Below are 56753 nucleotides of genomic sequence, written 5' to 3'. Positions count from 1 at the left end.
CCTGGCGTCACCCTGCGTGACCTGGTCCACGCCATCCCTTACTACGCGATCCAGAAAGGCCTGCTGACCGTCGAGAAGAAAGGCAAGAAGAACGCCTTCTCCGGCCGCATCCTGGAAATCGAAGGTCTGGAAACCCTGACCGTCGAGCAAGCCTTCGAACTGTCCGACGCCTCGGCCGAACGTTCGGCTGCCGGTTGCACCATCAAGCTGTCCAAAGAGTCGATCGCCGAGTACCTGAAGTCCAACATCACCCTGCTGCGCTGGATGATCGGCGAAGGCTACGGCGATGCCCGTACCCTGGAGCGTCGCGCTCAAGCGATGGAAGCCTGGCTGGCCAACCCTGAGCTGCTGGAAGCCGACAAGGACGCCGAGTACGCCGAAGTCATCGAGATCGACCTGGCCGACGTCAAGGAGCCTGTGCTCTGCGCGCCGAACGACCCGGACGACGCTCGCCTGCTGTCCAGCGTCGCTGGCCAGAAGATCGACGAAGTGTTCATCGGTTCCTGCATGACCAACATCGGTCACTTCCGCGCCGCCGGTAAGCTGCTGGATCAGGTCAAGGGCCAGCTGCCAACCCGTCTGTGGCTGTCGCCGCCGACCAAGATGGACGCTCACCAACTGACCGAAGAAGGCTACTACGGCATCTACGGCAAGGCTGGCGCGCGCATGGAAATGCCGGGCTGCTCGCTGTGCATGGGTAACCAGGCCCGCGTTGAGCCGAACTCGACCGTGGTGTCGACTTCAACCCGTAACTTCCCGAACCGTCTGGGCGATGGCGCCAACGTCTACCTGGCTTCGGCCGAGCTGGCGTCGGTGGCTTCGATCCTGGGTCGCCTGCCGACCGTCGAGGAGTACATGGAATACGCCGGCAAGATCGACAGCATGGCAGCGGACGTGTACCGCTACCTGAGCTTCGACCAGATCGCCGAGTTCCGTGAAGCGGCGGCCAACGCCAAGATCCCGGTGGTGCAAGCCTAAGGCTCTAGCGTTGTAAAAAAGAACGCCGCGTATTCCACGATACGCGGCGTTTTTTTATGCCTGTAACTTTTGCTGACTGCCCTGCCCGCTCGTTCGCCCTGGGCTGCGCTGCAACAGGCCAGGCGCGATACACCCAAGCGCCAAGACTCAATGCCAGAGTCCCGCCTGAGCCTGACCGCTCCAGATCTGCAGGCTTTCCTGCAGCGTATCGTCGACGCTGGTGCCACTGAGCAACACCTGATGCTCGGCAGTCGACGGTAGGCCCGCCAGGGCTTCCTTGGCCCTGTGCTTGAGCCGGGCCAGGGCCAGGCGCTTGTGCTCCAGGCGGACCTGACGGAAGAAGTCGTCCAGGGCCTCGATGCTGGTGCCGTCCAGATTCGGCGACTCTTCCAGGCTGAGAATGACCGTGTGAATCGGCGTCTGTACGTGCCGGATCAGGTGCAAGGCACCGCCCAGGATGCGCTCGGCATTGGCGAAGAACAGCGCCTCCCCCGGACGCAGAATCAGCACCCCCGGCACCTGCCGCGCCTGAGGGTGGCGGCTGAGGTCGACAAAATCATGTCCGCTGCCCAATTGACCGAGGATCTGGATATCCGCCGCCGACAACTGGCGCAGCATCAACAGAATGCTCACCCCTACCGAAAGCAGCAAACCATCCAGCACCCCCAGCACCAGCACCGCGGTGACTGCACAGATCACCAGCAACCGATCTCGGCGCCAGATGAAATAGCGCCCCAGCGGTTGCAGGCTCAGGCCATGGCCCAGGGCGTAGATGACGATCGCCGCCAGCACCGGCTCCGGGGTCAGGGCGATATAGGGCAGCACCGTCAGAACGATGATCAGCATCACCGCAGCAGCGGTCAGCCCGGCCAGCCGCGAGCGGGCCCCGGCCGCTTCGTTGGCGGAAGTGGCCGAATAACCGGCGCCGACCGGCATGCCATGGAACAGACCGGAGAGCAGATTGCCAGCGCCCAGGGCCAGCAGGTCGCGGTTGGACGAGACCCGGTCGCCATGCTTGAGCGCCAGGGAGCTGATGGAGCCATAGGACTCGGCATACAGGATCATCACCAGGGCAAACGCCAGTTCCCCCAGGCGCAGCCAGTCGGCAAAGGGCAGGTCCGGCAGGCTCGGCACCTGTAACTTGAGTTCGATCACCCCGATCAGGGCCACCCCATGAGCCGGCAGATCGAGCCATTGCCCGGCGCCAATGCCGATCACCACCGCCACCAGCCCACCGGGCACGTAGGGAATCCGCGAACAGATCACCAGCACCAGCAGGGCCAATGCCGCCACCGCCGCGCCAGCCCAGTTCCACTGCGGCCACTGCTCCAGCAACTGGGGCAGAAAACGCACCAGATTGCCGGTGCTCAGGTGCACCCCCACGATGGTGGCGAACTGCTTGAGGATGATGGTCACGGCCAGGCCGAAGGCGAAGCCGCGCAGCACCGGCTTGGCAATGAACGCGGTCACGCCGCCGAGGCGAAACAGTCCCGCCAGAAGGAAGAAGCCTCCAGTCAGCAGCACCAGGGCGAACGCCAGGTTCAGGCGCAGCTGCACGTCGCCCTCTGCCAGGGACAAGGTGGCAGCAGCCAGCACCGCCGCCGATGAGGACGTGGCCGAGACAATGGCGAAGCGGCTGCTGCCCAGCAGGCCGTAGCACAGCAGCCCGGCGAACAGGGCGATGACCCCGGCCTGGGGCGGCAAGGCGGCAATACCGGAATAGGCCACAGCCTCCGGCAGCAACAGGCCGGCGATGGACAAGCCGGCCAGCAGGTCACGGCTGCGCTTGGGGGCAACAGTTGGCTGGGTGAGGGGTTCAGTGGCCAATCGGGTTCGTCCGTGACAAGGCAAGATTCGAATTCAGAGGGTGTCGCCCAACGGCATCAACGCGTTTGGGCCAGATTGCAGCCCGTGTGACGGGAGTGGCCATTGGCGGGTTTCGGGCAGCAATAAGAGCACCAGCTTAGCCCTTTATTCAAGGCCGCAAACGATCCTGATCAATGCCTTGAACGACAACGCCGCCGGTGCTGTGAGCACCGGCGGCGTTGGTTGTGTTGCCAGCAATCGCGTCAGGCTTGAGGGCCTGTCCGCCGGCAAGCCGGCTCCAGGCGGTGAGCATCGCGCAGGTGTGGAATGCCAGCGAAGGCACCCGCCAGCGCGTCGCGCAACTCACGAAGCCAGGGAGTACACCAGGGCGGTAATGGCCACCAGGCCCACCAGGGTCACGAAGACGTTGGAGGCCTGGCCGCGATAGCGGGCCATGGCCGGCACTTTGCGAATGGCGTACATCGGCATCAGGAACAGGATCGCCGCGATCACCGGGCCGCCCATGGTCTCGATCATCGTCAGGATGCTCGGGTTGAGGGTCGCCACGGCCCAGCAGATCACCAGCATGAAGGCAGCGGTGACCCGGTCCAGGGTTTTCGCCCCAGGACGCCGGCCACTCTTGCCGATCAGGCCCTTGAGGCCTTCGCTGGCACCGATGTAGTGACCCAGGAAGGACTTGGCGATGGCCACGAAGGCAATCAACGGCGCGGCGAAGGCGATGGTCGGGTTCTGGAAGTGGTTGGCCAGGTAGGACAGGATCGACAGGTTCTGCGCCTTGGCTTCGGCCAGTTGCGCCGGGTTCAGGGTCAGCACGCAGCTGAAGACGAAGAACAGCACCATGCCCACCATCAGCAGGTGGGCACGCGAGAGGATCTGCGAGCTGCGCTCTTGGGCATGCACGCCATAGCGGCGTTTCTGGTCCACGGCAAAGGCCGAGATGATCGGCGAGTGGTTGAACGAGAAGACCATCACCGGAATCGCCAGCCACAGGGTATGCAGGAAGGCCGAAGGCGCCGGGACATCGCTGACGGTGGCAAGGATGCCGCCATTCCAGTGCGGGATCAGGAACACCGCGAGGAACAGCAGGGCCACGATGAACGGATAGACCATCAGGCTCATGGCCTTGACGATCACCTGCTCGCCGCATCGCACCACCACCAGCAGGCCGAAGATCAGCACCAGGGCCAGGATCGCCCGCGGTGGCGGCGCGATGTGCAGCTGGTTGGTCATGAAGCTGTCGACGGTGTTGGTCAGGGCCACGCTGTAGATCAGCAGGATCGGAAAGATCGCCAAAAAGTACAGCAAGGTGATCAGGGCACCGGCGGTGAGGCCGAAATGTTCTTCCACCACGTCAGTGATGTCCGCACCGTCACGCCCGGAGAGCACGAAGCGGGTCAGGCCGCGGTGTGCATAGAAGGTCATGGGGAAGGCCAGCAGCGCCAGGATCAACAGCGGCCAGAAACCGCCGATACCGGCATTGATGGGCAGAAACAGGGTACCGGCACCGATGGCGGTGCCAAACAGGCCCAGCATCCAGGTGGTGTCTTGGCGGTTCCAGCTACTCAGGGTCGCTGGGGTCGCCGTTTCAAAGCGTTGATCAACGCTGTTGGCCTGATCATTCATCCGGTGGGATCTCCACATTCCGGTCGTTTGCCATTCGATCAGGGCGCGTCGGAGTACCCGACAGACAGAACCCCGACCGAAACAGAGGGGGCGCGATTGTCCGGGATTCCGCGAGCGCTGCATAGACTTAGCTGAGGAACGGTTTGTACGGTGCAGATGTATTTTTTTTGCCGTGGCGAAGCGTCTGGCCCGGCCCTCTCACGCCTCCCCCAGGCAGCGGCTTGCCGGCGCAAGCGTCCGCGAAGGCGATGCACATCCCAGGTACCTGTTCCTCGGCAAGCCGACGCGCGCTGGGCTGCGTTGACAAGATTCACGGCCAGGCGGCATGATCGGGCCCCATGAATATCTACGCGCTCAACCCTACCTCTAGCACCACGACTGCCTACGGCGGGTCGTGTGGTAGCTGTGCGGGATGATGCAAGCACAGTAAAACCAAGGCCCCGCCAGCAATGGACGGGGCCTTTTGTTTCTCCGTCCAGCTGGCACTACAAGGAGAGACACAATGCCTTTATCCAACGCCAAGCGTGCCCTGCTGGTCATCGACATGCAGGTTGGCCTGTTCAACGGACCGGACAAGCCCTACAAGCGCGAACAGACCCTGGAAAACATCAACCAGCTGATCCGCCGCGCCCGCCAGGCCGGGGCGCCGATCTTCGCCGTGCGCCATACCGGCCCCGCCGAATCGCCGATTGCCGCCGGCAGCCCTCTCTGGCAACTGCTGCCGACCCTGGAAGTGGATGAAGAACTGGACTGCGTACTGGACAAGGCCCGCCCCAGTTGCTTTGTCGGCACCGGGCTGGCCGAGCGCCTGCAGGAAGCCCAGGTCAATGAGCTGGTGATCGTCGGCATGAAGACCCAGTACTGCGTCGATGCCACCTGCCGCGCCGCCGGCGACCTGGGCTTTGCCGCCGTGCTGGTGGAGGACGCCCATACCTGCATGGACACGCCCGTGCTGGGGGCGAAGAAAATCATCGCCCACCATAACGCCACCCTCAACGGCCCCTTCGTGCGCCTGGCCACGACCGCCGATGTGACCTTCTGACCCCATCGTCCCCACACCGCCCCGGGCACGCCGAACATGGCGTGATTCCCCCGGGAACGGTGCCGGCGAGCATTGCCAAATTCCCTCGCAACCCGCACCCTTGAGCCCTCGCGCCGGTCTGCTGCGCGCCACTGGCGCAGGCTGACGGCGCGTCGCCCGAAGCCGTGCACCGCCTCCCCTGCGCCATTTCAGCTATTCACAAGGAATCCCTTGATGCGTGCCACCGTCCTGGTCCTGGTTGAAAACGTCAACGCCTACCTGCCGCTGCTCGAACAGCAGGGCTTTCACCTGATCCTGGCGCCCACCCCCGCCGAACGGGCCCGGGCCATCCAGGACCATGCCGGGCGGATCGACGCCGTGCTGACCCGCGGCCCACTGGGACTGACTGCGGCGGAAATCGACGCCCTGCCCCGGCTGCAGATCATCTGCGTGATCGGCGCCGGCTACGAACACGTCGATTTGCAAGCGGCCAGCAACCGCGGGATTGCCGTGACCAATGGCGCCGGAGTCAATGCCTCGTCGGTGGCCGATCATGCCCTCGCCCTGCTGCTGTCTCTGGTGCGGGGCATTCCCCAGTCCGATGCCGCCGTGCGCCAGGGGCAATGGCCAAAGGTCCTGCGCCCTTCCGTGGCCGGCATGCGCCTGGGCATCCTTGGGCTGGGCGCCGTGGGCCAGGCCATCGCCCGGCGTTGCGCCCTGGGTTTCGACATGACCGTGAGTTATCACAGCCGTCAGCCCCGGACGGACCAGCCCTACCGCTTTTGCCCGACCCTGCTGGAGCTGGCCCGGGACTCGGATGCCCTGGTGATTGCCACCCCCGGCGGCGCCGACACCCGGCATCTGGTGGACCAGCCAGTGCTGCAAGCCCTTGGCGCCGAAGGTTTCCTGGTGAACATCGCCCGGGCCAGCGTGGTGGACACCAACGCCCTGCTGCAGGCCCTGAGTCAGCGGCGGATCGCCGGCGCGGCCCTGGACGTGTTCGATGACGAACCGCAAGTGCCGGACGGTTTCAAGGGCCTGGACAATGTGGTACTGACGCCCCACGTCGCCGGCCTTTCGCCCCAGGCCAGCCGCGACACCGTGGACATGGTCGGCCAGAACCTGCTGGCCCACTTCGAGGGCCGGCCCCTGCTGACCCCTCTTCCCCTGCCGACACCCAACTGACCCATCCCCTGGGCAACGCCTATGCTCGTGGGGCGGCTTGCCTCTGGGCCTGCATGGCTTGGGAAAGTGCGGGCTAGCCAGGGAAGCCGTCTCAAACGCGGCTGCGTCATGACGCTCCCTTTGCTGGCAAGCCGGCTCCTGTGGGGGCTTGGTGCTACCAGATCGTGGAAGTACGGGGGTAAATTCAAACGCTTGTATCAAAAGCAATGATTGTCCGGCAACACGCGCACCTATAAAGGCCCGCCGCGATTGTGAGGGGCCGGTAGGCGCATTAGATTAGTCAATAATCTCTGGCCTCCAGAATAAGCAGAAGGGATAAGCATGGCGCTTACAGACCAATCCACCCGTACTCGCCCCGGCGAGGAGCTCGATGCCAACCTGATCGATCCGTACCTCAAGGCGCATATTCCCGGCCTCAGCGGCACACCGCAAATCAGCCAGTTCCCGGGCGGTGCCTCGAATCTCACCTACTTGCTGGAGTACCCGGACCAGGAGTTCGTCCTGCGCCGCCCGCCGTTTGGCCACAAGGCCAAGTCCGCCCATGACATGGGCCGCGAGTTCCGCATTCTCAACCAGCTCAGGGACGGTTTCCCCTACTGCCCCAAGGCCTATGTGCACTGCACCGACGAGTCGGTGATCGGCGCCGAGTTCTATGTCATGGAACGGGTCAAGGGCATCATCCTGCGCTCCGACCTGCCGGCGGAACTGGGCCTGGATGCCAGCAAGACCCAAGCCCTGTGCAAGAGTTTCATCGACCGTTTCGTCGAACTGCATCGGGTCGACTACAACGCCTGCGGCCTGGGCGACCTGGGCAAGCCTGAAGGCTATGTGCAGCGTCAGATCAAGGGCTGGAGCGAGCGCTACGAGAAAGCCCTGACCCCCGATGCGCCGCACTGGGAAACCGTGAAGGCCTGGCTCAACGACAAGATGCCCGCCGACCACCCAACCTCGAGCATCGTGCATAACGACTACCGCTTCGACAACGTCATCCTCGACCCCCACAACCCGATGCAGATCATCGGCGTGCTGGACTGGGAACTGACCACCCTGGGCGATCCGCTGATGGACCTGGGCAACACCCTGGCCTACTGGATCGAGGCCGCCGACCCGGCGCCGGTGCAACTGATGCGGCGCCAGCCGAGCAACGCGCCGGGCATGCTGACCCGCCAGGAATTCGTCGATTACTACGCCGAACGCTCGGGAATCGAAATCGGCAATTTCGACTTCTACTACACCTATGGCCTGTTCCGCCTGGCCGGCATCGTGCAGCAGATCTACTACCGCTTCTACCACGGCCAGACCCAGGACAAACGCTTCGCGCAGTTCATTCACATGAACAAACTGCTGGAGCAGATGAGCCTGCAGGTCATCGAAAAATCCAGCCTCTGACCGCGCCCTCGGCGCCCGACAACCCAGCAAGGAAAAACCATGTCCAAGACTCAGTTGTTCGACCTCGACGGCAAAATCGCATTCGTCTCCGGCGCCAGCCGCGGTATCGGTGAAGCCATTGCCAAGCTCCTGGCCCAGCAAGGGGCCCACGTGATCGTGTCGAGCCGCAAGCTCGAAGGCTGCCAGCACGTGGCCGACGCCATCATCGCCGCCGGCGGCAAGGCCACGGCGATTGCCTGCCACATCGGTGAAATGGAGCAGATCAGCCAGGTCTTCGCCGGGATTCGCGAGCAGTTCGGCCGCCTCGACATCCTGGTCAACAACGCCGCCACCAACCCGCAGTTCTGCAACGTCCTGGACACTGACCTGGGGGCCTTCCAGAAGACCGTCGACGTCAATATCCGCGGCTATTTCTTCATGTCGGTGGAAGCCGGCAAGCTGATGCGCGACAACGGCGGCGGCAGCATCATCAACGTCGCCTCGATCAACGGCATCTCGCCGGGGATCTTCCAGGGCATCTACTCGGTGACCAAGGCGGCGGTGATCAACATGACCAAGGTCTTCGCCAAGGAATGCGCACAGTTCGGCATCCGCTGTAACGCCCTGCTGCCGGGCCTGACCGACACCAAGTTTGCCTCGGCCCTGGTGAAGAACGACGCCATCCTCAAGACCGCCCTGGCGCAGATCCCCCTCAAGCGCGTGGCCGACCCGAGCGAAATGGCCGGCGCGGTGCTCTACCTGGCCAGCGATGCCTCCAGCTACACCACCGGTGTTGCGCTGAACGTGGACGGCGGCTTCCTCTCCTGAGGCCCGCTTGCACCACCGAAAAGGCAGCCTCCGGGCTGCCTTTTTCATTTGCCTTGGGAGCGGGCTTGCCAGCGAACAGGACCTTGAACCCAGCGCAAGCCACAGGGGCCCTGTCGCCGGCAAGCCGGCTCCTACAGCGCCCGTCAAAATTTTAATTCCAGCAATTGCAATTAGAGAATTTTTATTCCATAACTAGACCTTCCTAAAACAATAATTCTGCAGGTGCGGCTATGGATGAACTTGGCATTGGCTTGATCGGGACCGGCTTCATGGGCCGGGCCCACGCCCTGGCGTTTCGCAGCGTCGGCGCAGTGTTCGAACTGCCGGTGCGCCTGCACCTGGCCGCCCTGGCCGATGCCGATGCGCAGCGCGCCGAGCACTGCGCCGGGGCCTGGGGCTTCGCCCGGGCCCATAGCGACTGGCAAGGCTTGATCGCCGATCCCCGGGTCAATCTGGTGGCCATCACCACCCCCAACCATCTGCATTTCCCCATGGCCATGGCGGCCGTGGCGGCAGGCAAGGCGGTGTACTGCGAAAAGCCCTTGGCCATCAGCGTCGATGAGGCCCGGCAGATGCACCACGCCGCCCAGGCCGCTGGGGTGGTGACCCGGGTCGGTTACAACTATCAGCACAACCCGATGATCGCCCTGGCCCGGCAGTTGATCGGCCAGGGCGAGCTGGGGCAATTGGTGAGCTTCCAGGGCGAGTTCAGCGAAGACTTCATGGCCGACCCGGGTTCGCCCTGGTCCTGGCGCTGCGACCCGCAGCACGCCGGCGGCGCCCTGGCCGACCTGGGCAGCCACCTGCTGGCCATGGCGCGCTTTCTCATGGGGCCGGTGCAGGCGGTGTGCGCCGATGTGCAGACAGTGCACCAGCAACGACCGACCCACGCCGGCAGCCAGGAACGGCGCCATATTGCCGTGGACGATCAGGCCCACGCCTTGTTGCGTTTCGCCAATGGTGCGCGGGGCACGTTGAGCAGCAGCTGGATCAAGCATGGCTACAAAAACCACCTGAGCTTCGAGATCAGCGGCACCCTGGGCACCCTGGCCTTCGACCAGGAACGGCTCAACGAACTGCGCCTGTACCGGATCGGACAGAAAGGCTTCCAGCGCCTGCTGGCCGGGCCCGACCTGCCCGGCTACGCCGCCTTCAGCCCGGCCCCCGGGCATCAACTGGGCTACAACGAACTCAAGACCCTGGAAGTGCATGAACTGATCATGGCCCTGTGCGGCCAGGGTCGGGACGGCACGGATTTCGCCGAGGCCTGGGAAATAGAGCGCCTGGCCGCGGCAATCCGCACCGCCGCCCAAGAACAGCGCTGGGTCCCCCTCCTGTAGCCGCTGCTGAGCCCGCGAAGCTGCGCAAAGGTCCGCAGGACCTTGCTTGACGATCGCCCGCCGAACCCGCAGCAACCTCAAGAACGCCGCGGCCCTAGCGGGCCGTTCGCAGCCTGCGGCAGCGGCTACACAAATCTCGAATCGGCACTAGCCCTGTAGCCGCTGCTGAGCCACGGCGAAGCTGCGCAAAGGCCCAAAGGGCCTTGCTTGACGATCGCCCGCCGAACCCGCAACAACCTCAAGAACGCCGCGGCCCTGCGGGCCGTTCGCAGCCTGCGGCAGCGGCTACACAACCCCAATCGGCACTGGCCCTGTAGCCGCTGCTGAGCCACGGCGAAGCTGCGCAAAGGTCCGCAGGACCTTGCTTGACGATCGCCCGCCGAACCCGCAGCAACCTCAAGAACGCCGCGGCCCTAGCGGGCCGTTCGCAGCCTGCGGCAGCGGCTACACGCCCCCGATCGGCATTGGCCCTGTAGCCGCTGCTGAGCCACGGCGAAGCTGCGCAAAGGTCCGCAGGACCTTGCTTGACGATCACCCGCCGATCTTGGGCGGCCTCAAGATCCCCGCGTCTCCTGCGTCGGTAGGACCCGCAGCGGCCTTTAGTGCGCCGCGGCCCTGCGGGCCGTTCGCAGCCTGCGGCAGCGGCTACAAGGGCAATGCGGCCAGGCGCGCGGCCAGGGCCTTGGCTTGCAGGGCGACGTCGGTGACGGCGGTGCTTTCCCACCACAGGCCGCGCAACGGTGGGCCCAGGGCGAACAGGCGCGCGGATGCCTGGCCCCGGGCATCGTGCACGGCGCCGTCCGCCGTGGCGCTGATGCCCAGGGCCAGCGGACCGGGGGTGACCAGGCCGCGAGCCAGCAGTTGCTGCGGCAAGGGCCGCGCCACCCGGCGCCAGTCGTATTCGATGCCGCTGGAGTTGATCAGGGCATCGCCCGGTACGCGCACGCTGTCCGGGCTGCCGCGATAGCGCAGACGGATCGCCAGGCGGCCGTCGGCGCCCGCCTCCAGCCCCTGGTAGCACGCGGCATGCACCCGCAACCGGCCTTGCTCCTGCAGGCGCGCCACCAGCGCCGCGCTCAAGGGCGGCGAGCGATGGTGGTGGCTCTCCCACCAGGGCCGCACATGCCGCACGAACTGGCGTTTCTGCGCCTCGCTGGCCTGGCTCCACAAGCGCCCGATATGGGCCCGCACCGTGTCCAGCGGCGCTTGCCAGTCGATGCCCCGGGCCTGCGCCGCCTGGCACTGGCGCCGCAGCGCCCGGAACAACTGCCGGGGGCTGCGCAGGCTCGGGTCGGCGGCGAGAAAATCCTCCCAGGCCGGCGGCTGGCGACGCACGTGCGGCAACAGCCCATGGCGAGAGAACACTTCGATCGGCCCGCGATGCCCGGCCTGCTCCAGGGACACCACGGCGTCGACCATGGTCAGCCCGGAGCCAATGATCAGCACTGTCGCCTGCGGGTCGAGGCGGGCCATGGCGGCCACGTCCCAGGGGTCCAGCGCGGCGGCGTTGAGGCCGCTGGACCGGGTCTGTGGCGTGCGCGCCGCGGGGAACATGCCGGTGGCCAGCACCGCCCGCGCACCCCGCAGTTGCCGGCCATCGGCCAGGGTCAGGAGCACGCCGTCAGGTTCGATTTCCAGGTCCACCGCTTCGCCCTGCACATGGCTCACCGAGGAGCCCTGCCCCCGGCCCTGTGCTTGCGCCTCGGCCAGCCGCTGCTGGACATAGACGCCAAACAGCCCGCGGGGCGGAAACAGTTCGCTGACCGGCACATGCTGGCGATCCGACTCGGGCCAGCCGCCCTCGGCAATGTGCCGGGTCAGCCACTGGGTCAGGTCATCGGCGTTGTCCGGGTCGACGCTCATCCGTGCCGCGTTGCCGTTCAGGGTGTGCCCCAGCTCCACGGCGCTGTAGGCCTCGCCGCGACCCAGCTCGCGGCGCGGCTCGATCACCAGGATCCGCCGCCGGCCCGGCCGGCGCAGCAATTGCGCGGCCAGCAAGGCGCCACTCAGGCCACCGCCGACAATCAGAATGTCCGCATCAGGGTCGGCCGGGATGGTCGGTGGGGTGTGGTTATGGCTCATGGCATGCTCGCGGTCAGTGTTTGCCCAGGTAGAAATCCTGCAGATCGTCCCGGGCCAGCAACTGCTCGGCGGTGCCGGACAGGGCCACCCGCCCGTTGTCCAGCAGGCAGGCGTGGGACGCGTACTTGAGCGCCAGATTAATGCTTTGCTCGGCGATCAGAAAACTCACCCCCGCCTCGCGATTGAGCTGGGCGACGATCTGAAAAATCTCCTGGACGATGATAGGCGCCAAGCCCATGGAAGGTTCGTCCAGCAGTACCAAAGTAGGATGGGTCATCAACGCCCGGCCGATGGCCAGCATCTGCTGCTCGCCGCCCGAGGTCAGGCCGGCACGCACCCGGCGCTTGGTCAGCAGCCGCGGAAACCAGTGGTAGATGCGCTCCAGATCCTCGGCCAGCTGCCGACGGCCAAGGCCGCGGACAAAGCCGCCGCTGCGCAGGTTGTCCTCCACGGTCAGCTGACCGAACACGTGTCGCCCCTCCAGCACATGGACCATGCCCTGGCGCACTCGACGACTGGGGTCGACCCCGGCCAGGTCCTGCCCGGCGAAGCGGATGCTGCCCCGCCCCAGCTGGGCCCGCTCGGCCCGGCCCAGGCCGGAGATGGCCTTGAGGGTGGTGCTCTTGCCGGCGCCATTGGCCCCCAGCAAGGCGACGATCGCCCCCCGGGGCACGTCCAGGGACACCCCGGCCACCCCGAGGATGGCGCCGTCGTAGATCACCTCGATGTCCTGCACCTGCAACAGGTGCTCGGCCGCGGTGGCCGTGGCGCTGTGGCTCATGCTTCAGTCATCCCCGTTGCAGGTGCGTGGCGTCAGTTGCTTTTCCTTGGCGAAGGCCGCGGCCTTCTCGTCGATCAGCGGCCGCAGCAGCGCGCGGTCGGCGGCGATCCAGTCGCTGATCAGGGTCCAGTTGGCCCCGTCCCATTGCTGCACCCGGGCCGCGCCGCCGCCTTCGTGATCGCGGCACGACAGCTTGAGGTTCTGCATCAGCCCCAGGTAACCCATGTCCTTGAGCCGGGCGTCGTCGATGTTCAGGTGCTCCAGGCCCCAGCGCCCTTCTTCGCCGTTGAGCGGGCGCTTGCCGAACTTGCCCTGGGCGGTGCGGATCGCCTCCACCGCCACTGCGGCGTTCACCAGCCCGGAGTTGTAGTACACGCTGCCGAAGTTCTTCAGGTCCTTGAGGTCGCTCTTGCCGGTATCGAGGATGTACTGCTTCAGGCGCTTGTGGATCTCGAAGTCGCTGCCCGCCGGGTAGGGTGTCAGCGCCAGGTAGCCCTTGGCGGCGACCCCGGCCGGCAGCACGTCCTCGCTGGAACTGGCCCAGATGTCGCCGATGATGTGATCCACCGGGAAGCCGAAGCGCGCCGCAGTCTTGACCGCCACCGGGGTCGACACGCCCCAGGTGCGCAGGAATACCCAGTCCGGGTTCTGCTGGCGGATCTGCCGCCATTGCGCCGATTGCTCGTTGCCCGGGTCGGCCACCGGAATCTGGATGTTCTCGAAGCCGTATTTTTCCGCCAGCAGCTTGAGCGGCCCGAGGGTTTCCCGGCCATAGGCGGAGTCGTGATAGACCGTGGCGATCTTCTTGCCCTTGAGCTTGTCGAACCCACCCTCGCGCTGGGCGATGTAGTTCACCAGGGTCGAGGCCTCGCTGTAGAAGGTCAGCATCACCGGGAAGTTGTAGGGGAACACCGTGCCATCGGTGGCTTCGGTACGCCCGTAGCCCAGGGTAATGAGCGGGATCTTGTCGACCTCGGCTCGCTCGCTCAGGGCATAGGCTGCCGGCGCTCCGTTGGGCTGATAGACCGCCACCGGCGCGCCGTCCAGGCCCTTCTTGAAGCGCTCGTAGCACTCGATGCCCTTCTCCGCGGTCCATTCGGTCTCGCACTCCTGCCACACCAGCTTGACCCCGTTGATCCCGCCCTCCACCTGATTGATGTAGTTCAGGTAGTCGATCATCCCGGCCCAGACCTGAACCCCGCTGGAGGCATAGGCCCCGACCCGGTAGGTGGCCAGGGGGAAGAACTGCTGGTCCGGCGCGGCCTGGGCCTGCGGGGTCAGCGCCGCGGACAGCAGCAAGGCCGCACTGGCCAGGGAAGCTTTCAAGGATGCACGCATGTTGTCTCTCTAGGTCTTGAGTGGAAGTTCAGAAACGCAGCGGCCAGTGCCGCAGGCGCTCGCGCAGGTTGCTCAGCAGGCGGATCAGGCCCTCGGGCTCCTTGATCAGGAACAGGATGATCAGCACGCCAAAGATGATTTTCTGCAGGTTCTGCAATTGCCCGGCGTCCACCGCCCCGCCCAGCAGCCACTGCCCGGCGTGGCTGAGGAAGATCGGCAGCAGGCTGATGAAGGCCGCGCCGACGAAGTTGCCGGCCACGCTGCCCATGCCGCCGATAATGATGATGAAGAGGATCTGGAACGAACGATTGATATCGAAGCTGCTGGCGCTGGCGGTGCCCAGGTAGGCGAAGGCCCACAGCGCCCCGGCGATGCCCAGGTAGAACGAGCTGACGGCAAAGGCCTGGCGCTTGTAGCGGGCCACCGGGATGCCGATCACCGCGGCCGCGGTGTCCATGTCGCGGATCGCCATCCAGTTGCGCCCGACCTGGCTTTGCACCAGGTTCTGCGCCACCCGGGTCAGCAGCAGGACCACCACCAGGGTCAACAGGTAGCGCCCGGTCGGGGTATTGAGGTCATGCCCCCACAGGCTCAACTGCGGCGCCGAAATGGTGCCCGAGGAGCCGTAGTTGTAGAACCAGGGAAACTTGACGAACAGCCACTCCAGGAAAAACTGCGCCGCCAGGGTGGTGACCATCAGGTAAAAGCCCTTGATCCGTGAGCTGGGCAGGCCGAACAGCCAGCCCACCAGGGCACTGATCAGGCCACCGCCGAGCAGCGCCACAGGCAACCCCAGCTCTGGCAGGCGCAGCACGAAGCCGTAGGTGGCAAAGGCTCCGACCGCCATGAAGCCGGCGGCGCCCACCGAGGTCTGGCCGGTGTAGCCGGTCAGCAGGTTGAGCCCGAGCCCGGCCAGGGACAGCACCAGGAAGGGAATCAGGATCGCGTTGAGCCAATAGTCGTTGGCAACCAGGGGCACCACGCCGCAGGTCAACAGCAACAGGCCGCTCAGGCCCAGGGGCAGACGGCGCTGGACCAGCAGCAGCGGCGCGGTTTGCCGAGTCAGGGGGATGGACATCAATTCACACTCGCTCGATGGCCCGCTCGCCGAACAGGCCGGCGGGACGGATGTAGAGGAAGGCCAGGGCCAGGACATAGGCGAACCAGGGGGTGATGCCGCCGCCGATCAGCGGGCCGATATAGACCTCCGCCAGGTTCTCGGCGGCACCGACGATCAGGCCCCCGGCAATCGCCCCGCCGATGGAGGTGAAGCCGCCGATGATCAGCACCGGCAGCGCCTTGAGCACCACCAGCGACAGCGAGAACTGCACCCCCTGGCGCGCGCCCCAGAGCAGCCCGGCCACCAGCCCCACGACCCCGGCCACGGCCCAGACGATCTGCCAGATGCGGTTGAGGTTGATGCCGATGGACAGCGCCGCCGTGGTGTCGTCGGCCACCGCCCGCAGGGAGATGCCGATGCGGGTCTTGTTGAACAGCAGTGCCAGCACCGTCACCAGCACCAGGGCGGCCGCGGCGGCGATCAGGTCGAACTGGCTGACCATCAGCGGCCCGAGGAACAGCGGCACGTCGTCGATGCCCAGGTCCAGGGCGCGCACCTGGGAGCCCATCAGTCCCTGGGCCAGCCCCTCGATGATGAACGACAGGCCCAGGGTGGCCATGAACAGGGTGATCTGCGAGCGATTGACCAGGGGCCGCAGCACCAGGCGCTCGATCAGCCAGGCACCGATGATCATCACCAGCACCGTCAGCAGCAGCGCCAGGGCGAAGGGCACACCCTGGTCGTGCAGGCTGACGAAGGTCAGGGCGGCGAACAGCAGCATCGCGCCCTGGGCGAAATTGAACACGCCGCTGGCCTTGTAGATCAGCACGAAGCCGATGGCCACCAGGGAGTACAGGGTGCCGGCCAGCAGGCCGCCGAGCAGGGTTTCGAGGAAGAAGTTCATCAGTGCACCACCCCCAGGTAGGCGGCGATCACGTCGGGATTGGCCTGGACTTCGGCCGGCGTGCCATCGCCCACCTTGCGCCCGTAGTCCAGGACCACCACGTGGTGGCACAGCTCCATGACCACCCCCATGTCGTGCTCGATCAACACCACGGTGGTGCCCAGGTCACGATTGATGTCGGCGATGAAGCCGGCCATTTCCTGCTTTTCCTCGGCGTTCATGCCCGCCAGGGGTTCGTCCAGCAACAGCAGGCTGGGCCCGGCGATCAGCGCCCGCCCCAGCTCCACGCGCTTTTGCAGGCCGTAGGACAGGTTGCCCACCGGGACATCCCGCAGTGCCTGCAAATCGAGAAACTGCAGGATGCCCTGGGCCAGTTGGCGGAAGGTCGCGGCCTCGCGCCGGGCCCGGGGCAAGCCCAGGGCCTGCTCGATCAGGTAGGTGCGCGAATGCCGCGACAGGCCGGTGAGCAGGTTGTCGATCACGCTCATCTTCTTGAACAGCGCATTGTTCTGGAACGTCCGGCCAATGCCACGGCGAGCGGCGCTCAGCGGGTCGATGCGCGAATAGCTCTGGCGGTCGAAGACAATCGCCCCGCTGTCGAAGCGATAGACCCCGTTGAGCAGGTTGAGCAACGAGCTCTTGCCGGCGCCGTTGGGTCCGATCAGGCCGCAGATTTCGCCACGGCGCACGTCGAACGACAGCTGGTTGATGGCCTTGACCCCCTTGAACGACAGGGACACGGCGCGCACTTGCAGGATGGGTTCGCTGGGGCTCATGCAATGTTCCGTTTGAATTCGGCGATCCAGGCCGGGGTTGAGGGGTGAGCATGCGACGGCGCCGGCTGCCAGATGAACTGCAGGCGGGCAAAGCCCAGCAACCGGCGCACCCGTTGCTTGAGCAGCCGGGGCAGTGGCCGGCGAGGATGGGCGATGACCCACTCGCACAGGCGCCGGCGCCAGCTGCCGGGAGGCGCCAGGCGGCTTTCGATTTCGTCCGCCAGCTGCTGCAGGCGCGGCGGCGACAGCAGCAGGCCGCTGGGCGCCACGTCGCGGCGGTCGCGACTGGCGGATGCCGCGGTTTCGGGGAAGGCCAGGCTGTGGCCGCTGTTCAGCCAGTGCTCCAGCAACACCTGCAGACCCGCCGCCCATTGCGTGCCCTCTTCGCTCCACAGTTGCTCGGCAGTGGCCGGATGGCGCCAATAGTGCTGGCGCTGGGGCGCTTCGCTGGGGCCGAGCAAGTCGGCAAAGCACAGCAGCGGCTGGCGCCCCCCGGCGGGCAGGCGCGGCAAGGCTTGTCCGGCGATCAAAAGCCCCGGGGCCGGGCCCTGTTCCCCGGCGGCCACCCAGGCCAGGACCTGGCGCCGCGAGTGGACGAAGGCGTGGCTCGGCTGCAGGCGCCAAAGCGCTTGGCGCAGGGCCTCGGGCGCCAGCTCCGGGTCGAGGCTGAGCACCTCGGCGCCCAGGCTCCGGGCAGCCAGGGCCAGGAGCAACAGGTCCGGCTCGAACGGCCCGCTCAGGGCCAGCCGGGACTGCGAATCGAGGCCTTGTTGGCGCAGGCCGTCGGCCAGACGCTCGACATCGCGCAGGGCATCGATCCAGCGCCAGGCGTACCAATGGCCGTGGCGCTTGTGGCGCAGGGCATTGTCCAACGGCCGGGCCTGGGCCCAGTGCCGCAACTGCTCCAGGGCGCCGCTCAACTGCAAGCGGTCCTCGGGGGCTGACGCATCCGTGGTGGGCGGACGCTTGAGTTCATGCACGCTCATGAATTGACCTCGACAACTTGGCAAACGCGTGCGGTGGTCCGCTGGCTGGAAATAAACGGGGCTGGCCCTGGGACGCAGGTCGTGCGGGCCTCTTCGCTGGCAAGCCAGCTCCTACCGGAATTGGGCGGCTCCCTGGTAGGAGCCGGCTTGCCGGCGAAGGCGTTGCTGAATCCGACGTCTGTCTTGCGGGCCCTTTCGCTGGCGAGCCAGCTCCTACAGGGGTTGGGTCAGGCGCGGGCGCGTTGCGCGAGTGTTTGGCGTTGCTCGCCCAGGTTGCGCCAGGCGTTGCCCGGGTGGCTTTCGGGCAGGCGCGGGCCGGCGCCGAAGAGTTTTTCCCGCAGGGTGCCGGGGGCGTATTCGGTCTTGTACACCCCGCGTTTCTGCAGCTCCGGAACCAGCAGCTCAACCGCGTCGATAAAGGTTTCGTGGGTCAGGGCGTAGGCCAGGTTGTAGCCGTCGACATCCGTCTCCTCGACCCACTCCTGGAGCAGGTCGGCCACGGTTTCCGGGCTGCCGACAAACAACGGGCCAAAGCCGCCGATGCCGACCCAATCGGCCAGTTCGTGGGGGGTCCAGACCTTGTTCGGGTCCGCCGTGGAGAAGGCTTCCACCGCCGACTGGATGGCGTTGGTGTGCACGTGTTTGAGGGGCTCGTCAGGCTTGAAGCGACTGAAGTCGATACCGGTCCAGCCGGAAATCAGCGCCATGGCGCCTTCGTAGCTGACCCAGGACTTGTATTCCTCGAACTTGGCCTTGGCCAGGGCGTCGGTCTCGCCGAGGATCACCGTCTGCAGGTTGAAGATCAGGATCTTCGACGGGTCGCGCCCGGCTTCGGCCGCGCGGCGGCGGATGTCGGCCACGGTCTTTTTCAGCAGCACCTTGGACGGCGCGGCGACGAACACGCATTCGGCGTGCTCGGCGGCGAACTGCTTGCCGCGGCTGGACGCCCCGGCCTGGTACAGCACCGGGGTGCGCTGCGGCGACGGCTCGCACAGGTGGATGCCCGGTACCTGGAAGTGTTTGCCGACGTGGTGGATCTCGTGGATCTTGCTCGGGTCGCTGAAGATCCGCCGCTCGCGGTCACGCAACACCGCGCCCTCCTCCCAGCTGCCTTCCCAGAGCTTGTAGCAGACCTCCAGGTATTCCTCGGCGTAGTCGTAGCGCGCATCGTGTTCGGTCTGGGCCTGCTGACCGATGTTCTTCGCCCCGCTCTCCAGGTAGGAGGTGACGATGTTCCAGCCGGCACGGCCTTTCGTCAGGTGATCGAGGGTCGACAGGCGCCGGGCGAAGGGATACGGATGCTCGAACGACAGCGAGGCGGTGAGGCCGAAGCCCAGGTGTTCGGTGACCAGGGCCATGGGCGGAATCAATTGCAGCGGATCGTTCACCGGCACCTGGGCCGCCTGGCGGATCGCCGCCTCGCCATTGCCGTTGTAGACGTCGTAGATGCCCAGCACGTCGGCGATGAACAGCCCGTCGAACTTGCCCTTCTCAAGGATGCGCGCCAGGTCGGTCCAGTACTCCAGGTCCTTGTACTGCCAGGAGCGGTCCCGGGGGTGGGCCCAGAGTCCCGGCGACTGGTGGCCGACACAGTTCATGTCGAAGGCATTGAGGCGAATTTCACGGGACATCACACAGCACTCCTGAAACCTTGGGGCAGCACGCCATTGAGGCGGTAGTTGCCGATCAGTTGATACTTCCAGCGCAGCGGGTCATCCAGGCTCTGCGGCTGCGGGCTGCGCTGGCCGGTGAGTTCGAATTCGGCGTTGCCGGCCGCCGCCAGGGCTTCGGCGGCGGCAATCGCCGCCTCGGCCAGGGCGATGGCGATCTCGGCCGGGTCCTTGCCCTCTTGCAGCCGGTACTGGGCCCGCTCCTGCAGGGCGGCGGCCACTTCGATGCGGATCTGCAGATCGCCAAAGCGGCTGATCACATACGGGTCGTCGCTGGCCTTGCTCAGGCCGCTGCCGGACCAGGGCCGGGCCTGCTGGCGAACGAATTCCAGGGTCCGCTGCAACAGGTCGCGGGCCCGTTGCAGCTGCTCGCCGCTGGCGGCCAGGGCAGCCTGGGGGCTGTCGGGTTGGGTCAATGCGTTCATGGCGGTGTCCTTTCAGTTCCAGGCGTGACGAGGTGGCTTGACGCCGTTGAGCAGGAAGTTGCCGATCAGGTGGTACTTCCAGCGGGCCGGGTCGTGCAGGGTGTGGGTGCGGGCGTTGCGCCAGTGGCGGTCGAGGTTGTACTTGGCCGACACCGAGCGGGTGCCGGCCAGTTCGAACAGCTTGCTGGCGGCGAGCAAGGCGCTTTCTGCCGACAGCACCTTGGCCTGGGCCACCACCAGGGAGGCCTGGGCGACGCTGTCTTCGCTGGGGCTGGCGAGGGCCTGGTCGACCGCCTCGGCGGCCTTGACCAGGATCGCCTCGGTGCCGTGCACCCGCCATTCCAGGTCACCGATGGCGGCCTGGGTAAAAGGGTCCTGCCAGCCGTGATCCAGGCCACTGTCGATCCACGGTCGGGACTGCCGGGCGTAACGCTTGGCGTCTTCCAGGGCGGCGACGGCGATACCGGTGTCCACCGCGGCCTGGATGATCTGCGAGATCGGGCCGTCGGCGGTGGGTTGGTCAAAGGCCCGGTGGGCCGGGATCACCGCGCTGCGTGGCACCTGCACCGCCTTGAGGCTGACCCCGCCGCTGGCGGTGGTGCGCTGGCCGAAGCCGTCCCAGCTGTCGATCACCGTGAGGCCGGGGTTGTCGCGCTCGATAAAGGCGATGTGGGCCTGGTTGTGCTCATCCACCGCCACCGTCGGCACGATGTGGGCAAACAAGGCGCCGGTGCAGTAGAACTTCTCGCCGTCGACCTGCGCCTGCTCGCCGGTAAAGCGGATCCGGGTTTCAAAGGCGCCGACATGCTTGCTGCCGGCTTCGGAAAAGGCATTGCCGAAACGGTAGCCCTGCAACACCTTGGCGAAGTAGTGCTGTTTCTGCTCTTCGCTGGCGGTCTGCAACAGGATATCCACCACTCCGAGGTGGTTCTGCGGCAACTGGCCCAGGGACGGATCGGCGGCGGAGATGAGCTTGATCACCTCGGCCAGGGTCACGTAGGACACCCCGGCGCCGCCGTAGGCCTGGGGAATGGTGATGCCCCACAGGCCGCTGGCAGAGAACTCGTCGAGTTCCGCCACCGGCAGGCGCCGTTCGCGGTCGCGTACCGCGGCCTCCACGGCAAAGCGCTGGGCCAGGGCCTGGGCCACGCTGATGGCCTCAGCATCGCTGCGGATGAGGTGGGCACTGGGTGAGGGTTGGGCTGGGGCTGTCATGGGCCGACTCCACGTCCTGAAGATCAAGATAAACACCGCTCGGGTGCTCGCTATCAGGACAATTGCAGGAGTCGTGCCTAAATATAAAATCCTTTTATTTCAACAGCTTGAAGATTACTTCGGAGAAAAGGCATCAACTGAAAACAGGCAGAATGTTCAACCGCTGTTGACTGGCCAACAGTGGCCGGCACGCCTGGGCAATCAGTACACCACGTTGCGCACGAAGCGCGTGGCCTGGGCGCCGTCATTGCGATAGCCGTGAGGCACATGACTGGCGAACATGAAGAAATCACCGCTTTCCAGGCGCCGCTCGGCGTCGCCGAAGAACAGCGTCAGGCAGCCCTCGACGACATAGATCTGCTCGCTCCAGCCGACGGTGTCGCACTCCGAGTGATAGACCTCGCCAGGCTCGAGCTGCCACTCCCAGAGTTCCACTTCACGGCTGGCCTCGGCCTTGGCCAGGAGCAGCGCCTTGCTCCCGGGGATGACGCCGGCCCAGGCCAGCTCGTTGATACGGCTCGGGTCTCGGGCATCCGGGGCCTGGATCAGGTCGCTGAACGCCACGTTCAAGGCCTCGGCCACTCGGTCCAGGGTGCCGAGGCTGACGTTCTTCTCCCCGGCCTCGATGGCCACCAGCATCCGCCGGCTGACGGCGGATTTTTCTGCCAGGGCGCTCTGGCTCAAGCCTGCGGCATGGCGCAGGCGTCGCACGTTAAGGCTGACATGTTGCAGGACCGAAGCCCGTTGGACGTTATCTTTGTGCACTATATTGCTCGCTCTGCGGGCCTGCGCAGTATACTGCCCAGCTTCCGGCGCATTGTGCGTCCCCCCTCAGGTAGCACGCAAGGCCATGACTTCAACGCCCTCCCGCGCAATGCGCTTCCCACTCAGCAGGGCCGAGGCGGTGCTGGTGCTGATCACCATGATCTGGGGCGGCACCTTCCTGCTGGTGCAGAAGGCCATGAGCGTCAGCGGACCGATGTTTTTCGTCGGCCTGCGCTTTGCCGCGGCGGCGTGCATCGTCGCCCTGTTTTCACTGCGCCACCTGCGCGGGCTGACCCTGCTCGAACTGCGTGCCGGAACCTTTATCGGCAGCGCCATCATGCTCGGCTACGGCTTGCAGACGGTGGGCCTGCAAAGCATTCCCAGCAGCCAGTCGGCGTTTATCACCGCCCTCTATGTACCCTTCGTTCCCCTGCTGCAATGGCTGTTCATGGGCAAGCGTCCGGGGCTGCTGCCAAGCATCGGCATCATGCTGGCGTTTACCGGGTTGATGCTGCTGTCCGGCCCCAATGGCGCGTCGCTGGATTTCAGCCCCGGGGAGATCGCCACCCTGATCAGCACCGTGGCGATTGCCGCGGAAATCATTCTGATCAGCAGCTTCGCCGGGCAGGTGGATGTGCGCCGGGTCACGGTGGTGCAACTGGCGGTCACCTCACTGCTGGCCTTTGCCATGGTGCTGCCGACCGGCGAGGCGCTGCCGGAGTTTTCCTGGCTGCTGCTGGCCAGCGCCCTGGGGCTGGGGGCGGCCAGCGCGGCGATCCAGGTGGCGATGAACTGGGCGCAGAAAAGCGTCTCGCCGACCCGCGCCACCCTGATCTATGCCGGTGAGCCGGTGTGGGCCGGGATTGTCGGGCGGATCGCCGGGGAACGTTTGCCGGGGCTGGCGCTGCTGGGGGGCGCCTTGATCGTGCTGGCGGTGATCATCAGCGAATGGAAGCCCAAGGGCCGGGCCGCGCCGGCATTGACCGACCAGACAGCGGACGGCGTGTAGGAGACGGCTTGCCGGCGAAAACGATCCGGCAGGTTCCCTCGCTGGCAAGCCAGCGCCTAGAGCGCGGGGTCGCCGGGGGCGTAGAGCCAGGTCGGGGCGGTCAGCGAACCCCGGTGCTTGGGCTCAAGCCGTACCGGGTCATGCTCGGGCGTACCGTGGAAGTAGAAATAGGCGTGGTAGAGCGCATGACCCTCGGCCAGCGCGCGGTCGAAGTAAAGCACCGTGCCCGGCGGCAGCCGGTAGCTGGACTCATCGCCCAACGGCCCTTCGATGATCAGCGCCTGGCGGGTCTGGAGCATGTCGGGACGCTGGAGATAATGCTCCAGGCCAATGCCCAGCGCCGCGCCGAAGGCGGTGAACAGTAAAGCGAAACATCCGCGTCGAATCATCCGGCCCATGGCCGATCCTTTAATCATGTGCACCCTTGTCGATCCTTGTGGTGTTTTGACCTGGGCAGGACCTTGGCCCTACAGCGCCCGGTGAACGGGCGCATCAGGCATTTGTCTCCTACCTTTGAAAGCGTATGTAACATTTCTTTGGGGGGCCGGGCCGCGCATGGCGGTTGGTGATCCAGGGCCTGGCACGTATTATGCGTCATACTTTTCCGCAGATTAGAAGCCTATGTCCCTGATAGTTCTACTGCTTCTGCCATTCATAGGCAGCTGTCTGGCGGCCGTGCTGCCGCACAACGCACGTAACACCGAATCCCTGCTGGCCGGCTTGGTGGCACTCATTGGCACCGTCCAGGTGGCTTTGCTGTACCCGCAGATCGCCGATGGCGGGATTATCCGCGAGGAATATACCTGGCTGCCGAGCCTGGGCCTGAACTTCGTGCTGCGCCTGGACGGCTTCGCCTGGCTGTTCTCATTGCTGGTGCTGGGTATCGGCAGTCTGGTGGCGCTCTACGCGCGTTACTACATGTCGCCGCAAGACCCGGTGCCGCGCTTCTTCGCCTTCTTCCTGGCGTTCATGGGGGCCATGCTGGGCCTGGTGATTTCCGGCAACCTGATCCAGATGGTGTTCTTCTGGGAGCTCACCAGCCTCTTCTCCTTCTTGCTGATCGGCTATTGGCATCACCGCTCCGACGCCCGCCGTGGCGCCTACATGGCGCTGATGGTCACCGGCGCCGGGGGCTTGTGCCTGCTGGCGGGGGTCATGCTGCTCGGCCATGTGGTCGGCAGCTACGACCTGGATCAGGTGCTAGCTGCCGGAGACAAGATCCGCGCCCATGCGCTCTACCCGATCCTGTTGCCATTGATCCTGCTGGGCGCCCTGAGCAAGAGCGCGCAGTTCCCCTTCCACTTCTGGCTCCCCCACGCCATGGCCGCGCCGACGCCGGTCTCGGCCTACCTGCACTCGGCGACCATGGTCAAGGCCGGGGTGTTTCTCCTGGCCCGCCTGTGGCCGTCGCTGTCCGGTACGCAAGAATGGTTCTACATCGTCAGCGGCGCCGGGGCCTGCACCCTGGTGCTGGGCGCTTACTGCGCGATGTTCCAGAACGACCTCAAGGGCCTGCTGGCCTACTCCACCATCAGCCACCTGGGGCTGATCACCCTGCTGCTGGGCCTGAACAGCCCGCTGGCGGCGGTGGCGGCGGTGTTCCACATTCTCAACCACGCCACCTTCAAGGCGTCGCTGTTCATGGCCGCCGGGATCATCGACCACGAGAGCGGCAGCCGCGATATCCGCAAGCTCAACGGCCTGATCAAGCTGATGCCCTACACCGCGACCCTGGCCATGGTCGCCAGTGCCTCGATGGCCGGGGTGCCGCTGCTCAACGGCTTCCTGTCCAAGGAGATGTTCTTCGCTGAGACGGTGTTCATCAATTCCAGCGCCTGGGTGGAAATCGCCTTGCCGGTGATCGCCACCATCGCCGGGACCTTCAGCGTCGCCTACGCCCTGCGCTTTACCGTGGATGTGTTCCTCGGCGAACCGGCCACCGACCTGCCGCACACGCCCCACGAGCCGCCACGCTGGATGCGTGCGCCGGTTGAACTGCTGGTGTTCACCTGCCTGCTGGTGGGGATCTTCCCGGCGCAGATCATTGGTCCATTGCTGGCCGCCGCCGCACGGCCGGTGGTGGGCGGCACCCTGCCCGAGTACAGCCTGGCCATCTGGCACGGCCTCAATGCGCCGATGATCATGAGCCTGATCGCCATGTCCTGCGGCATCGTGCTTTACCTGCTGCTGCACAAACCGCTGGTGGCCGGGCGTTTCGCCTACCCGCCGGGAGTGGGCCGACTCAACGGCAAGCTGCTGTTCGAGCGCAGCCTGGTGGGCATGACCCGCCTGGCCCGGCGTCTGGAGCGGCGGCTGAGCACCAAGCGCCTGCAGACCCAGCTGTTTCTGCTGATTCTGGCGGCGGTGATCACCGGCCTGATTCCCATGCTCTACAGCCAGCTGACCTGGGGCGACCGGCCGAAGATCCCCGGTTCCATCGTCTTCGTGACCTTCTGGCTGCTGGCCATCGCCTGCGCCCTGGGCGCCGCCTGGCAGGCCAAGTACCACCGGCTGGCGGCCCTGACCATGGTCAGCGTCTGCGGGCTGATGACCTGCGTGACCTTCGTCTGGTTCTCCGCGCCGGACCTGGCCCTGACCCAGCTGGTGGTGGAGGTGGTGACCACGGTGCTGATCCTTCTCGGCCTGCGCTGGCTGCCACGGCGGATCGAGGATGTCTCGCCGCTGCCCAGCAGCGTGCCCAAGGCGCGCATCCGCCGCCTGCGCGACCTGAGCCTGTCGATCGCCGTCGGCCTGGGCATGGCGGTGCTGTCCTACGCCATGCTGACCCGCCCCACACCCAACGATATTTCCTCGTTCTACCTCAGCCGTGCCTTGCCTGAAGGCGGCGGCACCAACGTGGTCAACGTGACCCTGGTGGACTTCCGCAGCTTCGACACCCTGGGCGAAATCACCGTGCTGGCAGCCGTGGCCCTGACCGTGTTCGCCCTGCTGCGTCGCTTCCGCCCGCCCAAGGAGAGCATGCAGTTGCCGGCGCAACAGCGCCTGCTGGCCCCGGACGTGGTCACCGATCTGGTCAACCCGCGCCAGGCCAGCGACACCGCCCTGGGCTTCATGATGGTGCCGGCGGTGCTGGTGCGCCTGCTGCTGCCGATTGCCCTGGTGGTGTCCTTCTACCTGTTCATGCGCGGGCACAACCTGCCGGGCGGCGGTTTCGTCGCCGGGCTGGTGATGTCGGTGGCCTTCATCCTCCAGTACATGGTGGCCGGCACCCAGTGGGTCGAGGCCCAGATGAGCCTGCGGCCGCTGCGCTGGATGGGCACCGGATTGCTGTTCGCCCTGGCCACCGGCCTCGGCGCCCTGGCCTGGGGCTACCCGTTCCTCACCACCCACACGGTGCATGTGGACCTGCCGCTGTTCGGTGATATCCATATCGCCAGCGCCTTGTTCTTCGACATCGGCGTGTACGCGGTGGTGCTGGGCGCGACCCTGCTGATCCTCACCGCCCTGGCGCACCAGTCGGTGCGGGCCCACAAGCCGGCCAGCCAGTCCAAATCCCTGATCAAGAGCGGAGCCGCCTGATGGAAGAAGTCATCGCAATCGCCATTGGGGTCCTCGCCGCTTCCGGAGTCTGGCTGGTCCTGCGCCCGCGGACCTTCCAGGTGGTGATGGGCCTGTGCCTGCTGTCCTACGCGGTCAACCTGTTCATCTTCAGCATGGGCAGCCTGTTCATCGGCAAGGAACCCATCGTCAAGGACGGCGTGCCCCAGGACCTGCTGCACTACACCGACCCGTTGCCCCAGGCCCTGGTGCTCACCGCCATCGTCATCAGCTTCGCCATGACCGCGCTGTTTCTGGTGGTGCTCCTGGCGTCCCGGGGCCTGACCGGCACTGACCACGTCGACGGCCGGGAGCCCAAGGAATGAGTTCGTTGTCCCACCTGATCGTCGCCCCCATCCTCCTGCCGCTGCTGACGGCGGCCATCATGTTGCTGCTGGGGGAGAAACACCGCCCGCTCAAGGCGCGGATCAACCTGTTCTCCAGCCTGCTGGGGCTGGCCCTGGCGGCGTACCTGCTGTACTGGACCCAGGTCCAGGGCGCCACCGGTTCCTTCGGCGTGTACCTGCCGAGCAACTGGCAGGTGCCCTTCGGCATCGTGCTGGTGGTGGATCGCCTGTCGGCACTGATGATGGTGCTCACCGGAATCATCGGGGTCAGCGCGCTGCTGTTCGCCATGGCCCGCTGGGACGGCGCCGGGGCCAGCTTCCATGCGCTGTTCCAGATCCAGCTGATGGGCCTGTACGGCGCCTTCCTCACCGCCGATCTGTTCAACCTGTTCGTGTTCTTCGAGGTGCTGCTGGCGGCCTCCTACGGCCTGATGCTGCACGGTTCGGGACGGGCGCGGGTGTCGTCGGGACTGCACTACATCACCATCAACCTGCTGGCTTCGTCGCTGTTCCTGATCGGCACGGCAATGATCTACGGGGTCACCGGGACCCTGAACATGGCCGACCTGGCGATGAAGATCCCCCTGGTGCCGGAAGCCGACCGCGGCCTGCTGCACGCCGGCACGGCGATCCTGGCCATCGCCTTCCTGGCCAAGGCCGGGATGTGGCCGCTGAACTTCTGGCTGGTGCCGGCCTATTCCTCGGCCAGCGCACCGGTGGCGGCGCTGTTCGCCATCATGACCAAGGTCGGGATCTACACCGTGCTGCGCCTGTGGACCCTGCTGTTCTCCGGGCAGGCCGGGGCCTCGGCCTACTTCGGCAACCAGTGGCTGATCTACGGCGGCCTGGCGACGATCTTCTGCGCGGCCCTGGCGATTCTTCCGGCCCAGCGCCTGGAGCGCATGGCCAGCCTGAGCGTCCTGGTGTCGGCGGGCATCCTGATCGCGGTGATCGGCTTCGCCCAGCCGGCGCTCACCGGCGCGGCGCTGTTCTACCTGTTCAGCTCGACCCTGGCGCTGTGCGCGCTGTTCCTGCTGGCGGAGTTGATCGAGCGCTCGCGCTCGGCGGTGGAAGTGCCTCTGGAAGACGAAGGCGAAATCCTCCCGCGGCCCATGGAAACCCTTCCCCCGCCCCGGGGCAGCAACCTCGACGACGAACAGCAAGTGGTGGTCGGCCAGGTGATTCCCTGGACCATGGCCTTCCTCGGCCTGAGCTTCATTGCCTGCGCCCTGCTGATCATCGGCATGCCGCCGCTGTCGGGCTTTATCGGCAAGCTCAACCTGATCGCCGCCCTGCTCAACCCGACGGGCCTGGGAACCAGCAGCGACACGCCGATCCCGCTGGCGGGCTGGATTTTCCTGGTGCTGCTGATCCTCTCCGGCCTGGCCTCGCTGATCGCCTTTGCGCGCCTGGGCATCCAGCGTTTCTGGAGCCCGGAGGAGCGACCTTCACCGGTGTTGCGGCGTCTGGAATGCGTGCCGATCGTGGCGTTGCTGGGGCTCTGCGTGCTGCTCAGCTTCAAGGCCGAGCCGCTGCTGCGCTTCACCCAGGCCACCGCCGACAGCCTCAATCATCCGGAGCACTATGTGATGGCGGTACTGGGCACCCGCACCGTGCTCAGCCCTGAGTCCAAGGCCACCCAGGCGGCGGAGGTGCAACCATGAAGCGTCTGTTCCCCGCCCCCTTCCTGTCCCTGGCGCTGTGGCTGCTGTGGCTGGTGCTGAACCTGTCCATCAGCCCCGGCAATCTGCTGCTGGGGGCCATCCTGGGCTTTCTCGCACCGCTGCTGATGCGCCCGCTGCGGCCGTTGCCGATCCGCATCCGCCGCCCCGGCACCATCCTGCGGCTGTTGTTGCGGGTGGGCTGCGATGTGCTGGTCTCCAACCTGATCGTGGCCTGGGGCGTGCTCAACAACGGGCGCCGGCCGGTGCGCTCGGCCTTCGTCAAGATCCCCCTGGACCTGCGCGACGCCAACGGCCTGGCGGCACTGTCCACCATCACCACGGTGGTACCGGGCACGGTCTGGTCCGAGCTGTCCCTGGACCGCAGCATCCTCTTGCTGCACGTCTTCGATCTGCAGGACGAAGGGCAATTCATCCAGCACTTCAAGGCGACCTACGAGCGCCCGCTGATGGAGATTTTCGAATGAGCGTGCTGTTGACCAACGCGATCCTGCTGAGCCTGTTCCTGTTTTCCCTGGCCATGGTCCTGACCCTGGTGCGCCTGTTCAAGGGCCCCTCGGCCCAGGACCGGGTCCTGGCCCTGGACTACCTGTACATCCTGGCGATGCTGATGATGCTGGTGCTGGGCATCCGCTATGCCAGCGATACCTACTTCGAGGCGGCGCTGCTGATTGCCCTGTTCGGCTTTGTCGGCTCCTTCGCCCTGGCCAAATTCCTTCTGCGCGGCGAGGTGATCGAATGAACAGCCTGGAACAACTGCCCCTCTGGGTGGAGGTCCTGGTGGCCGTGCTGCTGGTGATCAGCAGCGTCTTCGCCCTGATCGGTGCCCTGGGCATCCTGCGCATGAAGAGCTACTTCCAGCGCATGCACCCGCCGGCCCTGGCCTCAACCATGGGTTCCTGGACCGTGGCCCTGGCCTCGATCCTGTATTTTTCAACGCTCAAGTCCGGGCCGGTGCTGCATGCCTGGCTGATTCCGATCCTGCTGTCGATCACAGTGCCGGTCACCACCCTGCTGCTGGCCCGCGCGGCGTTGTTCCGCAAACGCATGGCCGGTGACGATGTGCCGGCAGAGGTCAGCAGCAAACGCAACGAAAGCGGCAACTGAGCGCCCCCCATGCAGGAGCCGGCTTGCCGGCGAAGAGGCCCGTGAGGCAGGTGCCAGGCGGGATCGCCTTCGCTGGCAAGCCAGTCTCTGCACACGCCAGCGCCGGCAGCGAGCGGGCTTGCCCTTCAGGCCCAGGCCAGCACCAGCAATCCGGCACCCAGTACCACGCACAGCGGGGAATAGAACAGGGTGTCGAGACGGGCGAACTTCGAGTCACGCACTTGCTTGAAGAAGCCAACCAGCTCGGAGTCGCCAATGGCCCGGGCGAACATCAGCAAGGCAATGGCGCTGATCACCCATTGCAGGGACGGATGGGTCACGGTCGGAAGGTAGAGCCCAACCCGCAGGCAGACCAGCATCGCCACCAGTAACAGCCCCACCGCCACCAGCAAGGTGGCCAGGGCCGGAGGGTGAAAGGCCAGTTGGCTCTGCCCGGGAACCGGCCCCGGCACTTGGGGGATCACCGCATCGCTTCCACGCTTGCCTCCGGCGGCCCAGTACAGATGGATCAGGCTGATGAACAGAAAAGTACCGGACATCCCCTGAGCGAGCAGAAGATTCATGTTCAGACGTCCTTGTAAAAAAGTCGTAAAGAGAATGGACTCGATTGCCGGTTTTTGTAAGTACGTTCGTCGCCTTCGATGATAAAGTGCCGCCCCATGAAATTGACCCGTTCCGATCGCTCGCTCGTTGCCTGGATGCTTTATTGCTGCGTCCTGTTCAACGTGTTTGCCTGCAGCATCGGCCACGGGCAGATGCTCGGCATGCAGCTCAACGGCATCGGCGGGCAGTTCTGCAGCATCGATCCCAACACCCAAGCACCCCTGCAACAGCCGACTGACCAGGACTCCCTGCCCACCCTGTCCAAGGCCTTCGGTTGCCCGTTGTGCTCCACCGGCGGCATGGGTCCGGCACTGAACTCCAGCGTCAGCCTGGCGCTGTTGCCCCAACCCCAGGCGCCGCCGCTGGCGCGTCAGCTTCAGACCCACCTCCCGGCCCGTTTCACCTGGCCCGCCGCCCATCCTCGGGCACCGCCCTACGCCTGATTCTTGCTCGTGCTCGACCCGCCCACTGCGCTGCTGCGCGGCGCGCTTTCGTGGGCCTTTTCCTAGTCAAGAATTCAGGATGCATGCATGAAACACCTTCCTTTACTGGCGAGCCTGCTGGCCTGCCTGTCCGTCAACGCCTGGGGCAAATCCGGCCTGGAGCTGGTCCCTACCACCGTTAACGCCGAAGAGGCAGACGTTGAACCCGGCCTGTCCCTGGAGCAGTCCAGCGGCATGGCCTCGCGTTTGGGCCTGAGCCTGCGGGAAACCCCGGCCTCGGTGGCGATAGCCAGCCGCCAGGACATCGAGCGCCGTGGCGCCCAGACCTTCCAGGACGCCGCCAACGCCCTGCCCGGGGTCAATGCCAGTGCACCACCGGGGTTCGGCGGCTTCATCTCCTACCGCGGCTTCACCAGCAGCCAGATCACCCAGATGTTCAACGGCATCAATGTCGCCACCGGCCTGGCACGGCCGGTGGACGCCTGGATCTATGACCGGGTGGAACTGGTGGGCGGCCCCTCGTCGCTGATCAATGGCGCCGGCTCCGTGGGCGGCTCGCTGAACTACGTGACCAAGCTGGCGGACCGCTGCGAACAGGCGGCCGAGGGCCTGCTCAGCTACGGCAGCTACGACACCACGCAAACCGCTTTCGGGGTCAATCACGCCCTGAGCCCGGCGGGTGCCGAGGTGCAGCATTACGCACGCCTGGATGTCAGCCACAACACCAGCAACGGCTACATCGACCGCCAGGAGCGCGATGCCTGGAGCCTGGCCTTCTCCCTGCTCAGCGACTTGACCCCTGACCTGTCCCACACCCTGGCGGTGGAATACCAGGACGAGCACGAAGACAGCCCCTACTGGGGCACCCCGGTGCGCAACCCCAAGGCCGGCGAGCTGAAGATCGACAAGCACCAGCGCTTCAACAACTACAACGTCGCCGACGGCCTGTATGAACAGCGCACCGTGTGGCTGCGCTCGATCATCGATTACCGGATCAACCCCAGCACCAGCCTGCGCAACACCCTTTATCACCTGGACAGCCAGCGCGACTACCGCAACCTGGAGACTTACCAGTACAGCCCCGACAACAGCCGGGTGAGCCGCTCCACCGCCTATCTGGTGCGGCACCAGGGCCAGCAGGACGGCAACCAGTTCGAACTGCGCCATGATGATCAACTGTTCGGCCTCGACACCACCTGGTCCGGGGGTTTTGAGTACAAGGTCAACAGCACCACCAACTCACCGTGGAACGTGCCGGCCAACAACAGCGTGGACCCCGGCAACTTCCAGCCGGGGTACTTCTACGACCTGAAGGGCACCCGCCAGGGCTGGGTCAAGGACAAGACCAACCAGGTCACCACCCGTGCCCTGTTCGTCGAGAACCGCCTGGCCCTGACCGACGAGCTGTCCCTGCTCAGCGGCCTGCGCTATGACGCCATCGACCTGGACGTGACCAACCACCGCGCGATCAGCGCCAGCAACCCGCGACATCTCAAGCGAAGCTGGGAACCGGTCACCGGACGCCTGGGGCTGACCTGGCAGTTCCTGCCCAGCGCCAACGTCTACGTGCAATACAGCACGGCCGCCGAACAGCCCAGCGGCACCCAGAACTTCGAGGTGTCCACCGGCAAGCAATGGGAAGTGGGCAGCAAGTTCGACTACCTGGAAGGACGCGGCTCGGCGACCCTGGCGGCCTACCGCATCGAACGCAAGGACTTTGCCGTCACCGATCCCCTGGACCCGGCCAACAGCATTCCCGTGGGCCAGCAGACCTCCAGGGGCATCGAGCTGGCCAGCTCCCTGCGGGTCACCCCCAAGCTGCTGGCGGAAGCCAACTTCGCCTGGGTCGACGCCGAATATGACGCGTTCAACGAGAAGGTGGCCAGCGGCGCGGTGGTCTCGCGCAAGGGCAACACCCCGACCAACGTCCCCGAGCGGGTGGCCAACCTGTGGCTGACCTATGACCTGGCCCCGAGCTGGCAGACCGGCGTCGATGCGCGCTATGTGGCTTCGGTGTACGCCGACAACGCCAACACCCTGACGCTGCCGGCCTACACCCTGTACGGCAGCTTCCTGCGCTACCAGGTCGACAGCCACACCACCGTCACCGGCCGGGTACGCAACCTGACCAACGAGGTCTACGGCAAGTTCGCCCATGTCTCCCCGGCTTACTACCTGGGCACCCCGCGCACCTTCGAACTGGCGGTGCAGACCCGCTTCTGACCTGCCTTGGGGGCCTCTTCGCCGGCAAGCGGCGCCTACGGGAACATTGCGCGGTGTCAGGGCGAGCGTAGGAGCTGGCTTGCCAGCGAAGGCGTCGCCATGGACGGTGCAAGGCCTGCGGGCCCTTTCGCCGGCAAGGCGGCGCCTACAACAGGGCGGCGGCGACTTTGGCGGCGACGTCCTGGGGCACCCAGTTGCGCCATAGATCAGGATGCTGCTTGAGGAAGGCCCGGGCCGCGTCACGGGGCGTGCTGTGGTTTTCGCTCATCTGCGCCAGGGCCTGGTTGAGGGGCTCGATGGGCAGCTCGACCTGGCTGAAGAAGCTCACCAACTGCGGGTATTGCTTGTGGAATGGCGCAGACACGCCGATGGACAGTTTCGAGGCCAGGGAACGGCTCGGACGCGGGTTGGGGTTGCTGGCGTCGGTCAGGGTCTTCCAGGCCTCGGCATCAAAGGGCGGCTCTTGCAGCTGGACCAGTTTGAAGCGCCCCAGCAGCGGCGTCGGTGACCAGTAGTAGAACAGGATCGGTTTGCCCCGACGGATCGACGAGCTGATCTCCGCATCCAGGGCTGCGCCGGAGCCACTGCGGAAGTTCACGTAGCTGTCCTCCAGGCCATAGGCTTTGAGCTTCTGCTGGTTGACGATCTCCGAGGTCCAGCCAATCGGGCTGTTGAGGAAACGCCCCTTGGTCGGACTCTCCGGGTCCTTGAACACATCCTTGTAGCGCGCCAGGTCGGTGACGCTGCGCAACTCCGGCGCCAGGGCCGCGATGCCCTTGGCGGGATCACCCTTGATCACGTACTCCGGCACCCACCAGCCTTCGGTAGCGCCCTTGACGGTGTCCCCCAGGGCCAGCACCTTGCCTTCGGCCTCGGCCTTGACCCACACCGGGCTGCGCCCCGCCCACTCTTCGCCAATCACCTGGATATCGTTGTTGGCCAGGGCGGTTTCCAGGGTGATGGTGGTGCCAGGCAGTGTATCGGTGGGCAGGCCATAACCCTTCTCGACCACGATCCGCAGGATCTCGGTGATCAGGCTGCCGCTCTCCCAGTTCAGGTCGGCGAAGTGAATCGGCGCGGAAGCCGCCGCCACCGGGGGCGCGTTCAAGGCGGCAAGGGCCAACAGGCTGCTGGCCAGCAGCGCTCGAATTCCTTTCATGGGTGCACCTCTCGGATCAGGACCAGGACCAAAGGGACACGCCACGCAAAGCTGCCAGGCCCCTGAAGCATTCAGTCAACTGACTGTAGTAGAGGTTCCATATTTTCAACCAGGGCGCGGCCCGGATCGGGCCATCAAGGGTCCGCCGGCTCCTGCAGCCGCTGCAACTCGCGGCGCACCATGCTGGCGTATGCCGCCGGGCGCAGGTGGTACAGCTGGCCGGCCACCCAGTTCAGCCAGGCGCCCTGCAAGCGCGCCTTCTCGGCGAACAGGCGTTGAGCTTCGTCACACGCGGCCTGCTGGTGTTGCTGGTGAAACTCGGCGCGGCTCTGGCTCATCACTCGCTGGCCTTGAAACTCACCAGTTCGCCCTTGCGGAATTTGGCCGCCTTGGCGCTGACCGCCTTGAGGGTCTTGCTCAAGCCTTCCTGCAATTGCTCGTTGGCGGCGAAGACCATCACCACCGAGTGACCTTCCTTGAACACAATCCCCTGCCCCAGGGGACTGCTGACAAAGGCATAGTCGCCCAGGCCGTATACCGTCAGCTTGATCTCGCGAAAGCGGATCTCCAGCTTGCCGCCTTCCCGGCTGGGCAGTACAGCAGCGCGAAAATGATCGCCCACCTTGAGCTCCAGCCGAGGCTTGTCGTCCACCACCAACGCGCTCTCGGTATCGATCTCGGCGATGTAGATGCCTTCGGCGGACTGTTCGGTGATGTAGACAAAACGAGATTGGAACTGCTTGACCAGCTTTGCGCGCAAATCACCCAAAACGAACAGCGCATGCATTTCAAGATTACTTACTGCCAAGGAACACTCCCCGATACTCAAAAGGGTGCCGTCCGAGGAAAAACGGACAGCACAAAAAACCGCCATGACGGCGTGATCACCCCAATCAGTTACCCCAAAAAAACACTCAAATGCAGCGGGTACTCCAGGCCACGGCGTTAACGCCGGCGCTGAGCTGCGGGCATTTCGCCGAAGCATCAGGCACAGGTCAAAGGCTGTAGGAGTAGGCTCTGACACCCCGAAAAGTGTGGCGGCGAGCTATCTGGGGCGGGTACTGAAACAGGCCGGAAAGCCGGATATACCCTGAGATTGAATCCCCGGATCGGCAGCCACTTCGGGTTGCAGAAGCAATTCTAGAGCAACTTTGTGCATTTCGACCATTTAAAGCGAGCGATTCATGACTGCACGGCCATTGATTAGTACAAAGACTAATGTTGCTCATCAGCGGGTAATCTTGCCCGCAGTCGTCACACAAGGCCCGGCATTCTAACCAGTAATACTCTGGTGCAGTGATCTGGATGGGCGGATTAAAGCGTAAGAAAGTTCACTTTAGTACCTCAGAACAATCTCTACCTAAAACCGCAATGACATAACTCAGCCCGTCGCAACGCAACAACTGCCATACTCCCTCGCTGGTTGAGCGCTCGCGGTACGGGCGCTCAAGCACTCACTCATCTCCAAGGGAAGGCTAGAAGTGACCGAACTAGATATTGGCGAGTTTTTCATTCGTGGCGAGTGCAGAGAAGTCGAAGGCGAATTCCAGGCCGTGATTGCCATGCGCGCCAAACCTCCACTGACCCAGATCACCTTCCACCAGGTGGAACGCGACCGCTGGTTCAAGACCTCCGAAGAAGCTGCAGCGGCGGCCAGGGAATCCGCCAAGGCCCTCAAGCTGGCCATTGACCAGGGCGCCCTGAACGCCTGATACCTGCCATAGCGCGCCGCCCGGGAACCCAGCGGCGCCCCCGTGACCCAGGCGAGATCCGTTTAAGAGCATCATGATGATTAACTTAAAACGAGCGACTCGCCTTCGGGCCCTGCCTGCAACAGCCTGAATCCAGACATCCGCCCCAACCGATCAAGCCTCTATCTACCGCCCGAGCATCAAGCCGAATGCTGGAATGCATGGCGCCCAGGCCGGCACTGCGCCAGTTTCGCCTGCCAGGCCTGCCGGCACTCCTCGGCCTCGACGCGGCTGGCAAAGGCAGTGCCACGTTGTTCGCCATTGACCAGCACCACCCAGCATGCCTTGCGTCCCAGGTCCCGCAGCATGGGGGGAACACCACTGCCGATCATCACGGCTACATCAACTTTGCTGTGCATGGAGAACCTCGAGGAATTAGTTAGCTCCCTAACGATGTGAGCATACTAGTCAGTTCCCGGCGTCTGAAACAGTCACATCCTGCACAGCAGTCTTACGCCCCTGGTAACAATGTTCTCAGCCCTTGCGCTGGGACGGCGCCTGCTCGGGCTTGTAGCCCAGGCGCAACCCTCCCCAATGCCGCCCCTGGACCCAGATCGGCACCGACAAGTCGTGCATCAGTTCGCCGGTATCGCGGGTATAGGTTTGCAGCAACAGCGGTTGCTGGTGACTGCCACAACGAATGCCGGTGCGATCGGCGAACTTGCGCTTGCTGCGGTTATGCAGGTTGTCCGCCACGGGATCGCCGGTCAACGGCTGGGAGAAGGCCAGGTTGTGGGTCGGTACATAACCCTCTTGGGTACAGGCGATGGCGAACACCAGGCCGTCGTGGCGCGGCAGCAGGGATTCCTGGATCGGCGGCAGCACCTGATCGGTGTAGCGGTCGAAACGGGTCTGGTACCTGGCCGGATCGGTGTTGGCGATCAACTGGTAATGGCGGTCGAACAGGTCGTCGAGGCTGATGCGGTTCTGCGCCAGGTCGGTCTCGAACTGCTCGGCAATACGCCGGGCGCCTTCACGGGCCAGGTCATAAATGCGCTGGTGGTAGTCATCCAGCCCCACAGCCGCCAGACGCTCACTGATGGTTTCGGCCTGCCCTTCCATCTGCACCGCCGCCTGAGCCAGGCTGCGGGTCTGCTGATCGCTGACCGCCAGGTCGCTGCGCATCTGTTCCACGGCATGGAACAGGCTGTCCAACTGTTCGCGGTTGGTCTCGGCGCCCCGGGCGATCTCGCTGACCTGGCCTTCCACCCCTGCTGCCAGACGGGCGATGTTGTCCAGGTGCCGACCGGTGTGTTCCACCTGCTCCACCCCCAGGTTCAAGTCGTCGGACAGCTGACGGATCTGCTCCACCACATCGCTGGTGCGTTGCTGGATATCGGCCACCATCACACCGACCTCATCGGTGGCCGTGGCGGTGCGCCCGGCCAGCCCGCGCACCTCGTCGGCGACCACGGCAAAACCCCGTCCGTGCTCCCCGGCCCGGGCGGCCTCGATAGCGGCATTCAGGGCCAGCAGGTTGGTCTGGCTGGCGATGGACTGGATCACCAGGGTCACCCGCTGGATCTCTTCGCTGCGCTGGCTCAAGGCCTCGATCAGCTCGCGGCTGCCACTGGCCCGCTCGCTCAGGGAGTGCATGCGACTGATGGACTCCCCCAGCACCGTGCGCCCTTCGGCGCTGCTGGCGTGGGCTTCACTGGCTGCCTCCAGGGCTTGCCGGCTGAGTTGCGAGGTGGCCTGTTCGGTCTTGATCATCACTTCGGCGTTGCCGACGATGCGCGCCGCGGCATCCAGCTGGGATTGCAGCTTGCCCGCCAGTTGCGTCACCGAATAGGCCACGCCAGCAGCAGACAGGGCGTTATGGGTGGTGCTGTAGGACAGGTCGCGGGTCAGCGAGGACAGCTCGCTGTCGGCCGTTGCCGTCGGCGCCTCGGGCACCTTGCGGCTTCTCAGCCGAGGCAGCCAGACCACCAGCACCGCCAGGGGCAGGCACAGGTACAGCGGCCAGTCACCCAGTGCCTGGCCACCCAGCAAGCCCATCAAGGCCGCGCTCTGCAAGGTCGGCGCCCACCAACGGACGGCGGGTGTTGCTGCCAGCGGTTGCGCGATCGGCACCGCTAGAGATCCTTCTCTTGACATGTTTAGCACCCCACATCGTTCTAATTATTTTCGGCATTAGACGCCACTAGAAGGCCATTATCCATGGTCCCTTAGTCGGGGGTTTGCAGTAGATCAAGGGAATGAACGGGTATGGAGTCGTACCCGAAAAAACAAAGCCCCCGCTGTGGCGGGGGCTGGCGATCAGGCTTGACGCTGATGCTTGTCGATCTGCTCGTGGCGCTCTTGGGCTTCGATGCAGTACTTGGTGGTTGGGCTGATCAGCAGGCGCTTGAGGCCGATCGGCTCGCCGCTGTCATCGCACCAGCCGAAGCTGTCGTCACTGATCCGGCCCAAGGCCTGCTCCAATTGCGGCAGCATGCGCTGGTCACGATCAATGGCGTTGACCAACCAGGTGCGCTCTTCTTCGACGGAAGCGGCGTCGGCCGGGTCAGCCGGGGTGTCCAGGCTTTCAATGGCGATCCGGTTCTGTTCGATGCGCTCGTGGGTTTCCACCTTCATGGCTTGCAACAGGTCGCTGAAAAAAGCGTGCTGCTCGGCATTCATGTAGTCATCCGCCGGCATGGCCAGCAACTTTTCCTTGGTCATTGATTTCTCTATAAAAAATACGTGCATTAAGGCGAATTCAAACTGTTTCCGGTTGACCCGTCAGGTCATCAGAAAGGCGCCATACCTTCCAAGCGCCACCCGGCACTCAATTTACGAGGGGCGGCAGTCTAAGGCCGGTTTGAGGGCGCAGCAACTGAAATGACAGCGAATCTGTCTGACAAACCGCACAAAGCCCGCAATTGCGGGCTTTGGTGGCATTTGTCAGAGTGCTTTTATAACAAAAAATTCCATACAAGCAGGTCTTTTAGAAGACAAACGGCAGTACCGGGCGGCGGATTCGGAGCCTTTTCCCCCGTTTCTCCACCGCAGAAGCCAACTTGCCGGCGAACAGCCCCGTCTGTTGCACCTCATCTTGTGGGCGCCTTCGCTGGCCAGCCGGCGCCGACAACAGGCTGGTGGATCAGCGCTTGAGCTTGCGCTTGTTGCGGTACTGGTCAATGACCACCGCCACCACGATGATCAGGCCCTTGATGATGTCCTGGATGTAGGCATCCACGCCGACAAAGGTGAAGCCGCTGGCCATGACGCCAAGAATCAGCGCGCCGATCACCGTGCCGGTGATGCGCCCCACGCCACCGGCCAGGCTGGTGCCGCCGATCACGGCCGCGGCAATCGCATCCAGTTCATAGGACATGCCCATCCCCGCCTGCCCGGTGGCGGCCCGCGCCGAGGCCACCACCCCGGCCAGCCCCGCCAGCAACCCGGCGATGCTGTAGACGATCACCAGATGGCGCTTGACGTTGATCCCCGAGGTGCGCGCCGCCTGCATGTTGCCGCCGATGGCGTAGGTGTATTTGCCGTACTTGGTGTAGCGCAAGGCGATGTGGAAGATCACCGCCACCACCAGGAAGATGATCACCGGCATCGCCCCGTGACCGATGGCGGTGTAGGAATCGGACAGCATGCTCACCGGCTGGCCTTCGGTGTAATAGCGGGCCAGGCCGCGGGCCGAGACCATCATGCCCAGGGTGGCGATAAAGGGCGGAATGCCAGTGATGGCGATGATGCTGCCGTTGATCGCCCCCGCCAGCAGGCCCACCCCCAGCCCGGCCACCACCGGTATCCACACCGGCAAGTCGGTGAGGGACGGAAACACTGCCCGGGCAAAGTCCGAGGTCTGCGCCAGGCTGGCGGCGATCATCGCCGACAGCGCCAGCACCGAGCCCGAGGACAGGTCGATGCCCGTGGTGATGATCACCTGGGTCACGCCGATGGCCAGCAGACCGATGATCGACACCTGGAGGATCATCAGCACCAGGCGCTGAGAGTTCATCAGGAAGCTCTGGTCACGCACGATCCAGCCGAACAGCTCGAAGACCAGGCCGATGCCGATCAGGACCAGAAAAATACTCAGTTCGGTGGGAAGGCGCCGGCGCGTTCTAGCGGGCGCCGCGGCCGGTTTGTTTTCAGACATCACGTTCATAACCACTCACCTTTGTTAGTGCCTGGCCGCGGCGAATCACAGCGCCGCCGGCCGCCATCGATTGAAGAATCAGTGCACCACCGACATTCCCGACGCCAATTGCATCACCCGTTCCTGGGTTGCCTCGCTGCGGTCGAGGGTGCCCATGAGTTCACCTTCGTGCATGACCATGACCCGGTCGCTCATGCCCAGCACTTCGGGCAGCTCCGAGGAAATCATGATCACCGCCATGCCTTCGCTGGCGAGGAAGGAGATCAAGCGGTAGATCTCGGCCTTGGCCCCGACGTCGATACCCCGGGTCGGCTCATCAAGGATCAGGATGCGCGGATTGGTCATCAGCCAGCGCGCCAACAGGGCCTTCTGCTGATTGCCCCCGGACAAGGTATCGATGCATTGCTCCAGGGACGGGGTCTTGACCCGCAGCTTCTTGCACATGTCCTCGCACAGGGCACGCAAGGCCTTCTGCTGGACAAAGCCGCCGCCGGCGTAATGCGGCAGCACCGCCACTTCCATGTTTTCCAGGACCGACAGGCACGGGAACAGCCCGCTGAGCTTGCGATCCTCGGTCAGCAGGGCAAAGCCCTTCTCGATCGCCTGGTGCGGGTCGCTGATGCGCAGGGCCTGGCCGTCGAGAACCATCTCGCCGCCGTCGCAGGGGGTGATGCCGAACAGGGTCTCGGCAACATTGGTCCGGCCCGAGCCCATCAGCCCGGCGATGCCGAGGATCTCCCCGGCGTGCAGGTCGAAGGACACCCTGTCGAACACCCCGTCCAGGCGCAGGTCGCGGACCTGGAGCAGCAGGTCGCCGACGGGATTCTCGCGCTGGGGAAACAGCTGGCTCAGCTCGCGCCCCACCATCATCGAGATCAGGCTGTCGCCGTCCAGGCTGTCGGCCCGTTGCAGGCCGATATAGGCACCGTCACGGAACACCGCCACTTCATCGGCGATGGCGAACACTTCGTTCATTTTGTGGGTGATATAGATGATGCCTTTACCCTGGGCCTTGAGGTCGGCAATGATCGAGAACAGGTGCGCCACTTCCTTGTCAGTAATGGCCGAGGTCGGTTCGTCCATGATCAGCACGTCGGAGTCGTAGGACACCGCCTTGGCGATTTCCACCATCTGCCGCTCGGCAATGCTCAGGTTGCCCACCTGCTCCTCGGGGTCGAGGTTGATGCGCAGGCGTTCCAGCAACTGCGCGGTGCAGCGGTGCATGGCGCGGTGATCGATCATGCGCAGGCCGTTGAGCTGCTCACGGCCGATCCAGATGTTCTCGGCAATGCTCATGTGCGGCATCAGGTTGAGCTCCTGATGGATCATGGCGATGCCCGATTGCAAGGCCTGCAGGGGCGTTTCGAAGACCACCGGCCGGCCCTTGAGGCGCAGCTCGCCGGCGTCCGGCTGATAGATGCCGGCGATGATTTTCATCAGGGTCGACTTGCCGGCGCCGTTCTCGCCCATCAGCGCCAGCACCGTTCCCGGGCGTACCCGCAGTTGCACATCGGACAGGGCCACCACACCGGGAAAGCCCTTGCTGACGTTGATGACCTCCAGCAGAAAGGGTTCTTCAATCGATGTGGCGGCAGGCGAGATTCCCGCCTGCGGGGTGCTCGAGGCAGTCGCGCTAGAGAACATGATCAGGTACTCCATCGGCAAGGCCACCCAAGGCCGCCTTGCCACTTATTACTTATTGTTGTTAGAGCCTGTTCTTCTGGAACAGCTCTGGAAGGTGAGCGGCGTTACTTGAACTGGTCGACGTTGTCCGGGGTGATCAGCCGATACGGAACCCACACCGCCGGCTCTACCGGCTCATGCTTGATCATCTTCACCGCGGTATCGATGGAACCGTCCGCCTGGCCCTTGGCGTCCTGGAACACCGAGAGCGCCAATTCGCCCTTTTTCACCGCGCGCAGACCATCCGGGGTGCCATCGACACCCGCGATCAGCACACTGCCCTTCTCGACCCCGGCCTGCTTCAGCGCCATGGCGGCACCAATGGCCATTTCATCGTTGTTGGACACCACCGCGTCGAACTTGCGGCCCTGGGTCAGCCAGTCGTTGACCAGGGTCATGCCCTTGTCCCGCAGCCAGACCCCGGTCTGTTCCTGGTCGACCTTGATCCCCGGGTACTGGGCCAAAACCTCCTTGACCCCCTTGGTGCGGTTGGTGGTGGAGTTGTTCGCCAGGTCGCCCAGCAGAATCACGATGTCGCCCTTGCCGCCCATCTTGTCGGCCAGGTACTGCATCTGCATTTTCCCGGCTTCCAGGTCATTGGAAGCCACGGTCACCACGCCCTTGGGCAGGTTCAGGTCATCCGGGCGGCGGTTGACGTACACCAGGGGGATGCCGGCCTTCACCGCGGCCTCGGTGATTTTCTTAGTGGCGGCGGTATCCACCGGGTTGACCACGATCGCGTCGACTTTCTGGCTGATGAAGTTCTCGACCTGGCTCAATTGCTTGACCACATCGCTGCGGGCGTCTTCGAACTGCAGCTTGACGCCATCGGGCAGGGACTTGGCTTTCTGATCCATCGACTCGCGCAGATAGGTCAGCCAGGTGTCATCGAACTGCGACATGCTCACGCCGATCTTGATGTCGGCGAAGGCGGCCCCACTGGCCAGCAGCATCGACAGTGCAAGCGAGGCAAAACGGATCTTGGTGTTCATCACAGGTCTTTCTCCACATTCTTGTAGGTTTTATGGATAAAGCGCAGAAACCACTCAGAGCGACAGATGCACGATGGGGGCACCGGGTACGCAGCACAGCAGTGAACCGTTGCGTTCTACACACAGAAAGCCGAGGCAGGTCAGGAGGACGGCAGAGCGGCTGGGCCGAGGCGAAGCGGAGGTTGGCGCGGGCGAGCTGCGAAACCGCGAACCGAGAGCGAGGATGGTGCTAGTGAAGGTTTTCATCGACGGTACCTGTTGTTTTTGTGGGTCGGTCCGCACGCCTCTCATGGTTTGCTTGAGGGCATGCGACCTAGCGAGTCGGCAACCTGAAAATGACTTTATTGGAAAATAATTTCTATATCAACTCATTTTAGAATTTTATTCCAAATCAGTTAAAGCCTTGAAAATCCTGGTCCGTGGCCAATGTGCACCCAAGCCCGGTGGGGTCGCGCCCGGGGAAAACCCGGGCGGCGGTTCAGCGGCGCCCAACCGCAGGCGCCCCCGCAAATCCCCCAGGCGGGCCCGGTACAAGGTCAGTCGTAGAAGCCCGGGCGCACAGGCAGCTCGACCTTGACGATCTGGCCGCTGCCCTGCGCTTCGATGCAGGCATCGGCCGCCACGGCGGCGGCAAAGCCGTCCCAGGCCGAGGGCCCGCCCACCTGGCCGGCGCGCACGCCGTCGATAAAGGCCTGCAACTCCACGTCATAGGCGGCGATAAAACGCTCCTTCCAATCCATCAGGATGGCGTTGGACAGCTTGGCTTCGCTGCGCAATTGCACCTGGGACGGCTCCGGCAGCCTGGCGATACCGCTCTCCCCCACCACTTCGCACTGGATGTCGTAGCCGTACTGGCAGTTGACGAACACTTCGACGTCGATGCGCGTGCCACGGGCGGTTTCCAGCAGCACGATCTGCGGGTCGCGCAAGTGGGCCAGGGCCTTGCTGGTCTTACGCGGGAACACCACCTGCACCGACACATAGTCGTCGGCCAGCAGCCAGCGCAGCACGTCCAGTTCGTGGATCAGGGTGTCGGTGATGGCCATGTCGGTCTTGTAGTTCTCCCCCACCCGCGGGTTGCGGTGGGCGCAGTGCAGCATCAGCGGCTCGCCGATCTGCCCGCTGTCAATCACCGCCTTCAAGGCCTGGTAACCGGCATCGTAGGGGCGCATGAAACCCACCTGCACCAGGCGCTTGCCGTGGGCGATTTCGGCCTCGACGATGCGCCGGCAACCGGCGGCGGTCACCGCCAGGGGCTTTTCACAGAACACCGGCTTGCCCGCGGCAATCGCCGCCAGCACGAATTCCTCGTGGCTCGGGCCCCAGGAGGTCACCAGCACTGCCTCGACGTCCGCCGCCTTGATCAGCGCGTGGCCGTCCGGGTAGACCTCGGCGCTGAGCTTGAGGTCGCTGACCACCTTGGCCGCCGACGCCAGGTTGATGTCGGTGACCGCCACCACCTGGCTGCCCAGCAGGGTCTGGCTGCAACGACGGATGTGATCCTGGCCGATGGCCCCGGTCCCGATAACGCCAAGTTTCAAAGACATGCAGATACTCCTGTTGTTGTTCGTTGCAGAGCAATCAGTACTGCCGGGCCTGGGCCAGGCGTTCATTAAGGGTCTTGGCCGCCGCATCGGTGCGCTCGCTGGTGGACACCTGGGCCACGCCCACCCGCCACCAGGACAGGTAGCTGTGGATCATGGTCTTGGGCAGGACCTTGATGTCGATCAGGGTCGATACCGTCTGGGTCCGGGCATCGGCCAGGGCCGCCAGCAGTTGCTCCTCAGTGCTGACCTTGTAGGTCTTGCAGCCGTAGGCGGCGGCGCTCATGGCGAAGTCCACCGGCACAAAGCCGCCGTCGAGCTTGCCGCTCTGCGGGTTGCGGTAGCGGAACTCGGTACCGAAGCTGTCCATACCGTGGCCCATCTGCAGGTTGTTGATGCAGCCGAAGGTCATGTTGTCCAGCAGCACCACGTTGATCTTGCGCCGCTCCTGGATCGAGGTGACCAGCTCCGAGTGCAGCATCAGGTAGGAGCCGTCGCCCACCAGGGCGTACACCTCGCGATCCGGCTCGGCGAACTTGACCCCCAGCGCCGCGTTGACCTCGTAGCCCATGCACGAATAGCCGTATTCCACGTGGTAGGTATTGACCCCCTTGCTGCGCCAGCTGCGCTGCAGGTCGCCGGGCAGGCTGCCGGCGGCGGCAACGATGATGCCGTCCTCGGGCAAGGCCTGGTTGAGCAGCCCGAGCACCCGGCTCTGGGTCAGGCAGGAGCCGGTCAGCTCGATGAATTCGCGCAGCACCGCCGGGTCCAGGTGGTCATTGATTTCCGGGACAAAACCGTCGTCCTGGTATTGCACCTGATACACCCGGTCCACCTCGGCCTCCAACTGCGCCTTGGCCTCGCCGATCTGCCCGTCCCAAGCCGCCCGATAGCCGCTGCGGCCCAGGGTTTCGCTCAGAGCCTGCAAGCCGGCGCGGGCATCGGCCAGTAGCTGCACGCCCTCCATCTTGAGGCTGTCGCCAGGGCAGACATTGAGGTTGAGGAACGCCACCTCCGGGTGCTGGAACAGCCATTTCGACGAGGTGGTGAAATCGCTGTAGCGGGTGCCGATGCCGATGATCAGGTCGGCTTCCCTGGCCAGAAGGTTGGCCGCCAGGCAGCCGGTCTCGCCGATCCCGCCGACGTTCAGCGGGTGCTCGGAAACCACCGCGCTCTTGCCCGCCTGGGTTTCGGCAAAAGGAATGCCGAAGCGTTCGGCAAAGGCCTGCAACGCCCGATTGGCCCCGGAATACTTGACCCCGCCGCCGCAGATGATCAGCGGCTTGCGCTTGCCCTCGAACAGCGCCAGGGCATCGCCGAGCATGGCCTCGGTGGCCGGGCGGCGGTCGATGCGATGCACGCGCTTGGCGAGGAAGGAGTCCGGGTAATCGTAGGCTTCGCCCTGCACATCCTGGGGCAATGCCAGGGTCACGGCGCCGGTCTGCGCCGGGTCGGTGAGCACGCGCATGGCGTGGAGCGCCGCGCTCATCAGTTGCTCGGGGCGGTTGATGCGATCCCAGTATTGGCTCACGGCCTTGAAGGCATCGTTGGTGCTGATGCTCAGGTCATGAAACTGTTCGATCTGCTGCAGCACCGGGTCCGGCTGGCGGCTGGCGTAGACGTCCCCCGGTAGCAGCAGCAAGGGAATCCGGTTGGCGCTGGCGGTGGCCGCCGCGGTCAGCATGTTGGCCGCGCCGGGGCCCACCGAGGAGCTGCAGGCGTAGATCTTGCGCCGCAGGTGCTGCTTGGCGAAACCGATGGCGGCGTGGGCCATGCCCTGCTCGTTGCGGCCCTGGTGCACCACCAGGTCGCCACTGTCCTGCTCCAGGGCCTGGCCCAGGCCGAGCACGTTGCCGTGGCCGAAAATGGTGAAGACCCCGGCGATGAACTTGCTCTGGACCCCATCCACCTCGACGTATTGGTTATCGAGGAATTTCACCAGGGCCTGGGCCATGGTCAAGCGTGTCGTACTCATGGTTTGCACCTTCATCTTGTTATGTCGCCCTGGGGGAGCCGGCTTGCCAGCGCCCACAAGGAAATGACCTCAGGCCAGGGCTTGCCGCAAGTGGGCAATGCTCGCCGCCAGCGCCTGCTGGATATCCGCCCGCCCGTGCACGCTCTCGGCAAACGGCTCGAACGACAGGTAGCCGCTGTAGCCACGGCTGCGCAAGGTGTCGATCTGCGCCGCATTGCCGAGGATGTCCGCCTCGCCGACCAGTACCCGATGACCGTCGCGAATGCTGCCAAGCGGCGCCTGGCGGTCCTCGACCCCGGAGATGTGCACCAGCCCGGTCAGCTCGGGGAAGAACTCATGCTCGCCGGCCAGGTGGTGGTGGAAGGTGTCGTGCACCAGGCGCAACACATCCAGGCCGCCAGTGGCACGGATCGCCTCCACTGCCGTGCGCTTGTGGCGCAGCGCGCATTCCTCAAAGCCCAGGGGCTCGATCAACCCCAGCAGGCCGTGCTCCCGCAGGATCGGCGCCAGTTCGCTCAGGGCCGTGCGCAACGCGCTGCTGCGCTGGGCCTCAGTGCGCGGATCGGCAGGGTCATTGAGCGGGCACAGCACCAGCCCCTCGGCGCCGCAGGCACGGGCATAGGCGGCCAGTTTCAGGGCCTGCTGGCGACGCTCGTCGTTCCACACATCGAAGGGGTACAGGGCGTTGATCGACAACACCTTGATGCCCTGGGCCGCGCACAATTCGCGGACCCGCTGCGGCGGCGTGCCGTCCTCGATTTCCACGCCCGCAAGGTCATTGCGCAGCTCAATGGCATCGACCTTCAGCGTCAGCGCCAGGTCGATGAACTCCAACAGTGACAAACCCGGTGCAACCATACGATTCAGGGCGAAACGCAGGGGCTGGCTCATTCTTCTTGTGCTCCCAAATCCATCCCGTCGAGACAGTTACTTGGCCGTCGGCATGCTGAATTCCGGGCCCTTGGCGATGCTGTCGGGCCAGCGCTGCATCACGCTCTTGTAGCGGCTGTAGAAGCGCACGCCTTCCTCGCCGTAGGCATGGTGGTCGCCGAACAGCGAACGCTTCCAGCCGCCGAAGGAATGCCAGGCCATGGGCACCGGAATTGGCACGTTGATGCCCACCATGCCCACCTTGATACTGCGGGCAAAGGCCCGGGCCACGCCGCCGTCGCGGGTGAAACAGGACACGCCATTGCCGAATTCATGGGCGTTGATCAGCGCCACCGCGCTGGCAAAGTCGGGCACCCGCACAATGCCCAGCACCGGCCCGAAGATTTCCTGCTGGTAGATGCTCATCTGGGTAGTGACGTGATCGAACAGGGTGGCGCCGACAAAGAAGCCCTGCTCCGCCCCCGGTACCTTGAAACCGCGTCCGTCCACCAGCAGCTGTGCACCCTGGGCCACGCCCTGGTCGATGAAACCTTCAACCCGGGCCTTGTGCTCGGCGGTCACCAGCGGCCCCATGTCGCTGTCGCCCTGCAAGCCGTTGCCGACCTTGAGCTGGTCGATGCGCGGCAGCAGCTTGGCGATCAATTCGTCGGCCACCTCGCCCACCGCCACGGCGATGGAGATGGCCATGCAGCGCTCGCCGGCCGAGCCGTAGGCCGCACCGATCAGTGCATCGGCGGCCTGGTCCAGGTCGGCGTCGGGCATCACGATCATGTGGTTCTTGGCCCCACCCAGAGCCTGCACGCGTTTGCCTCGGGCGCTGGCCTGCTGGTGGATGTACTCGGCAATCGGCGTCGAACCGACAAAGGAAATCGCCTCGATGTCCGGGTGCTGGAGCAAGCCGTCCACCGCGCTCTTGTCGCCCTGGACCACGTTGAACACCCCTTCGGGCAACCCGGCTTCGGTCAACAGGCGCGCCAGCAGCAGGCTAGCGGACGGGTCGCGCTCGGACGGCTTGAGGATGAAGCAGTTACCAGTGATCAGGGCGATGGGAATCATCCACAGCGGCACCATCACCGGGAAGTTGAACGGCGTGACCCCGGCGCACACGCCCAGGGGCTGGCGCAGGTTCCAGTTGTCGATGCCGCCACCGATGTTGTCGCTGAAATCGGTTTTCAACAGGTTCGGCGCGCCACAGGCGTATTCGACGATCTCAATGCCACGGGTCACCTCGCCCATGGCGTCGGACAGCACCTTGCCGTGCTCGCGGGTGATGATCTGCGCCAGTTCCTGGTGGTGCCGGTCCAGCAGTTCCTTGAACTTGAACATCACCCGCGCACGGCGCAGGGAAGACTGTTCGGACCAGGCGGGAAAGGCCCGCAGCGCCGCGGCCACGGCCTCGTCCACGGTCTTCTGGCTGGCCAGGGCGACGCGGGCCTGGACCGCACCCGTGGCCGGGTTGAACACCTGGCTGAAACGCTCGCCGGCGTCCTGCACCTGGCCGCCGATGTAATGACCTATTACCGGGGTGTCGCTCATTGTTCTTGTTCTCCGTAAAGGGTTGCCGTCTGAGTTCGGCGCTTCAGAGATCCAGCAGCCAACTGTGCTGCGGGTCGTTATGGAACTGCCAGACGCGCTTGGGCCCGGCCATGACGTTCAGGTAATAGGACTCGTAGCCGTAAGGCACGCTGACCGGGTGATAGCCCTTGGGCACCACCACCAGGTCGCTGTTTTCCACGGCCATGGCCTGGTCGATGCTGCGGTCGTCGGTGTAGACCCGCTGGAAGACGAAGCCCTGGGGCGGGTTGACCTGGTGGTAATAGGTCTCTTCCAGGAAGCTCTGGTGCGGCAGGTCGTCGGTGTCGTGCTTGTGCGGCGGGTAGCTGGAGGAATGCCCGGACGGCGTGCGCACCTCCACCACCAGCAGGGAATGGGCCGGCTCGCTGTCGGGCAGGATGTCGCAGACATAACGAGTATTGGCGCCCTTGCCGCGCACGCTGCGCTTGCACTGCTCCGGGCGGATCAGCCGCGGGCCGAGGCCAGCGGCGGCATCACCCGGGGCGGCGCACACAGCGATCTGCACCTCGCTCAGGGCGGTGACCTGGGCCTGGCTGCCCGGCGGCAGGTAGGCGGCAAAGGGTGATTTGTCTTCGAACACCGATTGCCGGTCGCCCAGGTTGTCCCACTGGAAGGCGCCCTGGGGCGCTTGGCCCTGCACATCGATGCGGCCGCTGAGCAGCACCAGGCACAGTTCCTGGTCGCCGGCGCTGAGCGACAGGCTTTCCCCCAGGCTCAGGCGGTAGGCACTGAAGCCCACGTATTCCAGGGCGCCCTCTGGCAACTGGACCAGGGTCCGGCCCTTGGCCGCGCTTTTCACCAGCAGGTTCATTGGGCAGTACTCCTGCGTTGCACAGCGGCGTCCAGCAGGGCCCGCAAGGTGTCGTAACCTTTTTTCGCATAGACGTAGCTCGGTGCCACGGCCGGGTCCTGCTCGGCTTCCACCACCAGCCAGCCCTGGTAGCCCGCGTCCAGCAGCACATCGAGCAAGGCGGCAAAGTCGAGGTCGCCATCACCGGGCACGGTGAAGGTGCCGTTGACGATGCAGTCCGGGAAGCTCCACAGGTTGTTGCGCGCCAGCTGCACCACCGGCTTGCGTACATCCTTGAAATGCACGTGGCAGACGCGGCGGATGTGCTTGCGCAGCACCTCCAGGGGTTCGCCGCCGCCCATGTAGCAGTGGCCCGAATCGAACAGCAGGCCGACTTCCTCGCCGGTCAGGCTCATCAGTTTGTCGATGTCTGCTGGGGACTCGACGTAGGCGCCCATGTGATGGTGATAGGCCAGGCGCACACCCTGGGACAGGGTGAAGCGCGCCAGCTCCGTGAGCTTGTCGGCGTAATCCTGCCAGGCCTGTTCACTGTGGAAGCGCGGACGCTCGATCAGGCGCACCGGTGAACCCTGGATCGAGTCGGCCACCTCGCCGTAGACCAGCACCGAGGCGCCGTTGCGTTTCAGCAGTTCGACGTGGCTGGCAATGGCGTCGATTTCCTGCGCCACCGAACGCCGGGCCAGGCGGCTGGAGTACCAGCCCGAGACCAGCGCCAGGTCATAAGGGCGCAACACATCGCCCACACCCTTGGCGTCCTTGGGGAATTTGCCGTTGAGTTCAAAGCCTTGGTAACCGATGTCGCGGCCTTCGCTCAGGGCGGTGCTCAGGGGCGTTTCACCGCCCAGGGCCGGCAGGTCGTCGTTGCTCCAGGAGATCGGGTTGATGCCAATTCGGATAGCGGGCATGGCTGCACCTTTTGTTGTTATTCATGAAAGCGTGGAGTACGGCCTCGCACTCGTAGGAGCTGGCGTGCCAGCGAAGGCTCCGGCGAGCCTGGCACCAGGCTCAAGACCCTCTTCGCCGGCAAGCCGGCTGCTAACGTGAGCGGGCGCTGCGCCAGGCGTTGATCAGTTGTTCGAAGGTGCCCTGCACTTGCCGGATCAGGGTTTCGTCGTCGATCTCCCCCGCCAGCCACCCACGGCTCGGCTCCTGGAAAATCGTCCGGCCCACGGCAAAACCACGGCAGGTCTGGCTGTTGGCGGCTTGCCGGAAGCCCTCGGCCAGGCACTCGGCCGAGGCATTCAGGCCCAGCAGCACCACGCCACGACAGTACGGGTCACGCTCCTGGATCAGCTCGTCGAGCTTTTGCCACTCCTCGGCCGACTGCGCCTCGATCTTCCACCACGCCGGGTAGATACCCAGGTTGTACAGGCGCTTGAGGCTGCGGTAGAGCACTTCGGGATGGGCGCCGGGCAGGTCCTTGGGCGGGATGATTTCCAGCAGCAGCTCGTGGCCGCTGACCTGGGACGCCTGATACAGGCCGCGGATCTGTGCTTCCTGCTCCAGGCGCAGCAGGGGTTCATCGTCCGGGTGATATTGCACCAGGCACTTGATGATCTGCTCCTGGGGCCAGGCGATCAGGTTGCTGCCCACCGAGCGCCCATGCTCGAAGGCCAGCGGCCGCGAGCCCTGCACCTCCACCGGACGCGCCACCCACCAGCCGCGCCCGGTGGCGGCATTCAGCGCATCCTGGCCGAAGCGCTGGTCGGCCAGCAGGCCGACATCGGCCGCCACGCCCTGCTCGCGCAGCAGCTGCTCGACCCGCTCGACCGCCTGGATAAACAGCTGCTTGAGGACGCTGATGCGCGTCGGGTCCTGGCCGCCCTGTTGCGCCAGTTCCACCAGTTGCCCACGGTGATCGAAGGCAAAGACGAACAATTGCTTCCAGGCCTTGCGCGGCACGCTGACCTGATGCAGGCGCTGCAGGATCGGGTCCTGGTCGGGACGGGTAATGGGCACCGGGCTGCTGAACAGGTAGTCCAGTTCGGCGCGGGTCGGCATCGCCGGGGCACAAGCATGGCGCGACACCACCAGGCCGCCACAGGCGTTGGCCAACTGGCAGCAGCGCTCATCGCTGGCGTCTTCCAGCCAGCCACTGAGGAAGCCGGACATGAAGGCATCGCCGGCGCCCAGCACGTTGAGCACCTCCACCCGCACACCGGGATAGATCGCCCCGTCCTCTAGGCGCGGCGGAATCTCGCCGTGGATCACCGTGCACCCTTGCGGGCCGAGCTTGACCGCCAGGGTCGCGGCGCTCAAAGAGCGCACCGTGCGCAAGGCCGTCAGCAAGTCGTCGCTGCCACCGGCAATGAGGAATTCTTCTTCGGTGCCGACGATCAGGTCGAAACGCCCCAGGATGCTCTGCACATGCTGGCTGACCTGGTGATCGGCGACAAACCGGGTCTCACCGTCAGCCTTGCCCGCCAGGCCCCAGAGCACTGGCCGGTAGTCGATGTCCAGGACCCGCTTGACCCCGTGCTTTTGCGCGTAGTCCAGGGCCTGGAGGCTGGCCCGGTAGACGCCGTCGGTGGAGAAATGGGTGCCGGTGATCAGCAAGGCCTTGCTGGAGGCAATAAAGGCTTCGTCGATGTCTTCGGCGCGCAGCGCCATGTCCGCGCAGTTCTCGCGGTAGAACACCAGGGGGAAGGTTTCGCGGTCCTTGAGACCCAGCAGGACCATGGCGGTGAGGCGTTGCGGGTCGACCTGGATGGCACTGACGTCACAGCCTTCGCGTGCCAGGGACTCCACCAGGAAGCGCCCCATGTGATCGTCGCCGACCCGGCTCAACATCGCCGACTTGAGGCCCAGGCGCGCGGTGCCGAAGGCAATGTTCGCCGACGAGCCGCCGAGGTACTTGGCAAAACTGCTGACATCCTCCAGCCGCGCACCGACCTGCTGTGCATAGAGATCGACGCCCAGGCGTCCGAGGCAAATCAGATCCAATTGACGCCCACTGGCAAAACGAGTCTGGCCCATGCTGGCTCCTGTTATTTTTATCAGCCTGTGCTCGCCACCCTTGGCAGGCGCCGAACACTCTTGGTGGATGCAGACTAAAACGTCTCTCGGCGCCAATCAATATTTTTTCTATAAGTTTTTTACGTGGAATATTTTTTCCATTAAACTTGTTCTAGCCTGAGCCAGAGGTCATGCATCGTTTCAGCAAGGTGCCGGCCGGCATCAGCCCGAAGATTTTATGGGCCCCTACCCTGTAGACTGCCGGCTGCCCACCTATTGTCAGGGGACGGGGCCACAGGCCGTTCCCATAAGCACAAGCCAGAAGGATTTTCTATGTCCCGCACCGATCAGCCGGCCTTGTCCGAGAGCACGCCCGAGAGCGACCTCGTCAGCCCTCCGATCAATGCCGAACGCCTGCTGCAACTGATCACCGAGGAATACGAGAGCCTGCCGCGCCAGCTCAAGCGCATTGCCAGCTACATGAGCCAGCAGAGCGACCGGATCATGGTCGACCGCATCAGCGACATCGCGCGGGAATGCGAAGTGCATCCCTCGGCCATCGTGCGCTTCTCCCAGCGTTTCGGCTTCAGCGGCTTCAGTGAAATGCAGGCGCTGTTTCGCCAGGCCTACACCCACAAGGCCACGCCGGTACAGAACTACCAGCAGCGCATCCGCAGCATGATTGCCAACAAGTCGCAGAAGGCCAGCGGCGGTGACCTGGCTCGGGAATGCGTCAACGCCACCCTCTCGGGGATCGAGCGCCTGGGCCTGGAACTGGACGACACGGCCTTCGACAAGGCCGTGGACCTGGTGGTCAACGCCGACAACATCTACGTGGTCGGGGTGCGCCGCTCCTTCGCCGTGGCCGACTACCTGGTGTACAACCTGCAGCACACCAACAAGCGCATTCACCTGGTGTCGGGCCTGGGGGGCAGCTACCGCGAGCAGATGCGCAGCATCCGCCCCAACGACCTGGTGATCGCCATCAGCTTCACCCCCTATGGCAAAGAGACCCAGCACTGCCTGCGCATTGCCCAGCACAACCAGGCCCAGACCCTGATCATCACCGACAGCACCCTGTCGCCCCTGGCCAAGCGCGCCAACAGCGTGCTGCTGGTCAATGAAGGCAGCTCCTTCGCCTTCCGCTCACTGAGCGCCACCCTGTGCCTGTGCCAGGCACTGTTCATCGCCGTGGCCTACCGCCTGGAACTGAAGATGGACGAGATTCACGAACAGGCCGGCTTCGACGACTAGCCCGTCCGACAGGACGGGGCCTGCAGCGCCAGGCCCTTGCGCAGCAGTTCCTTGCGCAGGATCGGCCGGGCCAGGCAATGCACGCCGTCCAGGGCGCGGCACTCTAGCAGCCGCTCAAGCTTGCGGGCACTGCCCGGGCTGCCGGTCAGCAGGTAGCTTTTGCCCTCACTGAGGCTGATCAGGTTCAGCAGCCAGTCATCGCCCCACTGCCCCAGCACCTGCTCGATCAGGCTGCGCTGGCGCGCCAGCAGGTCCTCGCCATTCCACAGGGTCAGCTGGGCAAAGCGCCGCGGCAGGTTGCTGGACGCTTCGAGGACTTTCAAGTCCTTGAGCAGGGCCTGCGCCAGTTGCGCTTCGATCTGCTGCTGGCATTGCTGGAAATACTCGTCGGGCCACTGCGGCCCCAGGCCTGCATGGGCGGCCAGGGCAGCGTAGGCCTCGCGGTCCGCTGCGGTGCATCCCTGGTCGGTGAAGTTCAGGGTGTTGTCGAGAATCCCCGCCGCCAGCAGTTGCGCGCTGTCGCGGCTGATCCTGGGCAGCAGCCCGGAATCGCGCCAGCGCTCAAAAACCTGGGTGCAGGCGGCGCCGATCGGGCGGATATCCGCGTATTTGCCCAGGCGCTCGTCCCAGAAGGCCTCGAACCCGGGGTGATGGTCGATGACCTCGATCACCCGGGCGAGGTCCACCAGCGGGTCCAGGTGCAGGTGGTTGGAAATGTCCACCAGCACGAACTGATCGGCGCCCTCCGGGACGTGGCGGTCCAGGCCCTTGAGCTGCTGGCGGAAATGGGCCGGGATGCTCTCGTTCAGCGGTGCGCTGCTCAGGGCCCGGGCCGGGCGCCCGCTGAGGTTGAGCAGTTCGGCGTAGGCGATGCAACCGGCGTAGGCGTCGATATCCAGATAGGCCGCGCCGGCGGTGACAATGATCATGACGTCCGTGTAATCCACAAAGGCCGAAGGCCGGGGCGCCGAGGGTGCCCGAGCCACATGACAGGCAGATGACAGCCCAGGCTCAGCGCGCTTGCACTTGTTCTTGCTCTTGCCGCGCCGCGGCCACCAACAGCGCCGCCAGACGCCCACCGCTGAAGCGGATCTGCGCCAGGCTCAGGGCCGCGTAGCCGATGATCACCGCCGGCGCCCGGCGCACCTGCTGGCAATGTTCAATCACCCCTTGCAGCAGCAGGCCCTGCTCTGCCGCGCGCCGGCGAAAGCCCGCCTCGTCGCTACCCGGAGGCAACTCCAGGAGCAGATGCAGCCCGGCCTGCTGGCCACTGATGCGGTAACAGCCGGGCGCCTCCCGCGCGAGAATCGTCAGCAGCAGGTCGCGGCGCTCCTGATAAGCCTGACGCGCCGCCCGCAGGTTACGCAGAAAGGCGCCACTGGCGATGTAGTCGGCCAGGGCCAGCTGTTCGATCACCCCCACCGAGCGCCCGGTGTTCTGCAAGGTGGCCAGCAGCCTTGCACGCAGCGCCTCGGGCACCAGCATGAAGCCCACCCGCAAACCGGCGAACAGGGTCTTGTTGAAACTGCCGCAGTAGATCACCCGGTCGTCCCGGTCCAGCGACTTGAGGGCCGCCAGGGGCGCGCTCTGGTAGTTGAATTCGCTGTCGTAGTCGTCTTCCACCACCCAGGTGTCGCTGTGCCGGGCCCATTCCAGCAGCGCCAGACGCCGGGACACCGGCATGGTCATGCCCAGGGGCGCCTGATGGGCCGGGGTCACGTAGACCATGCGTGCATCGCGGTGGCCTTGCAGTTGCGCCACGTCGATGCCCTCCTCCTGCACCGGAATCGGCACCAGCCGCGCACCGGCCAGGGCAAACAGGCCCTGGGCCGAAAGGTAGCCGGGGTCTTCGATACAAACCTTGTCCCCTGCATTGAGCAGGCTGCGGGCCAGCAGGTCGAGGCCATGGCGGATGCCGGTGGTGATCATCACTTGCCCGGCATGGCAGGCGATGCCCCGGTGCTGCCCCAGGTACTCGGCGATCTGCTGGCGCAGCGCCGGCAGGCCGGCGGGGTCGGCATCGCACAGCGATTGCGCCGTGGCACTGCCCAGGGCTCGGGTCAGGGAACGGGTCCAGCGCTGCAGGGGAAACAGCGCCGGGTCGGCGAGTCGTGCCACAAAGGGCTGGCCGGCACGTACGCTCAGCGGCGGACACGAGGGCTCGTTGTCACGGCTGGCGGACGGTGCAACGCGTGCCGGCGCGCTCAGATACAGGTCCGGTACCACCGCGCAGACCCGGGTCCCGGAACCGCTGGCGCGACTCACATAGCCTTCGCTGCGCAGGCGGTCGAAGACCACTTCCAGGGTGCCCCGGGACAGGCCCCAGCGCTGGGCCAGGGTGCGGGTCGAAGGCAAGCGGCAGCCAGCAGGCAGGCGTTTTTCCAGGATCGCCTGGCGCAAGGCTGCGTAGGCGCTGTCCTGCTTGCCCAGGGTTTCATCCATGCGCTCCGGCAGGGGCAGGTCGAGGGGCACGGGGTGTTTTCCACGGCTCATAGTGGTCCAGTCGAATGGGCTCTAAACGGTGCTCGGCATTAAACCATAAAGACCTTAATTTCAGCGCCGTACCCACTTGCCCCGAGCCCGCCATGCCCCCGCTTGCCGACGCCCCGCCCCGCTCCATTGCTGTTACACGCCCCCTTGCTCCCTGGCTCTGGACCCTATTGCTGCTGGTGGTGGTCTGCCTGCCACGGATCAGCATCGACCTGTACCTGCCGGCGCTGCCGGCCATGGCCGACGACCTGATGGCCAGCGATGCCCAGCTGCAACTGACCCTGAGCCTGTACATGCTCGGCTATGCCCTGTCGATGCTGCTGGGCGGGCCGCTGTGCGACCGTTATGGCCGGCGCCCGGTACTGCTGGCGGGCACCGCGCTGTTCCTACTGGCCAGCCTGGCCTGCATGCTCGCCGCCAGCGTCGAGGT

The 56753-nt window shown here is 65.0% G+C and carries 50 protein-coding genes and 1 pseudogene (2 of these 51 cut by a window edge); 18 read left to right on the top strand and 33 right to left on the bottom strand.

Translation table 11 applies throughout. The features are described 5' to 3' along the window. Window positions 1-978, top strand: partial view of a bifunctional aconitate hydratase 2/2-methylisocitrate dehydratase gene (gene acnB, locus DWF74_RS29235; protein WP_102864484.1) — the 3' portion only. The gene continues 1623 nt to the left of window position 1, outside the view; 978 of the gene's 2601 nt are visible here — the last part of the coding sequence; the start codon falls outside the window, past its left edge; its stop codon occupies window positions 976-978. Between the two features lie 147 nt (window positions 979-1125). Here acnB and DWF74_RS29230 read toward each other — a convergent pair whose 3' ends face one another. Both DWF74_RS29230 and DWF74_RS29225 read right to left on the bottom strand, forming a co-directional pair. After that, a complete protein-coding gene (locus tag DWF74_RS29230; RefSeq protein WP_115582286.1) occupies window positions 1126-2805 on the bottom strand; it encodes a SulP family inorganic anion transporter in 1680 nt (559 codons plus the stop codon). Window positions 2806-3147: 342 nt separating this feature from the next. After that, entirely contained in the window at window positions 3148-4428 is a 1281-nt protein-coding gene (locus tag DWF74_RS29225; protein WP_102864482.1) for a serine/threonine transporter, read from the bottom strand. A 502-nt stretch (window positions 4429-4930) separates the two neighbouring features. Here DWF74_RS29225 and DWF74_RS29220 point away from each other — a divergent pair. The 5 genes from DWF74_RS29220 to DWF74_RS29200 all read left to right on the top strand — a co-directional run bounded on the left by DWF74_RS29220 (window position 4931) and on the right by DWF74_RS29200 (window position 10170). Further along, complete coding sequence (locus tag DWF74_RS29220) at window positions 4931-5470, top strand: cysteine hydrolase family protein (protein WP_115582285.1); 540 nt, start codon at window positions 4931-4933, stop codon at window positions 5468-5470. A 213-nt stretch (window positions 5471-5683) separates the two neighbouring features. Next, window positions 5684-6634, top strand: coding sequence for a 2-hydroxyacid dehydrogenase (locus DWF74_RS29215; protein ID WP_115582284.1), 951 nt, complete (start codon window positions 5684-5686; stop codon window positions 6632-6634). A gap of 321 nt (window positions 6635-6955) precedes the next feature. Continuing rightward, window positions 6956-8023, top strand: a complete 1068-nt coding sequence (locus DWF74_RS29210; RefSeq protein WP_102864479.1) for a phosphotransferase family protein — start codon at window positions 6956-6958, stop codon at window positions 8021-8023. A 39-nt stretch (window positions 8024-8062) separates the two neighbouring features. Further along, complete coding sequence (locus DWF74_RS29205; RefSeq protein WP_102864478.1) at window positions 8063-8830, top strand: SDR family oxidoreductase; 768 nt, start codon at window positions 8063-8065, stop codon at window positions 8828-8830. Between the two features lie 230 nt (window positions 8831-9060). Continuing rightward, on the top strand, window positions 9061-10170 hold the full coding sequence (locus tag DWF74_RS29200; RefSeq protein WP_115582283.1) for a Gfo/Idh/MocA family protein: 1110 nt from the start codon (window positions 9061-9063) through the stop codon (window positions 10168-10170). A 645-nt stretch (window positions 10171-10815) separates the two neighbouring features. Here the strand turns inward: DWF74_RS29200 and DWF74_RS29195 are convergent. The 11 genes from DWF74_RS29195 to DWF74_RS29145 form a co-directional block, all read right to left on the bottom strand. Continuing rightward, complete coding sequence (locus tag DWF74_RS29195; protein ID WP_115582282.1) at window positions 10816-12252, bottom strand: FAD/NAD(P)-binding protein; 1437 nt, start codon at window positions 12250-12252, stop codon at window positions 10816-10818. 13 nt (window positions 12253-12265) lie between these two features. Further along, entirely contained in the window at window positions 12266-13033 is a 768-nt protein-coding gene (locus DWF74_RS29190) for an ABC transporter ATP-binding protein (protein ID WP_115582281.1), read from the bottom strand. A gap of 3 nt (window positions 13034-13036) precedes the next feature. Beyond that, window positions 13037-14371, bottom strand: a complete 1335-nt coding sequence (locus DWF74_RS29185; protein WP_102864475.1) for an ABC transporter substrate-binding protein — start codon at window positions 14369-14371, stop codon at window positions 13037-13039. A gap of 28 nt (window positions 14372-14399) precedes the next feature. After that, complete coding sequence (locus DWF74_RS29180; protein ID WP_060841929.1) at window positions 14400-15449, bottom strand: branched-chain amino acid ABC transporter permease; 1050 nt, start codon at window positions 15447-15449, stop codon at window positions 14400-14402. Between the two features lie 4 nt (window positions 15450-15453). Beyond that, window positions 15454-16335, bottom strand: coding sequence for a branched-chain amino acid ABC transporter permease (locus DWF74_RS29175; protein WP_060838924.1), 882 nt, complete (start codon window positions 16333-16335; stop codon window positions 15454-15456). Continuing rightward, window positions 16335-17111 carry an ABC transporter ATP-binding protein gene (locus DWF74_RS29170; RefSeq protein ID WP_060838923.1) on the bottom strand — a complete coding sequence of 259 codons (777 nt, stop codon included), beginning with the start codon at window positions 17109-17111 and terminating at the stop codon, window positions 16335-16337. The genes DWF74_RS29175 and DWF74_RS29170 overlap by 1 nt, the downstream gene beginning before the upstream one ends. Continuing rightward, window positions 17108-18097, bottom strand: coding sequence for an AMP-binding protein (locus DWF74_RS29165; RefSeq protein WP_115582280.1), 990 nt, complete (start codon window positions 18095-18097; stop codon window positions 17108-17110). Before DWF74_RS29165 ends, DWF74_RS29170 begins: the two co-directional genes overlap by 4 nt. Window positions 18098-18324: 227 nt before the next feature. Then, window positions 18325-19728 carry an LLM class flavin-dependent oxidoreductase gene (locus DWF74_RS29160; protein WP_115582279.1) on the bottom strand — a complete coding sequence of 468 codons (1404 nt, stop codon included), beginning with the start codon at window positions 19726-19728 and terminating at the stop codon, window positions 18325-18327. Then, complete coding sequence (locus tag DWF74_RS29155; RefSeq protein WP_115582278.1) at window positions 19728-20192, bottom strand: acyl-CoA dehydrogenase family protein; 465 nt, start codon at window positions 20190-20192, stop codon at window positions 19728-19730. The genes DWF74_RS29160 and DWF74_RS29155 overlap by 1 nt, the downstream gene beginning before the upstream one ends. A 12-nt stretch (window positions 20193-20204) precedes the next feature. Further along, entirely contained in the window at window positions 20205-21407 is a 1203-nt protein-coding gene (locus DWF74_RS29150; protein ID WP_115582277.1) for an SfnB family sulfur acquisition oxidoreductase, read from the bottom strand. A gap of 201 nt (window positions 21408-21608) precedes the next feature. Next, window positions 21609-22172 (bottom strand): helix-turn-helix domain-containing protein, encoded by a 564-nt coding sequence (locus DWF74_RS29145; protein ID WP_102864469.1) that lies wholly within the window; start codon window positions 22170-22172, stop codon window positions 21609-21611. Here DWF74_RS29145 and DWF74_RS29140 point away from each other — a divergent pair. After that, window positions 22167-23181, top strand: a pseudogene (locus DWF74_RS29140) (DMT family transporter). The gene DWF74_RS29145 and the pseudogene DWF74_RS29140 sit on opposite strands and share 6 nt — an antisense overlap. A 56-nt stretch (window positions 23182-23237) precedes the next feature. Here the strand turns inward: DWF74_RS29140 and DWF74_RS29135 are convergent. After that, a complete protein-coding gene (locus DWF74_RS29135) occupies window positions 23238-23597 on the bottom strand; it encodes a hypothetical protein (protein ID WP_180988601.1) in 360 nt (119 codons plus the stop codon). 205 nt (window positions 23598-23802) lie between these two features. Here DWF74_RS29135 and DWF74_RS29130 point away from each other — a divergent pair, with 205 nt between their 5' ends. From DWF74_RS29130 to DWF74_RS29105, 6 genes are read left to right on the top strand one after another with little or no spacing between them, the layout of a single operon-like run. After that, entirely contained in the window at window positions 23803-26721 is a 2919-nt protein-coding gene (locus tag DWF74_RS29130; RefSeq protein ID WP_102864466.1) for a monovalent cation/H+ antiporter subunit A, read from the top strand. Then, window positions 26721-27065: a Na+/H+ antiporter subunit C gene (locus tag DWF74_RS29125; RefSeq protein ID WP_011060906.1), complete on the top strand. Its 345-nt coding sequence runs from the start codon at window positions 26721-26723 to the stop codon at window positions 27063-27065. Before DWF74_RS29130 ends, DWF74_RS29125 begins: the two co-directional genes overlap by 1 nt. Then, window positions 27062-28750 (top strand): monovalent cation/H+ antiporter subunit D, encoded by a 1689-nt coding sequence (locus tag DWF74_RS29120; RefSeq protein WP_115582275.1) that lies wholly within the window; start codon window positions 27062-27064, stop codon window positions 28748-28750. Before DWF74_RS29125 ends, DWF74_RS29120 begins: the two co-directional genes overlap by 4 nt. Then, window positions 28747-29235: a Na+/H+ antiporter subunit E gene (locus DWF74_RS29115; RefSeq protein WP_102864464.1), complete on the top strand. Its 489-nt coding sequence runs from the start codon at window positions 28747-28749 to the stop codon at window positions 29233-29235. The genes DWF74_RS29120 and DWF74_RS29115 overlap by 4 nt, the downstream gene beginning before the upstream one ends. Then, complete coding sequence (locus DWF74_RS29110; RefSeq protein ID WP_016962858.1) at window positions 29232-29510, top strand: K+/H+ antiporter subunit F; 279 nt, start codon at window positions 29232-29234, stop codon at window positions 29508-29510. The genes DWF74_RS29115 and DWF74_RS29110 overlap by 4 nt, the downstream gene beginning before the upstream one ends. After that, window positions 29507-29875, top strand: coding sequence for a Na+/H+ antiporter subunit G (locus DWF74_RS29105; RefSeq protein WP_115582274.1), 369 nt, complete (start codon window positions 29507-29509; stop codon window positions 29873-29875). Before DWF74_RS29110 ends, DWF74_RS29105 begins: the two co-directional genes overlap by 4 nt. Before the next feature lie 125 nt (window positions 29876-30000). Here the strand turns inward: DWF74_RS29105 and DWF74_RS29100 are convergent, their stop codons facing one another. Further along, on the bottom strand, window positions 30001-30438 hold the full coding sequence (locus tag DWF74_RS29100) for a DUF3995 domain-containing protein (RefSeq protein WP_115582273.1): 438 nt from the start codon (window positions 30436-30438) through the stop codon (window positions 30001-30003). Between the two features lie 96 nt (window positions 30439-30534). On the opposite strand from DWF74_RS29100, the gene DWF74_RS29095 reads away from it, so the two are divergent. After that, window positions 30535-30921: a DUF2946 domain-containing protein gene (locus DWF74_RS29095; RefSeq protein WP_180988600.1), complete on the top strand. Its 387-nt coding sequence runs from the start codon at window positions 30535-30537 to the stop codon at window positions 30919-30921. An 87-nt stretch (window positions 30922-31008) separates the two neighbouring features. Then, a complete protein-coding gene (locus DWF74_RS29090) occupies window positions 31009-33144 on the top strand; it encodes a TonB-dependent receptor (RefSeq protein WP_115582272.1) in 2136 nt (711 codons plus the stop codon). Window positions 33145-33289: 145 nt separating this feature from the next. Here the strand turns inward: DWF74_RS29090 and DWF74_RS29085 are convergent, their stop codons facing one another. The 3 genes from DWF74_RS29085 to DWF74_RS29075 form a co-directional block, all read right to left on the bottom strand. Next, window positions 33290-34303: an ABC transporter substrate-binding protein gene (locus DWF74_RS29085; protein ID WP_115582271.1), complete on the bottom strand. Its 1014-nt coding sequence runs from the start codon at window positions 34301-34303 to the stop codon at window positions 33290-33292. Window positions 34304-34437: 134 nt separating this feature from the next. Continuing rightward, on the bottom strand, window positions 34438-34641 hold the full coding sequence (locus tag DWF74_RS29080) for a hypothetical protein (RefSeq protein ID WP_102864458.1): 204 nt from the start codon (window positions 34639-34641) through the stop codon (window positions 34438-34440). After that, entirely contained in the window at window positions 34641-35111 is a 471-nt protein-coding gene (locus tag DWF74_RS29075) for a hypothetical protein (protein ID WP_102864457.1), read from the bottom strand. The genes DWF74_RS29080 and DWF74_RS29075 overlap by 1 nt, the downstream gene beginning before the upstream one ends. 673 nt (window positions 35112-35784) lie before the next feature. On the opposite strand from DWF74_RS29075, the gene DWF74_RS29070 reads away from it, so the two are divergent. Continuing rightward, complete coding sequence (locus DWF74_RS29070) at window positions 35785-36015, top strand: hypothetical protein (RefSeq protein ID WP_102864456.1); 231 nt, start codon at window positions 35785-35787, stop codon at window positions 36013-36015. 179 nt (window positions 36016-36194) lie between these two features. Here the strand turns inward: DWF74_RS29070 and DWF74_RS29065 are convergent, their stop codons facing one another. The 13 genes from DWF74_RS29065 to DWF74_RS29000 all read right to left on the bottom strand — a co-directional run bounded on the left by DWF74_RS29065 (window position 36195) and on the right by DWF74_RS29000 (window position 52600). Continuing rightward, window positions 36195-36413, bottom strand: a complete 219-nt coding sequence (locus DWF74_RS29065) for a hypothetical protein (protein ID WP_102864455.1) — start codon at window positions 36411-36413, stop codon at window positions 36195-36197. 115 nt (window positions 36414-36528) lie between these two features. Further along, the gene (locus DWF74_RS29060; protein WP_102864454.1) at window positions 36529-38151 is read right to left on the bottom strand and encodes a methyl-accepting chemotaxis protein; all 1623 of its coding nucleotides are present in this window, start codon (window positions 38149-38151) and stop codon (window positions 36529-36531) included. 162 nt (window positions 38152-38313) lie between these two features. Next, window positions 38314-38718: a TraR/DksA family transcriptional regulator gene (locus DWF74_RS29055; RefSeq protein WP_011060892.1), complete on the bottom strand. Its 405-nt coding sequence runs from the start codon at window positions 38716-38718 to the stop codon at window positions 38314-38316. A gap of 421 nt (window positions 38719-39139) precedes the next feature. Further along, complete coding sequence (locus DWF74_RS29050; RefSeq protein WP_102864453.1) at window positions 39140-40162, bottom strand: ABC transporter permease; 1023 nt, start codon at window positions 40160-40162, stop codon at window positions 39140-39142. 69 nt (window positions 40163-40231) lie between these two features. Then, the gene (locus tag DWF74_RS29045; protein WP_102864594.1) at window positions 40232-41797 is read right to left on the bottom strand and encodes a sugar ABC transporter ATP-binding protein; all 1566 of its coding nucleotides are present in this window, start codon (window positions 41795-41797) and stop codon (window positions 40232-40234) included. A gap of 104 nt (window positions 41798-41901) precedes the next feature. Further along, a complete protein-coding gene (locus DWF74_RS29040) occupies window positions 41902-42828 on the bottom strand; it encodes a sugar ABC transporter substrate-binding protein (protein WP_102864452.1) in 927 nt (308 codons plus the stop codon). A 536-nt stretch (window positions 42829-43364) separates the two neighbouring features. Next, the gene (locus DWF74_RS29030) at window positions 43365-44375 is read right to left on the bottom strand and encodes a Gfo/Idh/MocA family protein (protein WP_115582269.1); all 1011 of its coding nucleotides are present in this window, start codon (window positions 44373-44375) and stop codon (window positions 43365-43367) included. A 34-nt stretch (window positions 44376-44409) separates the two neighbouring features. Then, window positions 44410-46347, bottom strand: a complete 1938-nt coding sequence (gene iolD / locus DWF74_RS29025) for a 3D-(3,5/4)-trihydroxycyclohexane-1,2-dione acylhydrolase (decyclizing) (protein ID WP_115582504.1) — start codon at window positions 46345-46347, stop codon at window positions 44410-44412. 69 nt (window positions 46348-46416) lie between these two features. Further along, window positions 46417-47238 (bottom strand): TIM barrel protein, encoded by an 822-nt coding sequence (locus DWF74_RS29020; RefSeq protein ID WP_115582268.1) that lies wholly within the window; start codon window positions 47236-47238, stop codon window positions 46417-46419. A gap of 36 nt (window positions 47239-47274) precedes the next feature. Then, window positions 47275-48774 carry a CoA-acylating methylmalonate-semialdehyde dehydrogenase gene (locus DWF74_RS29015; protein ID WP_102864448.1) on the bottom strand — a complete coding sequence of 500 codons (1500 nt, stop codon included), beginning with the start codon at window positions 48772-48774 and terminating at the stop codon, window positions 47275-47277. Window positions 48775-48817: 43 nt separating this feature from the next. Beyond that, window positions 48818-49624 (bottom strand): 5-deoxy-glucuronate isomerase, encoded by an 807-nt coding sequence (gene iolB, locus DWF74_RS29010; protein WP_115582267.1) that lies wholly within the window; start codon window positions 49622-49624, stop codon window positions 48818-48820. Then, window positions 49621-50529, bottom strand: coding sequence for a myo-inosose-2 dehydratase (gene iolE, locus DWF74_RS29005; protein ID WP_102864446.1), 909 nt, complete (start codon window positions 50527-50529; stop codon window positions 49621-49623). Before iolE ends, iolB begins: the two co-directional genes overlap by 4 nt. Before the next feature lie 130 nt (window positions 50530-50659). Further along, a complete protein-coding gene (locus tag DWF74_RS29000) occupies window positions 50660-52600 on the bottom strand; it encodes a bifunctional 5-dehydro-2-deoxygluconokinase/5-dehydro-2-deoxyphosphogluconate aldolase (RefSeq protein WP_102864445.1) in 1941 nt (646 codons plus the stop codon). A 312-nt stretch (window positions 52601-52912) separates the two neighbouring features. Here DWF74_RS29000 and DWF74_RS28995 point away from each other — a divergent pair, with 312 nt between their 5' ends. Then, entirely contained in the window at window positions 52913-53833 is a 921-nt protein-coding gene (locus DWF74_RS28995) for a MurR/RpiR family transcriptional regulator (protein ID WP_102864444.1), read from the top strand. Here the strand turns inward: DWF74_RS28995 and DWF74_RS28990 are convergent. Both DWF74_RS28990 and DWF74_RS28985 read right to left on the bottom strand, forming a co-directional pair. Continuing rightward, window positions 53830-54762 carry a DHH family phosphoesterase gene (locus DWF74_RS28990; protein WP_115582266.1) on the bottom strand — a complete coding sequence of 311 codons (933 nt, stop codon included), beginning with the start codon at window positions 54760-54762 and terminating at the stop codon, window positions 53830-53832. The genes DWF74_RS28995 and DWF74_RS28990 overlap by 4 nt on opposite strands. An 82-nt stretch (window positions 54763-54844) precedes the next feature. Beyond that, entirely contained in the window at window positions 54845-56326 is a 1482-nt protein-coding gene (locus DWF74_RS28985; protein WP_102864442.1) for a PLP-dependent aminotransferase family protein, read from the bottom strand. A gap of 92 nt (window positions 56327-56418) precedes the next feature. Between DWF74_RS28985 and DWF74_RS28980 the strand changes: the two genes are divergently transcribed. Beyond that, window positions 56419-56753, top strand: partial view of a multidrug effflux MFS transporter gene (locus DWF74_RS28980; RefSeq protein ID WP_115582265.1) — the 5' end (the start) only. 889 nt of this gene lie beyond the right edge of the window; only the first 335 of its 1224 coding nucleotides appear in the window; its start codon is at window positions 56419-56421; its stop codon lies beyond the right edge, outside the window.

It is taken from the genome of Pseudomonas protegens (assembly GCF_003363755.1).
GTDB lineage: Bacteria > Pseudomonadota > Gammaproteobacteria > Pseudomonadales > Pseudomonadaceae > Aquipseudomonas > Aquipseudomonas danubii.
The sequence above is the reverse complement of the archived record's forward strand: the minus strand, read 5'-3'. Positions and strand labels throughout refer to the sequence as shown.

Coding starts and splice junctions, on each gene's coding strand:
- DWF74_RS29225 (WP_102864482.1), bottom strand. CDS start 4,428: ATGAATGATCAGGCCAACAGCGTTGATCAACGCTTTGAAACGGCGACC.
- DWF74_RS29220 (WP_115582285.1), top strand. CDS start 4,931: ATGCCTTTATCCAACGCCAAGCGTGCCCTGCTGGTCATCGACATGCAG.
- DWF74_RS29215 (WP_115582284.1), top strand. CDS start 5,684: ATGCGTGCCACCGTCCTGGTCCTGGTTGAAAACGTCAACGCCTACCTG.
- DWF74_RS29210 (WP_102864479.1), top strand. CDS start 6,956: ATGGCGCTTACAGACCAATCCACCCGTACTCGCCCCGGCGAGGAGCTC.
- DWF74_RS29205 (WP_102864478.1), top strand. CDS start 8,063: ATGTCCAAGACTCAGTTGTTCGACCTCGACGGCAAAATCGCATTCGTC.
- DWF74_RS29200 (WP_115582283.1), top strand. CDS start 9,061: ATGGATGAACTTGGCATTGGCTTGATCGGGACCGGCTTCATGGGCCGG.
- DWF74_RS29195 (WP_115582282.1), bottom strand. CDS start 12,252: ATGAGCCATAACCACACCCCACCGACCATCCCGGCCGACCCTGATGCG.
- DWF74_RS29190 (WP_115582281.1), bottom strand. CDS start 13,033: ATGAGCCACAGCGCCACGGCCACCGCGGCCGAGCACCTGTTGCAGGTG.
- DWF74_RS29185 (WP_102864475.1), bottom strand. CDS start 14,371: ATGCGTGCATCCTTGAAAGCTTCCCTGGCCAGTGCGGCCTTGCTGCTG.
- DWF74_RS29180 (WP_060841929.1), bottom strand. CDS start 15,449: ATGTCCATCCCCCTGACTCGGCAAACCGCGCCGCTGCTGCTGGTCCAG.
- DWF74_RS29175 (WP_060838924.1), bottom strand. CDS start 16,335: ATGAACTTCTTCCTCGAAACCCTGCTCGGCGGCCTGCTGGCCGGCACC.
- DWF74_RS29170 (WP_060838923.1), bottom strand. CDS start 17,111: ATGAGCCCCAGCGAACCCATCCTGCAAGTGCGCGCCGTGTCCCTGTCG.
- DWF74_RS29165 (WP_115582280.1), bottom strand. CDS start 18,097: ATGAGCGTGCATGAACTCAAGCGTCCGCCCACCACGGATGCGTCAGCC.
- DWF74_RS29160 (WP_115582279.1), bottom strand. CDS start 19,728: ATGTCCCGTGAAATTCGCCTCAATGCCTTCGACATGAACTGTGTCGGC.
- DWF74_RS29155 (WP_115582278.1), bottom strand. CDS start 20,192: ATGAACGCATTGACCCAACCCGACAGCCCCCAGGCTGCCCTGGCCGCC.
- DWF74_RS29150 (WP_115582277.1), bottom strand. CDS start 21,407: ATGACAGCCCCAGCCCAACCCTCACCCAGTGCCCACCTCATCCGCAGC.
- DWF74_RS29135 (WP_180988601.1), bottom strand. CDS start 23,597: ATGATTAAAGGATCGGCCATGGGCCGGATGATTCGACGCGGATGTTTC.
- DWF74_RS29130 (WP_102864466.1), top strand. CDS start 23,803: ATGTCCCTGATAGTTCTACTGCTTCTGCCATTCATAGGCAGCTGTCTG.
- DWF74_RS29125 (WP_011060906.1), top strand. CDS start 26,721: ATGGAAGAAGTCATCGCAATCGCCATTGGGGTCCTCGCCGCTTCCGGA.
- DWF74_RS29120 (WP_115582275.1), top strand. CDS start 27,062: ATGAGTTCGTTGTCCCACCTGATCGTCGCCCCCATCCTCCTGCCGCTG.
- DWF74_RS29115 (WP_102864464.1), top strand. CDS start 28,747: ATGAAGCGTCTGTTCCCCGCCCCCTTCCTGTCCCTGGCGCTGTGGCTG.
- DWF74_RS29110 (WP_016962858.1), top strand. CDS start 29,232: ATGAGCGTGCTGTTGACCAACGCGATCCTGCTGAGCCTGTTCCTGTTT.
- DWF74_RS29105 (WP_115582274.1), top strand. CDS start 29,507: ATGAACAGCCTGGAACAACTGCCCCTCTGGGTGGAGGTCCTGGTGGCC.
- DWF74_RS29100 (WP_115582273.1), bottom strand. CDS start 30,438: ATGAATCTTCTGCTCGCTCAGGGGATGTCCGGTACTTTTCTGTTCATC.
- DWF74_RS29095 (WP_180988600.1), top strand. CDS start 30,535: ATGAAATTGACCCGTTCCGATCGCTCGCTCGTTGCCTGGATGCTTTAT.
- DWF74_RS29090 (WP_115582272.1), top strand. CDS start 31,009: ATGAAACACCTTCCTTTACTGGCGAGCCTGCTGGCCTGCCTGTCCGTC.
- DWF74_RS29085 (WP_115582271.1), bottom strand. CDS start 34,303: ATGAAAGGAATTCGAGCGCTGCTGGCCAGCAGCCTGTTGGCCCTTGCC.
- DWF74_RS29080 (WP_102864458.1), bottom strand. CDS start 34,641: ATGAGCCAGAGCCGCGCCGAGTTTCACCAGCAACACCAGCAGGCCGCG.
- DWF74_RS29065 (WP_102864455.1), bottom strand. CDS start 36,413: ATGCACAGCAAAGTTGATGTAGCCGTGATGATCGGCAGTGGTGTTCCC.
- DWF74_RS29060 (WP_102864454.1), bottom strand. CDS start 38,151: ATGTCAAGAGAAGGATCTCTAGCGGTGCCGATCGCGCAACCGCTGGCA.
- DWF74_RS29055 (WP_011060892.1), bottom strand. CDS start 38,718: ATGACCAAGGAAAAGTTGCTGGCCATGCCGGCGGATGACTACATGAAT.
- DWF74_RS29050 (WP_102864453.1), bottom strand. CDS start 40,162: ATGAACGTGATGTCTGAAAACAAACCGGCCGCGGCGCCCGCTAGAACG.
- DWF74_RS29045 (WP_102864594.1), bottom strand. CDS start 41,797: ATGTTCTCTAGCGCGACTGCCTCGAGCACCCCGCAGGCGGGAATCTCG.
- DWF74_RS29040 (WP_102864452.1), bottom strand. CDS start 42,828: ATGAACACCAAGATCCGTTTTGCCTCGCTTGCACTGTCGATGCTGCTG.
- DWF74_RS29030 (WP_115582269.1), bottom strand. CDS start 44,375: ATGTCTTTGAAACTTGGCGTTATCGGGACCGGGGCCATCGGCCAGGAT.
- iolD (WP_115582504.1), bottom strand. CDS start 46,347: ATGAGTACGACACGCTTGACCATGGCCCAGGCCCTGGTGAAATTCCTC.
- DWF74_RS29020 (WP_115582268.1), bottom strand. CDS start 47,238: ATGAGCCAGCCCCTGCGTTTCGCCCTGAATCGTATGGTTGCACCGGGT.
- DWF74_RS29015 (WP_102864448.1), bottom strand. CDS start 48,774: ATGAGCGACACCCCGGTAATAGGTCATTACATCGGCGGCCAGGTGCAG.
- iolB (WP_115582267.1), bottom strand. CDS start 49,624: ATGAACCTGCTGGTGAAAAGCGCGGCCAAGGGCCGGACCCTGGTCCAG.
- iolE (WP_102864446.1), bottom strand. CDS start 50,529: ATGCCCGCTATCCGAATTGGCATCAACCCGATCTCCTGGAGCAACGAC.
- DWF74_RS29000 (WP_102864445.1), bottom strand. CDS start 52,600: ATGGGCCAGACTCGTTTTGCCAGTGGGCGTCAATTGGATCTGATTTGC.
- DWF74_RS28995 (WP_102864444.1), top strand. CDS start 52,913: ATGTCCCGCACCGATCAGCCGGCCTTGTCCGAGAGCACGCCCGAGAGC.
- DWF74_RS28990 (WP_115582266.1), bottom strand. CDS start 54,762: ATGATCATTGTCACCGCCGGCGCGGCCTATCTGGATATCGACGCCTAC.
- DWF74_RS28985 (WP_102864442.1), bottom strand. CDS start 56,326: ATGAGCCGTGGAAAACACCCCGTGCCCCTCGACCTGCCCCTGCCGGAG.